Below are 55,249 nucleotides of genomic sequence, written 5' to 3'. Positions count from 1 at the left end.
GCCCGGGCCGCGCGTTCGGTCACCGGCTCGCCGTGGCCGAAGCAGGCCACCTCCGCGTCGAGAGCGGCCAGCCGGTGGCAGGCGGTGAGGACCTGCCGCCGGTCGAGGTTGAACACACCCGGCATCACGGTGCCGTCCACGGGGGAGGCGGCCACCGTGTCACCGGTGAACAGCACGCCGTACCGGGGCAGGTGCAGCGCGACACTGCCGAGCGTGTGTCCCGGCACGTGCACGACGTGCGCCCCGCCGCCCACGTCGAGAACGTCGCCGTCCGACAACTCCACGACCTCGGCCGGGCGTTCGAAGTCTCCCGGAGGGAGGAGCCGCGCCGCCCGCTCGTGCAGGGGCCGCTCCCACTCCTCGAACACCGGGGACGGGCCCGGAACCTCACCGCGTACGTGCGGTGCGTCCAGCCGGTGGGCCAGTACCTCGGCGCCGGTGAGCGCCGCCACCTCGGCCGCCCCGCCGGCGTGGTCCTCGTGGAAGTGGGTGAGCACGACGCGGCGTACGTCCCGCGGGTGCCGGCCGAGCGCGGTCACGGCCTCGGCGATCGCCGCCCCGCAACCCGCCGGCCCCGCGTCGATCAGCGTCAGCCCCTCCTCGCGCCCTTCCCCGCCGTCGCGCCAGAGGTACGCCTGACCGACGGGGAAGCGCAGGAGGTGGAGACGGGGGTGGAGCTCTACGACGTCCATGGGAGGACCGTAGGGGCGGAGTTCCCGCCCGCGGTACGCCGCTCTGCCGTCAGCAGAGCGGCGGACCGCCCCTTCGGCGTCAGTTCGCGCCGGACGCGTAGGTGCGCAGGAACAGCGCCTCCGCGACCGACAGCCGTTCGAGTTCGTCGGGGGACACGCTCTCGTTCACCGCGTGGATCTGCGCCTCCGGCTCGCTCAGGCCGATGAGCAGGATCTCCGCCTTCGGATAGAGGGCGGCGAGGGTGTTGCACAGCGGGATGGAGCCGCCCTGACCCGCGTACTGCATCTCCTGGCCCGGGTACGCCACCGCCATCGCGTCGGCCATGGCCCGGTAGGCCGGACTGGTGGTGTCCGCGCGGAACGCCTGCCCCTGACCGATCTGCTCGGTGCTCACCCGCGCACCCCACGGCGTGTGCGCCTCCAGGTGCGCCCGGAGCAGCCCGGTCGCCTCGGCCGCGTCGACGCCCGGCGGCACCCGCAGGCTGATCAGCGCGCGGGCGCTCGACTGCACCGAAGGCGTGGCGCCGACCACCGGCGGGCAGTCGATGCCGAGCACGGTCACCGCCGGGCGCGCCCAGACGCGGTCGGCGACCGTGCCGGAACCGATCAGCTCCACCCCGTCCAGCACCTTGGCGTCCTCGCGGAACCGCTCGTCGTCGTACTGCAGTCCGTCCCACGCCTGGTCGCCGGCCAGCCCGTCGACGGTCGTGCTGCCGTCCTCGGCGCGCAGCGAGTCCAGCACGCGTACGAGCGCGGCCAGCGCGTCGGGCGCGGCTCCACCGAACTGGCCGGAGTGCAGGTTGCCCTCCAAGGTGTCGATCCGTACCCGGACGAGCGTCATGCCGCGCAGGGTGGAGGTGACCGTCGGCAGACCGGCGCGGAAGTTGCCCGCGTCGCCGATCACGACGGCGTCGGCCGCCAGCAGGCCGGGGTGTTCCTCGGCGTACCGTTCCAGACCGCCGGTGCCCTGCTCCTCCGAGCCCTCGACGATCACCTTGACGTGCACGGGGACGCCGCCGTTCGCCTTCAGCGCCCGCAGCGCCAGCAGGTGCATGATCACGCCGCCCTTGCAGTCGGCGGCCCCGCGCCCGTACCAGCGGCCGTCGCGCTCGGTCAGCTCGAAGGGCGGGGTGGTCCAGCCGGACTCGTCCAGCGGCGGCTGCACGTCGTAGTGCGCGTACAGCAGCACGGTCCTGGCGCCCTCCGGGCCCGGCAGGCAGCCGTACACCGACTGTGTGCCGTCCGGGGTGTCGAGCAGCGCCACGTCCTCGAAACCCTCGGCGGTGAGCGCGTCCGCGATCCAGCGCGCGGCGCCCTCGCTCTCCTCGCGCGGGAACTGGCCGAAGTCCGCCACCGACTTGAAGGCCACCAGTTCGGCGAGCTCCTCCTTCGCCCTGGGCATCAGCGAGGCGACGGTCGCGGCGACCGGATTCGACGACATGGGCACGCTCCTTGTGGGTGCGACGTTGAAGCTTGTGCGAACTTCTTTGTACGAGATGATCGTGCGGTGTGCGTGAGGACCCGTGTACGGGGCACTTACGCCGCCGATCCTCCCACAGTGGCCCGAGGCGAACGCCGCCGTAGGATGCGGGAGGACAGGAGCGGCAGGCGGCTGGATCGGGAGCAGTAGACCATCGTGAGCAGCGAGAACTCTTCGGCGGACGACGTACGGCAGGTGTGGGACGTCGTCGTGGTGGGCGCGGGACCCGCGGGGGCCTCGGCCGCCTACGCGGCGGCGGTCGCGGGGCGGCGCGTGCTGTTGCTGGAGAAGGCGGAGCTGCCGCGCTACAAAACGTGCGGCGGCGGCATCATCGGTCCCTCCCGCGACTCGCTCCCGCCCGGTTTCGAGCTTCCGTTCAAGGACCGGGTGCACGCGGTGACGTTCTCGAACAACGGCCGTTTCAGCCGTACCCGCCGTTCCCGGCAGATGCTGTTCGGGCTGATCAACCGGCCCGAGTTCGACCAGCAGCTGGTGGAGCACGCGCAGAAGGCGGGCGCCGAGCTGCGCACCGGCGTCGCCGTGCAGCGGGTGGAGCAGCACGGTTCGGCCGTACCGGACCGGCGCACGGTCGCCGTCGTCCTGCAGGGCGGCGAGACGGTGCTCGCCCGGGCCGTGGTCGGCGCGGACGGCAGCGCCGGCCGCATAGGGGCCCACGTCGGCGTCAAGCTGGACCAGGTCGACCTGGGCCTGGAGGCGGAGATCCCGGTGCCGCAGACGGTCGCCGAGGACTGGAAGGGGCGGGTGCTCATCGACTGGGGCCCGATGCCCGGCAGTTACGGCTGGGTCTTCCCCAAGGGCGACACGCTCACCGTCGGTGTGATCTCACGGCGTGGTGAAGGCGCCGCGACCAAGCGCTACTTGGAGGACTTCATCGGGCGGCTCGGCCTCGCCGGCTTCGAACCGAGCATCTCCTCCGGTCACTTGACGCGTTGCCGCGCCGACGACTCGCCGCTGTCGCGCGGGCGCGTGCTGGTGTGCGGGGACGCGGCCGGGCTGCTGGAGCCGTGGACCCGCGAGGGCATCTCCTTCGCGCTGCGCTCGGGCCGGCTGGCGGGGGAGTGGGCGGTGCGGATCGCCGAGGCGCACGACGCCGTGGACACGCGCCGGCAGGCGCTGAACTACGCCTTCGCCGTGAAGGCGGGACTCGGCGTGGAGATGAGCGTCGGCAAGCGGATGCTGGCCGCCTTCGAACGGCGCCCGGGGGTGTTCCACGCGGTCCTCACCGGCTTCCGCCCGGCCTGGAAGGCGTTCAAGGACATCACGCAGGGCTCGACGACGCTCGGCGAACTGGTCCGTACCCACCCCTTGGCGCACCGCGCGCTGGTGGCGCTGGACCGGCGTCCCTCGGGCGACGGGGTCAGCTCCTGACGGTGATCCGGAAGACCGGGTGGTCGGGGGCGGCCGCGGCGATCTCCGCGTCGGAGGACCGGGCGGTGACCCCCTGGAAGTACTGGTTCACCTCCCAGCCCCACTTCTCCAGGTAGGTCCGCAGGATCGGGAGCTTCTCCTCGTCGGGAAGCTCCACCGCGGTGAAGCTGCGGACCTTGCGGCCCACCCGCAGTTCCCCGCCGCCGGCGGCGCGCATGTTGCGCACCCACTGGGAGTGACCGCGTGCCGAGACCAGGTACTGCCCGCCCTCGTGGGTGTGCGGGTTGACCGGGATGCGCTGCATCCGTCCGCTCCTGCGGCCGCGGACGGACATCTCCGCGGTTCCGGCGAGGCTGAGGCCGTGCCGGGCCAGCCGGCCGACGACGCTGTTGAGCCGGACGGCCATGGGGCTGCCCTTGAGGTAGTACGGCGTTGACGACGACATCGGTGACCCCCGGGTCGGAGTAATGGCGAGAGCGCTGCTCTCTTTCGTGAGCACTGCTCTCGCGGTGTGCCTTCAGTCTGCGGGATGCCGGACGGTAAGGCAAGAGCACTGCTCTCGTTTATGTGCACCGTTCTTGTTTGTGTGCACTGCTCCGGTTTCATGGAACACTGGACGGCATGACCAGCTCCGCACACGGCGTCCGCGCCCGGGCCAGGATCGAAGTCACCGCGGCCATCAAGGAGGAGGCCCGCAGACAGCTCGCTCAGGAGGGTGCCGTCAAGCTCTCGCTGCGGGCCGTCGCACGCGAGCTCGGCATGGCCTCCTCCGCGCTCTACCGCTACTTCCCCAGCCGTGACGACCTGCTGACCGCGCTCATCATCGACGCCTACGACTCCCTCGGCGCGGCGGCCGAAGCGGCCCGGGACGCGGCCGCCGACATCGGACCGGTGGGGCGCTGGACCGCCGTGTGCGAGAGCGTGCGCGACTGGGCGCTCGGGCACCCGCACGAGTACGCGCTGATCCACGGCACGCCGGTGCCCGGCTACACCGCGCCCGACACGACCGTTCCGGCCGCCGCCCGCTCCGCACTCGTCGTCATCGGCATCCTCCGCGACGCGCACCGGGGCCTCGGACTCGCCCAGCCCTCACTGCCGGCCGAGTTGAGGCCCGAGGCCGTGCGCATGGCCGCCGACCTCGCGCCCGACCTGCCGCCCGAGGTGGTGGCGACGATGGTGGCCGCCTGGGCCCAGCTGTTCGGGCTGATCGGGTTCGAGGTGTTCGGCCAGTTCAACCGGCTGGTGGAGGACCGCGACACGTTCTTCCGCCACGCGGTGGGGCAGCTCGCGCACACCATGGGCCTGGTGTACCCGCAGCAGGGTCCCGCGGACGGACCGGGCGGGCGGACCGCCGAGCCCTCGTAGGAGGCGGGGCCGGGCGGACGTACTGCGCCGGGAGTACGCGCGGTCACCACGCCGGGCCGACGTCGCACCGGTCGCCCCGCGCCCCGGCGGCGGGTGCTCGCCGTACTGTTGTCCGAGGCCGAGGATGGCCCTGGTCGGCATCGGCCCGTCCGACGAGGAGATCGCCCGCCGCCCGGTCGTCAGCCCGCTCACCGCCAGGACCCGTGTCAGCCGCGCCATGGTGAAACTGGACGCTCGTGACCGGGCCCGACTGGTGGTGCCGGCCTATGGGCCGGGTTCGGTACGGTCCGGCTGGCTGGGCTGATCCGCTCGCTGGAACCGGACCAGCACGGACACCGTGCGGACGGCGAACAGGACCGTCGCGAGCAGTGGTCCGGTGCGGCGCAGCACCGCCTCGAAGGTGCCCGGCAGTTCGAAGAGCAGCGCCGGCCCCGTCACGGCCCCGAGGACGACCGCCGCCGCGAACGCCGCGCTGCACAGCGCGTACCCGGTCTCGACGGTGACGGCGTCCCGCTCGGCCTGGCTCCGCCGTCCTCCGTGACCCGTCATCCGAAGAGTGAAACAGGTGTGTGCCCCGGCGGGCAAGGAATCCGGCGGAGCCGGCGTCCGCCGGGGAGACGGGGAAGGCCGGGGAGACTCGCACGCGCATGCCTGCTACGGTGCGCCCATGGCGGCGAAGCAGGCCGAACAGGCGCTCGTGGAACGGTGGCGGGGTGTGCTCGCGCTGCATGCGCGCACCCAGTGCGAGATCGACCGTGCCCTGCACGGACACGGCTTGTGCGCCAGCGACTTCGAGGTCCTCGACATCCTCGCGCAGGGTGCCGGACCGGGCGGCTGCTCCTACCGCGTCCAGGAGATCTCCGAGCACGTCCATCTGAGCCAGAGCGCGTTGTCCCGGCTGGTCGCCCGGCTGGAGAAGGAGGGCCTCGCCGAGCGCGGGACGTGCCCGGAGGACCGGCGGGGTGTGCGGGTGTCGCTCACGCCGAAGGGCCGCGCGCTGCACGGCGAGGTACTGCCCGTACAGCGTGCGGTGCTGGCCCGGATGCTCTCGGACGCCGGCTGACCGGGCCGGCGAGGACCTCCCGGACCACGGCGGACGCCTCTCGCCACAGCGCGACGGGCCCCGGATCACCCGGCACCGCCGGCAACGGCGCCCGGTTCCGCAGCGCGAGACACGACTGCTCGGCGGGTCCGGCGAGTTCGCACTCCGCGTTCCCGGACGTGTCGCGGGCGGTCACCGGCGGCTCCCGGGACAGCCGTACGCTCCCCACCGCGTCCGCGCCGGCCCGTTCCGCGATGTCGGCCGGCAACCGGCCCTCTTCCTCCAGCACTTCAGGAACCGGGCGGCGTCCATGGGCGGGAGTCCGCCGTACGGACGCCCCCCGGGGTCCTACGGAAGCGGGGTCCCGCCCGTCGCGTTGACGATCTCCGCGGTGATGTACGACGCCTCCTGCGAGGCGAGGAAGACGTACGCGGGGGCCATCTCGGCCGGCTGGGCCGGACGTCCGATGGGCGCCTGCTTGCCGAACTCCGCGGTGTCCGGCAGGGTCGCCGGGATCAACGGCGTCCACACCGGTCCCGGCGCCACGGCGTTGACCCGGATGCCCCGCTCGATCAGCATCTGCGCCAGACCCTGGGTGAACGTGACGATGGCGCCCTTCGTGGTCGCGTAGTCCAGCAGGTGCGGGCTGGGCTTGTAGGCCTGCACGGAGGCCGAGTTGATGATGCTCCCGCCCTTCCGCATGTGCGGCACGGCCAGCTTGCACAGCCAGAACATGCCGTACAGGTTGGTCCGCAGCACGCGGTCGAACTGCTCGGTGGAGATCGCCTCGATGCCGTCGGGCTGCGACATCTGGTACGCCGCGTTGTTCACCAGGATGTCGATCCGGCCGAACTCCGACACCGCGCGGTCGATCAGCGCCCGGCAGTTCTCCTCCTCCCGCACGTCGCAGGCGACGGGCACGGCCCGCCGGCCGGCCTCCTCCACCCACCGCACGGTCTCGGCGGCGTCGTCCTTCTCGCTGTCCAGGTACGTGAAGACCACGTCGGCGCCCTCGCGGGCGAACGCCAGTGCGACCGCCCGGCCGATCCCGGAGTCCCCGCCCGTGATCACGGCCACGCGGTCCGTCAGCCGGCCGCTGCCCCGGTAGGAGTCCTCACCGTGGTCCGGCGGCGGGTCCATGGGGCCGGTCCAGCCGGGGTGCGGCTGGTCCTGGGAGGGGAAGTCGGGGGTCGGGTGCTGCTCGACGGGATTCTGCTGCTCGGTCACGGTCTCTCCCATGTCCGTGGAAGGGCGGTCGGATGATCGGCGCCGACGGAAGACCGGCGGCGCCGATCACCCGGGTACCCCGGCACCGCGCACCTGATCCGGCCCGTCCCACCGCCCCCCCCCGGACGGCCGGTGAGCGTCAGGGTGATCACGGCCCCGGAGGAGGCACCGAGCAGGGCCGGGCCGAGGGCGCTCGCGGAGGCGCCGGTCCGTTCCTCGGCGGCGGGGATGCGCACCACCCGGCCGGCGAGGACGAGGCGGTCGAGGGCGAAGAAGGCGGTCAGGGCGGGACGGAACCGGACGAGGCCGGTGCCCGGCCCGGCACCACACTGCGCGAACGGGTTTTGTTCATTGGCGGCATGAAATCGGGCCGGGCGGCCGTGCGGACCGGGGCGGGAGAAGCCGGACAGGGGCGGACGCGGCCGGTGTGCCGCCGGAGGGGTGGAGGCGTTAACCCGTGTGAACGTCCTGGATGGTGGGACCGGGCGCCATGGCCCAGCGTGGATCACGTCGGAGCCCGGGACACCTGTGCTGACGAGGAGTCAGCCGCCCGGTCTTCCGTGGAAGGACTCTCAGATGCGTTCTGCCCGCATGGTGCTCGCCACCGCGACGGCCACGGCGGCCCTCGCCATCGCCGCGCCCGCAGCCTACGCCGACCACTCGGGCGAAGAGGGGCACGACAAGTCCTCCTACAGCAAGGAGCACGAGGAGGAGAGCAAGGAGCAGGGCAAGGAGGCCGAGGAGTACGACAAGGAGGCCAAGGAGCAGGACAAGGAGGCCGAGGAGTACGACAAGGAGAGCAAGGAGCAGGACAAGGAGGCCGAGGAGTACGACAAGGAAGGCAAGGAGGCCGAGGAGTACGACAAGGAGGCCAAGGAGGCCGAGGAGTACGAGAAGGACGGCAAGGAGTACGAGAAGGACGGCAAGGAGTACGAGAAGCCGCGCGGCGGCATGAACACGGGCGGTGGGGCCCTGAGCGCCGTGGGCGAGGAGGACTGGGGCGCCGCCAAGGACTCGAAGTACGACTCCGGGACGTACAAGGAGAAGGACGACTCGCACGACGAGGAGTCCCACGGCGGCAAGCAGGACAAGGAGTGGAACAAGGAGAAGCCGCGCGGCGGGATGCACACCGGCGGCGGTGGGCTCGCCGAGCCGGGTGTCACCACGGGCGGCCTGGCCGCACTGGCGGTCCTCGGCGCCGGCGCCTACGCGCTGCGCCGCAAGAAGGCCGCCGGGAGCGTGGCCTGAGCCATGCCCGGCGCCATAACGGGGCCGTCGTGCGCGCCTCGCGCGTCATGACGGCCCCGCTCAGTCGTCCGTGTGCCGTGTCCGAATGAGGTGGTCCTCCCCATGCCGGCCAGTTCCCCTTCCCCCCTCGAAACCGATCAGGCGTCACCGACGCGGCGAAGGCTGCGCGCCGTCATGACGGCGGTCTTCTGGAGTGGAGCCGGCCTGCTGCTGGCCATGACGCTGTTCAGCGGCGGGGAGGACCCTCCCGACGACGCCCACGGGCCGCGCGCGGCCTCCGCCGTGCCGTCCACGAGCGCCTCGGCCGCCGGCGCGTCCGCCACCCGCGAACCGGCGGCCGGGCATCTGCCGCGGTCCGAGCCGACCCGGCTGCTCATCCCCGCCATCGACGTCGACGCCCCCTTCACCGACCTCGCCATCGGCAGCAAGGGGCGGCTGGAGGCACCCCCGCCCCACGACACCAACCTGGTCGGCTGGTACGCCGAGGGAGTCTCCCCGGGCGAACGCGGTACGGCGATCATCGCCGGGCACGTGGACACGACGACGTCCCCGGCCGTGTTCGCGCGGTTGAGCGAACTGGAGAAGGGCGACCGTTTCCGGGTGCTGCGCGCCGACGGCAGCAAGGCGACGTTCGTGGTGGACGAGACGGAGTCCTTCGAGAAGGACGACTTCCCCGACGAGCGCGTGTACGCCGACACCCCCGACGCCCAGGTGCGGCTCATCACCTGCGCCGGGGACTACGACCACGCCGCCAAGGACTACACCGAGAACCTGGTGGTCTTCGCCCGTCTCGTCTGAACCGGTTCCGGCCCGGCCGGTCCGGCGGACTGCCCGGAAGGGGGGAGGGCGCCTTCCGGGCAGCGGTCCGTCAGGCCACGGAGCAGTTCGCGCCGTTGAGGCTGAAGGCCGTGGGGCTGGGGTTCGCGCCGGTCCGCGAGGCCGTGAAGCCGAGGCTGACCGAGCCCGAGGCGGGGATCGACGCGGTGTACGAGGCGGAGGCGACGCTGACCTCGGAACCGCTCTGCGTCGGCGTACCGCCCCACATGTGGGTGATGCGCTGACCGGCGGGGAAGGTCCAGCGCAGCGTCCAGCCGTTCACCGCGGAGCCGCCCGTGTTGCGGACGGTGACCTCGCCCTGGAACCCGCCGGGCCACTCGCCCGTCACCCGGTAGCCGATCGCGCAGGCGCCCGTCGTGCCGCCGGAGGAGGTGGTGACGGTCACCGTCGCGGAGCGCTGCGACCGGTTGCCGGCGGCGTCCCGGGCGTAGACGGCGAAGGTGTAGGACGTGGCCGGGGTGAGTCCGGTGACGGTGGCGGAGGTGCCGGCCGTCGTGGTGACGGTGCTCTCCGTACCGCCGGCGATCCGCACGACGTCGTAGCCGGTGACCCCGTTCGCGTCGGTGGCGGCGCCCCAGGTGAGGGTCGCGGACGAGGAGGTCACGGCCGAGGCGCTCGGAGTGCCGGGAGCGGTCGGGGCCGTGGTGTCGTCGCCGGAACCGGACCCGTAGACCGCGGCCTCCTCGGCGGTGGCGGCGATCCCGTCGGCGCCGTCGAAGAGGCGCTCACCCCAGCTGGTCAGCTGGTCCGGGTCGAAGTTCGCGACCATGTCGAGGTACTCGACGCCGCCGCCGTTGCCGCTCCAGGACCAGCCGAGGTAGCCGAGACCGAGCTGCCGGGTGACGGCCAGGATGGTGTCCTCGTCGGGGTCGCCGTCGGAGTGGTTGTGCCCGAACTCGCCCACCACGATGGGGAGTTTCGCCGAGACGAAGCGGCCCAGGTAGTCGCTGATCTCGGCGGCGGTGTCGAAGACGCCGTACATGTGGATGGAGAACACGGTGTTGGCGTCCGGGTCGGCGGCGAAGACCGAGGCGGCGTTGTCACGCATGGTGAACGCCCAGTCCTGGCCCCAGTTGGGGGCGTCGACCATGATCGTGTGGTCGAATCCGGCGTTGCGCAGCTTCTGGATCGCGGCCTTGGTGTCGGCCGTCCAGGCCGTGTAACCGGCGTTGCCGTACGGCTCGTTGCCGATGTTGACGATGACGTAGTCCTCCTGGCCGGCCAAGGCGCTCTGGACGCTGATCCAGTAGTCGGCGGCACGGGAGAGGGTGATCGCTCCGCTCTGCTCGCCGTAGCCGGTGGTGTCGTGCACCTCCAGGACGCAGATCAGCCGGTTCTGCTTGCACTGCGCGACGACGTTCGCCACGTCGGCGGCGTCGTTGCGGGTCCAGCGGTCGCCGCTGGAGAGGACGACGCGCACGGTGTTGGCGCCCTTGGCCTTGATGTGCGCCAGCGAGCCGAGCCGGTCGGCGTACCAGGTGTGCGCGTGGTTGACGCCACGCATCACGAAGTCGTTCCCGGACGCCTCGAGGAGCCGGCCGTTCTCCACCCGGAACCCGGTGGGCGCCGCGTGTGCCGCAGTGGTGAGGACGAGGAACGGGAGGAGGAGTCCCAGGAGGGCGGCGAGCAGGCCGGCGGCTCGTGGGGAGGCGGGCGTACGGGGTCTCATGGCGGCTCCAGTGGGAGTGCGGTCGGCTGTCCGTACCGTGCGGTTGCTCTGTGCGCCGTGCGGTGGTCCGTGCCGTGTGTCAGGAGGCGGCCGTGCAGCTGACGGTCGCCGCCGGGGCGGTGGAGGTCGCCGGGGCGGTGGCGATGAGGCCGAAGGCGGCACTGGCTCCGGGGGCCAGGGTCCCGTTCCACTGCGCGTTGGTGACGGTGGCCGTGCCGTCGGCGGACGTGCCGAGGGTGCCGTTCCAGACCTGGCTCACCCGGGCGCCGTCGGCCGGTACGACCGTCACCGTCCAGCCCGTGACGGGGGCGGCGGAGGTGTTGCGCACCGTCACCTCGGCCTGGTAGCCGCCCTGCCAGCCGGAGATCGTCCGGAAGGACGCGGCGCAGTCGGCGTCGCCGGGCTCCTGCGGACCGTCGGGGTCGTCCGGGTCGCCGGGGACGCCCGCCTCCAGGAGTGCGGCCAGGGCCGGGAACCAACGCGCGGCGATCTTCTCGTTGCCGGCGGCGTTCGGGTGGACGCCGTCGTAGGTGTCGGTGGCCGTGTCGAACCCCGTCCACTGGTCGACCACGGTCACCGGGGAGCGGTCGGTGCTCGTCGCCGCGGCCCACGCGGGGATCCGGGCGTTGAAGTCGGCCACGCGCTGGGCGCAGGCGGCGCAGGTGCCGGGGGTCATCGGAATGATCTGGGCGACGAGGACCCGCATGTCCGGATTGGACTCCCGCATCTGCCCCACGAGCCTGGTGTAGGCGGCGAGGATGCGGTCGGGGGAGACGTTGCTCCAGACGTCGTTCGTGCCGAAGTGCATGACAACGATGTCCGGCAGCGTTGCCGCCAGTCGCGCGGGAAGCAGGTTCCGGTCCGCCACGTTGGTGACCAGCTCACCGCCGTGCCCTTCGTTGTCCCCGTCGTGCGTCACGCCGCAGCCCTGTGCGGGCAGGGTGCCGACGAAGTCGACGTCCGCGTGTCCGGCGTCCAGCAGCCGGTTCCACAGCAGGGCCCGCCAGCAGCCCGGCGACCCGGTGATGGAGTCGCCCAGCGGCATGACGCGCACCGGGTCGGCCGCCGCCGACGAGGCCGCGGCGGTCGGTGCGAGGGGGAGGAGCAGGGCGGCCAGCAGGCCGAGGAGCGAAACCGTGCGTAAGCGCAGGGGGTGGATGCCGTGCATGGTCGGTCCCCTTCCGTGGAGGATGTGGGAGCGCTCCCATGTGGAACATCAAGCCATTATTGTCATTGACGCGTCAAGAGGTGGGGGCGAGGTCGGCGCCCGTGGAGGACCGGACCCCGCGCCCGGCCCGCCCGCTCGCCGTGGCGGACGGGCGGGCCGGAGCGCACCGGCCCGCGTGATCCGCGCCCGCCCGTCGGGGCACGCGCGCCCCGACGGGCGGAACCCGTGAGCGGTCAGCTGCCGGCGCCCTTCCGGGGCAGCGCCTTGCGCACCAGCGGCCAGGCCAGCAGCAGCACGACGACCGCGTAGACGATCACCGAGAACGGCGTGTCGACCAGACCCGTGACACTGCCGTCGCTGATCTGCAGGGCGCGGCGCAGCTGCTGTTCGGCGGCCGGGCCGAGGATGACGCCGATGACGGCGGGCAGCACCGGCAGTCCGTACCGCCGCATTCCGAAGCCGATCAGACCGATGACCAGCAGGATCACCAGGTCGATCACCTCGCCGCCGACCGCGTACGCGCCCACCGCCGCGAAGAACATGATCCCGGCGTAGAGGTACGGCCGCGGGATGCGCAGCAGCTTCGCCCACACCGGGGCCAGCGGCAGGTTGAGGGCGAGCAGCAGCACCATGCCGACGAACAGCGAGGCGATCAGCCCCCACACCAGGTCCGGCTCGCGCTCGAAGAGCAGCGGGCCGGGCTGGATGCCGTACTGCTGGAACGCGGCCAGCATCACCGCCGCGACCGCCGTGGTCGGCAGGCCCAGGGTCAGCATCGACACCAGCGTGCCCGCCGCCGAGGCCGACGCCGCCGACTCCGGGCCCGCGACGCCCTCGATGGCGCCCTTGCCCCACTCGTCCTTGTGCTTCGACAGCCGCTTCTCCGTGACGTACGACAGGAAGGTCGGGATCTCCGCGCCGCCCGCCGGGATCGCGCCGAACGGGAAGCCGATGAACGGACCGCGCGCCCAGGACTTCCAGGTGCGCCGCACATCGGCGCGGCCCAGCCACGGCCGGCCCACCGGGATCGGGTCCGGCGGCCGGCGCCGCAGATGCGCGGCGACCCAGAGCGCCTCACCGATGGCGAACAGGCCCACCGCGACGATCACCACGTCGACACCGTCGGCGAGTTGCAGCGAGCCGAACGTCAGCCGCTGCTGGCCGGTCATCTGGTCCAGCCCCACCAGGCCGATCGTCAGACCGATCAGCAGCGAGGCCATGCCCCGGATCCGGGACGAACCCAGCACCGACGTCACGGCGATGAACGCCAGCACCATGATGGCGAAGTAGTCCGGGGCGCCGATGTCCACCGCCAGGTCGGCGACCGTCGGGGCCAGCGCGACCAGCAGGACCGTGCCGACCATGCCGCCCGCGAAGTGCCCGATGGCGGCGGCCGCGAGGGCCTGTGCGCCGCGCCCCGACTTGGCCATGGGGTTGCCCTCCATGGCCGCGACCACCGCCGCGCTCTCCCCGGGCGTGTTCAGCAGGATCGAGGTCGTCGAACCGCCGAACATCGCGCCGTAGTAGATCCCGGCGAACATGATGAACGCGCCGGTCGGATCGAGTCCGTACGTCACCGGCAGCAGCAGCGCCACCGCCATCGCCGGGCCGATGCCGGGCAGCACCCCGATCGCCGTGCCGAGCAGCACGCCCACGGCGGCCCAGAGCAGGTTGAGCGGGGTGAGGGCCGTGCCGAAGCCGTCCATGAGGGAGGTGAGGGCGTTCATGTCACAGCACTCCCATCAGCGGACCGCCGGGCAGCGGCACTCCGAGCAGGTGGTTGAACACGGCGTAGGTGACGAAGGAGAGCACCGCCGCGATCAGCGGATCGCGGTCGGGTCTGCGGCTGCCGAGCGCGAAGGCCGCGCCCCAGAAGAGCAGCGCGCCCGCGACCGGGAAGCCGAGCGGTTCGATGAGGACGGCGGCGCCGAGGAACACCCCCGTCAGCAGCAGCACCGTGCGCCAGTCGGCGGGTTCGGACAGGTCGACGTCCTCGCCGGTCTCCGCCTGGCCCCGGCCGCCGCGCAGGACGTCCACCGCGAGCAGGGCGGCGACGACGAGCAGGCCGACGCCGACCGCGACCGGCACGGTCCTCGGGCCGACGGGCCCGCGCTGGGCGATGTCGACGTCCATGGTGAGGGCGTCGGTCAGGACGAGTACGCCGAGCGCCAGCAGCAGGGCGCAGACGCCGAGTTCGGAGTGGTCGCGGAGCCAGGAGCGCCGTTCGGCGGTGGGCTCCGGGGACGTGCCGGCGGCCGGTGTCGTCACAGTCCGAGCTCCTTCAGCACCGAGACCACGCGCTTGTCCTCCGCGTCCAGGAACGCGCCGAACTCCTCGCCGGTCAGGAAGGCGTCGTCCCAGCCGTTGCGCTTCAACGAATCCCGCCACTCCTTCGAGTCGTGCAGCTCCCGCACCAGGCGCACGAGCTTGTCGCGCTCGGCGTCGGTGAGGCCGGGCGGGGCGACGATGCCGCGCCAGTTGGTGAAGCTCACGTCGTAGCCCGCTTCCCCGAGCGTGGGCGCGTCGAGGCCGGCGACCCGCTCCGGGCCGGTGACCGCGAGCAGGCGCAACTCACCGGACCTGATCTGGTCGAGGTACTCACCGACGCCGGAGACGCCGAAGGCGACCTTGTCGCCGAGGATCGAGGCGAGCAGCTCGCCGCCGCCGTCGAAGGGGATGTAGTTGACCTGCTTCGGGGGGATTCCGGCGGCCCGCGCCATGAGCATCGGCGCGAGGTGGTCGGGCCCGCCGGGGGAGGAGCCGCCGCCCACCGGGAGTTTGCCGGGGTTCTCCTTCCAGGCGCCGATCAGATCGTCGATCGTCTCGTACGGGGAGTCCTTCCCGACCACGACGACGTCCTGCTCCTCGGTGAGCCGGGCGATCGGAGTGGTGTCCGCGAGCGTCTTCGGCGCGTCGTTGGAGCGGACGGCGCCGACCACGCCCAGGCCCATCGACATGGCGAGCTTGCCGTTGCCGTGCTCGCTCACCAGCCGGCTCAGGCCCACGGTGCCGCCGGCGCCGGGCAGGTTGAACACCTCGACGCTGTGGGTGAGTCCGGCGTCCTCGGCGTTCTTCGCGGCCGTGCGGGCCGTGATGTCGTAGCCGCCGCCGGGCGAGTTGGGAACCATGAAGCGCAGGCCCGGGATCTGTGTGCCGGTCTCGGTGCCGCCGCCGGTCGTGAGCAGCGGCGGGCCCAGGAGTACGAGCACGGCGGCCCCGAGCAGGGCGAGGGGTGTGCGCAGGCGCACGAGTGCCACCACCTGTCGGTCGGTCGTCTGGGATCACGCCAGGCCCTGTGGGGAAGGGTGACGCGGGCCACATGGTGCCCGCGCGCCGCCGGGCTGTCGTGCTTGCGGAACCAATGGAGGTTGTGGTCATTGCGTCAGCGAGGGTGCGCCAGTGGCGCACGTCTCTTTCCCCGGCCGCAGGTGGGGGCCATGATGGACGGTTCCGGCGCCCGTGCGGCGCTGCGTCGCGACCGCCGGAGGGGACGGCCGCCGCCCGGGCGGTCGCGGTCACCTCACCGGCGCGGTGGCGGAAGGAGCGGAAGCGATGAGCAGCACGCGGGACGGGCGGTCCGCGTCCGCGGCCGTCGACGCGATCGGCGTGCTCGTGGTCGACGACGACTTCCGGGTGGCCCGGGTGCACCGCGCCTACGTCGAACGCCTCGACGTGTTCCGGGTCGTGGGCGTCGCGGGGACCGGTGAGCAGGCGATCGCCCTCGTGGACGAACTCCGTCCCGATCTGGTGCTGCTCGACCTGTACCTGCCCGACCTGTTCGGTCTCGACGTCATCCCCCGGCTGCGGACCGCCGGACACGACTGCGACGTGATGGTCATCAGCGCCGCCCGGGAGGCGGACGCGGTGCGCGGCGCGGTCCGGCACGGGGTCGTCGACTACCTGCTCAAGCCGTTCGACTTCGAGGACCTGCGGGGGCGGCTGGAGCGTTACGCCGGCCGGCGCGGCCGGCTGCTCGACACGGTGGTCCGCGGTCAGGCGGATGTCGACCGGGTGCTGGCCGGGGCGGCGGGGACGGTGCCCCCGGGGCTGCCCAAGGGCATGAGCGCGGAGACCGCCGGGCTGGTCGAGCGCACCCTGCGCGAGACCGACGGCACCCTGTCGGCCACCGAGTGCGCCGCCCTGACCGGGGTCTCGCGGGTCAGCGCCCGCCGGTACCTGGAGTACTTCCACACCGTGGGCGCCGCGGAGGTGTCACTGCGGTACGGGGCGACGGGGCGGCCCGAGCGGCGGTACCGGTTCCTGGGGCGGGGCGGGGGACTGCGGTCGGGAGGCGGAGCGCGGGCGTAGGGGGCGGTCCGGGGCCGGATTCCGGTTCCGGCCGGTCCCGGATGCGGGGCCCGGGGTTGTTCCCGTCGGCGGGCGGGCCTAGGGTCGACGGTGAGGGAAAGCGCTTTCTAGAGCTTTCCGGCCCGCCTTCGCCGTCGTTCCGAGGAGCGCCGCATGTCCTTGCCCCCCGTCCGCCGCCGTGTCGCCGTCGTGGGCGCCGGCGCCATCGTCAGCGGAGGTCACCTGTCCGCGCTGCGCGCCCACGCCGACCGCACCGAACTGGTCGCCGCCGTCGACGTGGACCAGGGCCGGCTCGACGCCTTCCGCGCGTCCGCGGGGGAGCGGGTCGCCGGATTCACCTCGGTGGGCGCGATGCTGGACGCCGTACGGCCGGACCTGGTGCTGATCGGGACCCCGCCGTCGTTCCACCGGGAGCAGACGGTGGCCGCGCTCAAGGCCGGCGCCTGGGTGCTGTGCGAGAAGCCGCTGTGCCTGTCGCTCGCCGAGTACGACGACATCGCGGCCTCCGAGGAGGCCTCGGGGGCGTACGCGTCCGTGGTCTTCCAGCACCGCTACGGTTCCGGTGCCGTCCACGCCCGCGAACTGATCCGCGGCGGTGAGCTGGGCGCCCCGCTGGTCGCGCACTGCCAGACCACCTGGCACCGGGACGCCGCGTACTACTCCGTGCCCTGGCGCGGACGCTGGGCCACCGAGGGCGGCGGGCCGACGATGGGACACGGCATCCACCAGTTCGACCTGCTGCTGCACCTGCTGGGGGAGTGGGAGGAGATACGGGCCATGGCGGCGCGCCTCGTCCACGACACCGAGAGCGAGGACGTCTCCACCGCCCTGGTCCGCTTCCGCGGCGGTGCGCTCGCGACCGTCGTCAACAGCGTGCTCTCGCCGGACGAGGTGAGCCGCATCCGCGTCGACTGCGCGGACGCGACGGTCGAACTCACCCACCTGTACGGGCACGTCAACGACGACTGGAGCTACACCCCGGCCCGGCACGTTCCCGCCGAGCGCGCCGCGGCGTGGCGTACGCCCGCGCAGGACGTGCCCAGTTCGCACACGGCCCAGCTGGGCGCCCTCCTCGACGCCTACGACGCCGGCACACGACCGCCGGGGAGCGGACCGGAGGCGCGGAGCACGCTCGAGTTCGCCGCCGCCCTGTACAAGGCCGCGTTCACCGGGCTGCCGGTGCGGGCCGGGGAGATCGGCCCCGGTGACCCGTTCCACGCGGCCATGCACGGCGGTCACCCCGACTGGGCGCCCGAGGAGCGCTCATGAGCATCCGCGTCACTCATGAGATCGGCGATGCCGTGGTGGTGGCCGCCGGAGGCACGGAGATCCTGCGGTACGTCTACCGGCCCGATCCCGAGGCGTTCGAGTCCCGGAAGCCGTACGCCCATCCGGTGCGGACGCTGGGCGGACGTACGGTCACCGGATACCGGCCGAACGACCACCGCTGGCACAAGGGGCTGCAGATGACGGCCAGCCATCTGTCGGGACAGAACTTCTGGGGCGGCAATTCGTACGTGCACGGGCGGGGTTATCTGCCGCTGCCCGAGCGCATCGGGTCGATGCGGCACGACGGGTTCTCCGCCTTCGAGGCCGGGGGCGACAGGCTGGACTGCACCGAGGACCTGACGTGGGTGGAGAACGGCGGTGCCGAATGGGCCCGTGAGGAGCGCGGACTGAGCGTCCACTCGGTCGACGAGGAGGCCGGGGCCTGGGTGCTGGACTGGTCGATCCGGCTCACGAACCTGCGTGACGTGGCGCTGGAGTTCGGCTCACCCACCACAGCCGGCCGTGAGATGGCCGGCTACACCGGACTGCAGTGGCGCGGGCCGCGCGACTTCACGGGTGGCACGGTCCTCGTGCCGGACGTCGGCGCGGGCGCCGGTGCGGAGGCCGGGAAACTCATGGGCACGCAGGCGCCGTGGCTCTCGTTCAGCGCCGAACACGACGGGTACGACGGTCACTCCACGCTCGTCTTCGCACACGCGCCCGAGAACCTCGACGGGAGCGCCGTCCACCCCTCGCACTGGTTCGTGCGCTCGCAGCCCGTACCGTCGGTGGCGTTCTCCTGGGCGTTCTTCGAGGAGTTCGCGCTGCCGCCGGGGGAGTCCTTCTCGTACCGCTACCGGATCGTGGTCGCGGACGGGGTGTGGGACCGGGAGCGGGTGGAGGCGCACCTGGGCGGTCTGCCGTGGTGAGCGGGCCCGCTCCGCTTCCCGGCGCGGTCGGCCGCTCGCATCTCGACGCCTACGACTGGGAGGCCGCCGACGGGGTGTGCGGCGGCAGTCCGCATCTGCATCTGTGTGCACGGAGGCGTACGTCGTGACCGGCGGCCGGGGGCCGTGCAGACCCTGAGCCGCGACGGGTACCGGGACGTCCCGCTGCGGCCGGGCACGGTGGCCTGGTTCACGCCGGGGACCGCGCACCGGATGGTGCAGGGCGGGGATCTGCGGGTCACGGTGCTGATGCAGAACAGCGGGCTGCCGGAGGCCGGGGACGCCGTGTTCACCTTCCCGCCGGAGGTGCTGGCCGACCCCGGACGGTACGCGGACGCCGCGACGCTCCCGGCCGGTAGGGGTGCGCGGGTGGAGACTGCGGCACGGCGGCGGCGGGACCTCGCGGTCGAGGGGTGCCTCGTGCTGCGTGAGGCGCTCCCCGCCGGCGACGACGGGCCGTACCGGGAGTTCCTGCGGACGGCCGCGCGGCTGGTGCGGGGACGGGTGCCCAAGGCTGCGTCTCATATGGCCCGCACAGGGTCTTTCATGGGCTGTGGCTGCCGGGCGGACCGATGCGTTCCACGCGGGGCATGAGAACTTCGACGCCCGTTCCGCCCGTTCCGCCCGTTCCGCCCGTCGGTCCGGGCGCCAGGCGGCCCCTTCGGTCGAGGCCGTGCCTGGCGTCGTACGCGGCGTCAACGGCCGGGCGGTTCGGGGTAGCGTCGTCGGCGGTGGTCCGGGTCGTCGACGCCGGTCTCGTACCAGGGATCGCCGCGCTGGAGCGGGGCAGGGTGTTCACTCAGACCGCGACGGCGATGCCCTTCACCTCGTCGGCGAGCGCTTGGAGGCGGTTGCCGAGCAGGTGTTCCTCCTTGCCCGCCAGGACGACGTGCAGGCGCGGGAAGGCCTGGGAGCGGGTGCAGCGGTGGCGCTGCCACGAGGGGAACGTACCGCCGATCGTGCCGCGGGCGCCTTCCCGGACGCGGTGCCCGGCGTAGCGCTCGCAGTCCCGGACCTCACTGCGAGGCGGGCTCAGGACATGGTGCCGTTGTCGATCTCGAAGAGGCGGACCTCGCTGATTCTGATCGGCCGTGCGAGGACAGCGTCGAGGTTGAAGCTGAGGCTGGTCTCCTCGATGGCGTGGGTGACCTCGACCTGCCAGTCGGTGAGGTGCTTGCGGCCTCTGAAGGCGGGATCATGTCCGTCACCGCGACGCCGTGCGGACCGAACCCGTCTTTCACCGCCTTCGCGCCGGTGCCGGCCTCCGGTCGGGGAGGCAGCTCGTTGCCGTCAGCCAGAGCCTTCTGCCCGCCGGGATCAGGTTGCGGATCGGATGCCGTCCGGCCTTGCCGTTCGTCAGTCTCGGATGGACGTAACGGCCGCCGGTCGTGCATGAACTACTGCCTCCGGTCCAGGCTTCCATCACGCTTCACATGTGGCGGGAGTCACAAGGGATGTAAAACCTGCCGACCGTGTGCGACGTCTTGCGGGTGTGAGATCAGCCAGAAAGGCATGGGGCGAGCTGGACGAGGAAGGTCTCGTTCGGCTGGTGGCCAAGGGTGACCGTGCCGCGTTCGAGGAGCTGTACCGGCGTACGTCGCCGTGGTTGGCGGTGCGGCTGCGGCGGCGCTGTGCTGACGAGCAGATCGTCGCCGAGGTGATGCAGGAGACGTATCTGGCGGTGTGGCGCGCGGCGGATGCGTTCGCCGGGGCCGCGGTCGGGGGGACGGCCGTGGGCTGGCTGTGGACGATCGCAGCGCGCAGGCTCGTCGATGCGTTCCGGCGCAGGGCCCACCACGCGGAGCCGCCGCCCGCGGCCGCCTCGCGGCCCCTGGCGCCCGCTGCCGAGGAGGAGGCGCTCGCGGCGAGTGTCGGGGGTGACGTCGGGGACGCGCTGCGGCGCCTCGCGCCGGAGCTCAGACAGGTTCTGCAGGCCATGGTGCTCGACGGGCTGACCGTCCGGGAGACCTCGGTCCTGCTCGGGGTGCCCGAGGGCACGGTCAAGACCCGTGCCCGTCGGGCCCGGATCGCGATGCGGAAGGCGCTGGCATGAGCGTGGAACACGCGTCGATGCGGCTCATCGACGGATACGCGCGCGGCGACATGAACCTCGCCGCCGACGAGGTGTGGGCCCTGGAGGCCCACCTGGAGACGTGCCGGGTGTGCCGGGACCGGCTGTCGGCCGCCGTGGCGACGCGGACACCGGCCGTGGCGACGCTGATCGACAGCGTGTGGTCCGGCCTCGGACCCCAACTGGCCGCCGCGACCACGATGCCGCGCCGGCGGCGCCGGTCGACGCGACTGGCGAGGTGGCTGACGCCCACGATGGTGCCGTGGCTGGCCATGGTCATGAGCGTGACACCGCTCGCGCTCCTGCTCGACCTGACCGGCACCGGCTCCGACGAGGTGTCCCTGGTCCTGCTGCTCGCCCCGGTCCTGCCCGTGCTCGGCGTCGCGGCATCCTGGTCGCGCGGCCTCGACCCGGCGTACGAGCTGACGGCCTCCGTACCGAGGGCGGGGCTGTACTTGGTGCTGCGACGCACCGCGTCCGTGCTCGCCGTGGTCATTCCCGCGTTGCTCGTGGGCGGCTGTGTGGCGGGGGACGCGGGGACGACGGCCGCGCAATGGCTGCTGCCCTGTCTGGCCTTCACCTCGACGGCCCTGGCGCTCGGCGGTGTCATCGGTGTGACCCGCGCTGCCGTCGCGCTGGTCGCTGTGTGGGCCGCCGTCATCGTGGCGCCGACGCTGGCCGCCGGCCGCACGACCTTCGCTCTGCGGACGGGCGGTCTGCCCGTGTGGGCGCTGGTCCTCGTGCTCGGCATCGGTGTCCTGGTCGTCCGCAGGGGTGCGTACTCCGTGCTCGGAGCCCACCGTTGACGGCCGGAAGGCCAGCCGGAAACGACGACCACCAGCCACCGGAAAAGACATCGGAAAGGACGTGCATGATGCCCGCGATGAACGCGGCTGACCTCGTGCCGACGACCTACGCCTGGCAGATTCAGACCACAGGGCTGAAGGTGAGGGCCGGCAGGAAGCGGATGGCCGTCGACGGCCTCGACCTGTCACTGGGCACCGGTGTACACGGCCTGCTCGGCCCCAACGGGGCGGGCAAGACCACCCTCATCCGGGCGCTGGCCACCGTACTGCGCCCCGCCGGGGGCACCCTGGAACTGCTCGGCGAGTCCGTGGGCGGCATGGGTGAGCACCGTGCGCTGCGCCGCCGGATCGGCTACCTGCCGCAGGAGTTCGGTTACTACAAACGGTTCACCGTGCGCGAGTTCGTCGAGTACATGGCGTGGCTGAAGGAAGTACCCAAGGCGGAGATCCCCGCAGCGGTGCAACGCGCCGTGGAGCGGGTGGGTCTGGCGGACCGTGCCGACGAGCGGATGAAGGCCCTGTCGGGCGGCATGGTGCGGCGGGTCGGCATCGCCCAGGCCATCGTCAACGACCCGTCGATCCTGCTGCTGGACGAGCCGACGGTCGGTCTGGACCCGGCGCAGCGGCTGCGTTTCCGCGAGCTGTTGCAGGAGCTGGGCACGGACACCTGTGTGCTCGTCTCCACCCACCTGGTGGAGGACGTGGCCGCCGCTTGCACCGACGTGGTGCTCTTCGCCGAGGGCCGACTGGTCTTCCAGGGCACCCCGGGCGAGCTGGCCGCCGCGGGTGGTCCCGAGCACGTGGGCGACAGCCCGCTGGAGCGCGGCTACTCGGCCCTGCTCCAGGGCCCCGAGCGGGGAAGGGGCGCCTGGTGAACGCACGCGTCCTGCGCACCGAGCTGAAGCGCTCCGTCGCCCTCTGGGCCGGCGCCCTGGTCCTGACGAGCGCGCTGGCGTTCCTGTACCTGGTGGACGGCGCGTGGTGGAGGGGCAGCACGGCGTGGACGGCCCAGTGGACGTCCCTGGCCCTGACCACCCGCGGCCTGCTGTTCTACCTGTGGCCGCTGGCCGTGGGACTCGGCGCGCTGCAGGGTCTGCGCGACCACCGCTCGAAGATGTCCGAGCTGCTGACGAGCACGCCGCGGCCCGCCTGGCACCGGGCAGCCACGATGGCCGGCATGACGGCCGTCGCACTGGCGTCGGCCTTCGCGCTCCTCGTCCTCGTCGGCGCGGTCCAGGTGCTCGCCCATAGCGAGTACACACACCTCGGGTGGCTGCCGATCGCGCTGGTGGGAGCCCTCTCTCTCGCCGCGGGAGCGACGCTGGGCATGGGGGCCGGTCGCGCCCTGCCGTCCGCGCTCACCCCTCCCGCGCTGGCCATGGGCGCCTTCGCGTTCTCGGCTCTGATGCACATGTCGTTGGGCCGGACGCAGACGTACACGGCCTCGGGCGTCCCGGTCACGGAACCCAACCGGGTCTCGCTGCTGTCCCCGGCGGTGCAGGAGGTGCGGGACGTACTGGTCACGCTCTCCGCGTCCGTGCACGTCGGACAGACGATCTGGCTGCTGGGCCTGGCCGCGACCGGCTTCGGACTGCTGGCCGCCACCACCTCGCGCACCCGGCTGATCGCCCTGACGCCACTGTTGGCAGGCGCGGTGATCGCCCTGCTCGTCCTCCCCTCCGACCCGCGCCGGATGTACGTCGTCGACGAGGCCGCCGCGGAGCCGGTGTGCGACGGCCCGGTGTGCGTGACGAAGACGCACCAGGGACGGCTCGCCGGATTGGCGGGGCCCGGCAAGGAGGCGCTGCGCCTGCTGCACGAAGCCCTGGGCGACCATGCACCGGTCTCGATCCGGGAGAACACCGCCGTACTGCCGGACGGCTCCACGCCGCGGTGGTCCCGGAAGAGCGTGCTCTTCGACTTCGACGAGGACATCATCGCCGCCGCGGAGGGCGAGGAGCTGACCTGGGCCCTGATCGCCAAGGGCATGGTGCCGGGGTGTGATCCCGTCGGCTGGAGCGGCTTCGGAGAGGACGAGTTCGCGCGGACCGTCGCGGTGGGCTGGGTCCTCGGGGACCTCAAGTCGCTTCCCGGCGCAGGGTCGGCAAGCCTGCGCCGCGAGGCCGACGCCAAGGCCCGCCCGGTGTGGAGAGAGCTCAAGGCGCTTCCGCTGGACGGGCAGCGCGCGCGGATCAACGCAATGCGCGCCGCCGCGTTCTCCTGCAGGGGGGACGCGTTCGACGCGCTGAAGGGCGGTGCGTCCCGGTGAGGTGGCTGATGCTGTACGCACGCTCCCGGCAGGTGCCCGCGTCGCTCGCCGCAGTGGTGATCAGCGCGGTGACGGTGTGGGCGCTCGCCCGGGACGGCGGCGGAGAGCCGTGGGACCCACGGCCGCCCGTGCTCGTCCTCGCCGCAGCGGCGATGGCGGTCTCGGCCGGGCTCAGCGGGCAGGACCTCGCGCTGGACCGGACGGCCGCGATCCGCTGGGCACCCCGCAGAGCGGCGCACGTACTGCTCAGCAGCGGGATCATCGCCACGGTGCTGCTGGCCGTGCAAGCGGTGGGCGAGGACATGGCCACGACCGCGTTCATCGTCCGGGACAGCGCGGGCCTGATGGGGCTGGCCGCCCTGGGCGCGGCACTCTCGGGCGGGCAGTTCGGGTGGACGCTGCCGTTCGCCTGGCTCGCTTTCTCGTTCTTCGCCCCGCCCGCCACCAGTATGCCGATGCAGGTGGCGACCTGGATGCTGCTACCGCCCGGCACGGCGGCGGGCACCTGGACGGCCCTCGTCCTCACGGTCGCCGGCACCACGGCCTACGCCCTGGCGGGGCCGAGACGGTAGCCGGACCGGACGGTCGAAGACGGAGCGCCGTTCGCACAAAATCGGCGACAGTCCGTGAGCGACTGTGCGCATGCCGGACGATGACGGTGGTCACCTGCGGTCCACGGCTGGCATGGCGACCACGTCGTCACGAAGTCGGGAGCGGCAGGAGCAGGGCGCCACCATCAAGGTCCGGCCGAGCCGGACGCGCCGCAGAAGCCGCGTGCAGCTCCGCACCTCGGGTCCGGACCCGGCGGAGCAGGCGCCGTCGGGCCCGGGCCGTCAGGGTCCAGGAACGACCTCCGCACCAGTCGGGCCCTTCGGTCAGGTCCACCCGCGCAGTCTGTCGGAGCCGTCTCGCACAGCATGCTGGTTCTGCGAGGGGTTCTGCGCACGGCGACCTGCGGATTCGTGAGCGGCTCCGGGCTGTTCGCAGAACTCTCGCAACTGGTCGTCTGTGAGAATCACGCAGCACCCGGCCGTAGCCGCCGCGCTTGGGCACGCGGGCCGAACCCCTCCGTGCACCCGAGCCCCGGCCGCGCCTGGCGGTTCAGCCCGTGAGGGTGTTGAGCCAGCCGGTCAGCAGACGGTTGATCTCCTCGGGGCGTTCCTGCTGGATCCAGTGGCCGCAGCCCTCTACGAGGTGGGCGGCGGTCAGGCCGGGGAGGGTGGTGGGGAAGGCGTCGATGGCGTCGGACATCCAGGTGGTGGAGGCGTCCAGGGCGCCGCCGATGAACAGGGACGGCTGCTTGATCGGGGCGCCGCGGTGGGGGGCGAGATCTTCCCAGTCTCGGTCCATGTTGCGGTAGCGGTTGAGGGCGCCGGTCAGGCCGGTGCGCTCGAACTCTCCGGCGTAGACGTCGAGTTCCTCCTCGGTCAGCCAGGCCGGGAGGAGGCCGGCGGGGAAACGGTCACGCAGCCGGCCGCCGTGGGCGACGAAGTGCGGGTCGGGCTCGCCCTGGGCGGGCATGGTGTCGGCGGACAGCGCGGCGTAGAAGCCCGCGAGCCAGCCCCGCACGTCAGGCTCGATCTCCGTCTCCGCGCGGCCGGGCTTCTGGAAGTAGGAGACGTAGAACTCCTGCTCGGGGCCGCCGATCTGGCCGAAGGCGTCGGTGGGGCGGGGGCCGCCGGGTGGCGCGTACGGGACGCTCAGCAGGGCGACGGCCCGGAAGACCTCGGGGTGGAGCAGGGCGGAGGTGGCGGCGATGTTGGAGCCCCAGTCGTGGCCGACGACCACCGCGTTCTCCTCGCCGAGGGCGTGCACGAGGGCGACGTTGTCCTCCACCAGGTCCAGCATCCGGTAGGCGTCGGTCTCCGCAGGCTTGGAGGAGCGGCCATAGCCGCGCACGTCGATCGCCACCGCCCGGTACCCGGCCGCGGCGAGGGCCGGGAGCTGGCGGCGCCAGGAGTACCAGGACTCGGGGAAGCCGTGCACGAGCAGGACCAGCGGGCCGGTGCCCTGCTCGACCAGGTGAAGGCGTCCGGCCGGGGCCTCGACGGTGCGGTGGCGGAGTGCGGCGGACGACTCGGGCTGCATGGTGGCTTCTCCTCGGTTCGCGGGTGAAGGCAGGTACGCATCGATCATGCGGCGCAGCTACCGTCCACCGCGATTATCCTTGCCGCTCTGGCAAACTTGCAGGACAGGGTGGTGGAGCGGCACGTCCGGAAGGGGGCAGAGCGGGTGACAGGCGACGACGTGGCCGACATGCTGGCGGCCATGGGCCCCCGGCTGCGGGCCGCGCGTGAACACCGCGGCTCCACGCTCACCGGCGTCAGCCGCGCGACCGGCATCTCCCCGAGCACGCTGTCCCGGATCGAGACCGGCCGGCGCAAGCCCACTCTGGAAGTGGTGCTGCAGTTGGCGAAGGAGTACGGCGCCTCCCTGGACGAGCTGGCCGGCATCGCCCCCGCCGCCGAGCCCCGCACCTCCGCGCTCCAGCGTTTCGGCGACGACAAGACGGTGCTGCCGCTGACCCGGTACGTCGGGGGCCTGCACGCCCACAAACACGTCCTACCCACCGTCCAGGAGCCGCCCGCGCGGCCCCGGCAAGTCTCCCACGACGGCTGGGAATGGCTGTGCGTCCTGTACGGGCGGCTATGGCTCGCGCTCGGCGACCAGGACCTCGTCCTGAGCGCCGGGGACGTCGTCGAGTTCAACACCCGCAATCCCCACGGGATCGCGAACGCCGGCCCCGGCGGCCCGGTCGAATACCTGATCATGTTCGGACCGCAGGGAGAGCGCCTGCGACCGCGCACCCCGCCCGCCCCCGGCCCCAGGGCCCGGTAGCAAGCAGCGAACGAACGGCCTGACGCCCCGGATACGCCCAGGACGCCAGGCCTCTTCCTCGTCGTCCTCAGCAGCGTCGGGGGCGCGGAAGGGGCGCAGGCCCTGGCCGGGGCCACCGGCGGTGATGCTGAACGGTTATACGTTGTCTCATTTGGCGAGTCTGCGGTGGCAGATGAGGGTGCGGGCGATGGCGGTGAAGGCGAGGAAGTGTCCGGCCTTGCGTTCGTGGCGGCGGTGCGGGCGGCGGCAGCCGGCCAGTCAGGACACGGTGCGTTCGATGGTCCAGCGGTGTCGGCCGAGCCGGGTGGAGGACTCGACGCCCCTGCGGGCGATGCGGTGCCGGATGCCCCGCTTGCGGAGCCACCGACACAGGTCGTCGTAGTCGTAGCCCTTGTCGCCGTGGAGTTTGGCGGGCCGTCGCCTCCACGGGCCGGCCCCGGCGGACGGCCGCGAGGACGTGGTGCGTGCCCCGCCCCGTGCCTTCGGCGAGGCGACCCGTCCTCGGCGCGGGAGGCGTTGCCCCGCCGTCGGACAGGTCATCGCTCGTTCGGGCCGAGCCCGCGGACGCCGGTGACGAAGGACGGCGCACCGCCCCCGTCACCGGAGTCCGCGGGTCACGGCCGGCGCAGGGCCCGCATCCGGCGCGGGGCGTACGACGCCGGAAGACGGGCCGCCCCCACGGCCAGCGCGGTGGCGGCACTGGCGATGCCCAGGATCGCCCCGGCGGCCACATCGCCCGGATAGTGCACACCCGTGTGCACCCGCGAGTACCCCACCGCACACGCGAGAGCCCCCAGCGGCACGGACGCCGCGGGCAGCACCGTTCCGACCGCCGTGGCGAACGCGACCGCGGACGCGGTGTGCCCCGAAGGGAACGACGCCGACGTCGGCATGGGCACGTGCCGGTCCACGGTCACCCGCGCGGCCTCCCGGTCCGGCCGCGCCCTGCGCACCAGCCGCTTTCCCAGCAGGTTCGCCGACGCCGACGCCACGGCGACCGCCCCCACCCCCGCCAGCGCCGCCCGCCGCGGCCGTGCCCCGCTCAGCGCGAGGACCCCGGCGATGGCGAACGAGATCTTGGAGTGGTCGGCCGTGTGGGACAGCCTGCGCAGCGCCCGGTCGAGCGTCGGCGTCGGCGTGGCGGCGACCGCCGCGTACAGGGCGCCGTCCACCGCCCTGAGGTCGCCGAGGACCGCGGCGGCGACCCTGCGCAGTCCGTCGGCGGGTGGTACGGGCTTGGTGAGCGGACGGGTGACGTCCTGGTCGGTGGTGGGCGGCTCGCTCATCTGTCTCTCCCGCGGTGTCATCGTGGGCGAATCACCAGGTGCCCACGGTACGCATGATCCATCCGCACGGACTCGCCCACCCCGGTCAGCCGGCCCGGAAAGCGCGCAGGCGCAGCGAGTTGCCGACCCCGAGGACCGAGGAGGAGGCCATGGCCGCTCCGGCGGCATCGGGTTGAGCAGTCCGGCCGCGGCGAGCGGCAGGGCGACGTCGCGGGCGAAGGCCCGGGACGGGCTGGACCGGACGGCGTCCGCCGCGGCACGCAGGTCCCCGCGGGCGAGGGCGAGCCGCCGGCCTCGATCGCGGCGTCCGCGGCGGTGCCCGTGACCGGGCCCGGACCGGTCCGGGCGAGCGCCGCCGCGTCGTCGGCCCGTCGCCGATCACGGCGACCGAGCGGCCCCCGCCCGGAGCCGCTCGACGACGTCCGCCCTGTCCCGCGGCAGCGCCCCGGCGGTGCCCCCCGTCCGGTTGAGCTTCTTCCCGATCCGCGCGGCGCACGAGGCGCAGATCGTTCCGCCGATGGCGAGTTCCGCCCCGGCGGCATCGGCGCCCGCTGTACGGACGGTCGTGGGTGCTCCTGGAACAGAGGGGTGAGGGATACGGGGGGTATCCGGGCAAGCGGTCCGCACGTACCCCCGGCGGGTATGCCTCGCGAGGGCTCCATGAATTGACTTCATACCCCATAGGGGTATCGTGAGCTGTATCGAGCGGCTCGTGGCGAGCCGTCGGTCCCCTTTCCGAGGAGAGACGGTCATGAATACCGGACTGAAGATCACCGCATTCGCCACCGCCCTGGCCGCCACCTTCGGCACGGCCTACGGCGTCGGGGAGAGCCTCGGTCCGGTCGTCGCGGACCGGGCGCCGGCGCACGACGAGCGGCACGCCCCGCCCTCGGCGGAGGCGGACGGCCACGCGGGGCACGACACGCCGCCGGCAGGAGGGCTCCAGATCTCCGAGAGCGGCTACCGGCTCGATCTGCGGACCCCGCGCGTCACCGCCGGGCACCGCACCGAGCTGCGCTTCGCCGTCCGGGACGGCCACGGCCGGGCGGTCACCGAGTACCGCCGCGAACACGACAAGGAGCTCCACCTCATCGTCGCCTCGCGCGACCTGCTCACCTACCGCCACCTGCACCCCACCCGCACCGCCGACGGCACCTGGACCACCCCCGTCGACCTGCCCCGCGCCGGTGGCTACCGGGTCTTCGCCGACTTCACCCCGGCCGCCGAGGGCGCGCGCAACCTCACGCTCGGGGCGGACCTCGCCGCCTCCGGCCCCTACCGGCCGCAGGAACTGCCGCGGGCCGGCGGCACGGCCCGCACCGACGGCTACGAGGTCGAGCTGACCGGGACCCTGCGCCCCGGACGGGCGAGCGAACTGAGCCTCTCGGTCTCGCGCGGGGGAGAGCCGGTCACCGACCTCCAGCCCTACCTCGGCGCCTACGGCCACCTGGTCGCCCTGCGCGCCGGGGACCTCGCCTACCTGCACGTCCACCCGGCCGGCGAACCCGGCGACGGGAGGACCGGGTCCGGCCCGGCGGTCTCCTTCACGGCCACGGCGCCCAGCAGCGGCAGCTACCGGCTGTTCCTGGACTTCAAGCACGACGGCGTCGTCCGTACCGCCGCGTTCACCGTCCACGCCGGGGTGGCGGAGAAGGCGGAACCGCCGGCGCCGGAGCACTCCGGCGGCCACGGGCACTGAGCGCGCTCAGCCCAGGGCGCGATCCAGGTTGAACGCCGCGCTGATCAGGGCGAAGTGGGTGAACGCCTGGGGGAAGTTGCCCTGTTGCTCACCGGTGTGGCCGATCTCCTCGGCGTACAGGCCGAGATGGTTGCCGTAGGTCAGCATCTTCTCGAAGGCGAGGGCCGCCTCGTCGAGCCGCCCGGCGCGGGTCAGCGCCTCGACGTACCAGAACGAGCAGATGGAGAACGTGCCCTCGGCGCCGTGCAGTCCGTCGGGGCTCACCAGCGGGTCGTAGCGGTAGACCAGCGAGTCGGACACCAGGTCCTCGGTGAGGGAGTCGAGCGTCGACAGCCACTTCGGGTCGGTCGGCGCGATGAACTTCGACAGCGGCATCATCAGGACCGCCGCGTCCAGCACCTCCCCGTCCTCGTGCTGCACGAAGGCCCGGCGCGACGCGCACCAGCCGCGGTCCATGATCCGCCGGTAGATGGTGTCGCGGCTCGACCGCCAGTGGGGGAGATCGGCGGGCAGGCCGCGCCGGTTGGCCATCCGGATGGCCCGCTCGATCGCCACCCAGCACATCAGGCGCGAGTACAGGAAGTTCTTCCGCCCCCCGCGGGTCTCCCAGACCCCCTCGTCGGGCTGGTCCCAGTGCGCGCACACCCAGTCCACCAGCGCCGTCACATGGTCCCACTGCTCGCTGGAGACGGGTTCGGCCCACTTGTCGTAGAGGTAGATGGAGTCGATCAGCGCCCCGTAGACGTCCAGTTGCAGCTGGTCGGCCGCCGCGTTGCCGACGCGGACCGGCGCCGAGCCGCAGTGGCCCTCCAGATGGGCGAGTTCTCGCTCGGGGAGGTCGGTGCGGCCGTCGATGCCGTACATGATCTGCAGTGGGCCGGAGGCCTTGTGGTCGCCCGGACTGATGTGCCGGGAGACGAATCCCATGAACGCCTCGGCCTCCTCGGTGAAGCCCAGCCGCAGCAGCGCGTACACGCAGAACGCCGCGTCGCGCACCCACACGTACCGGTAGTCCCAGTTGCGTTCCCCGCCGGGCTCCTCGGGCAGGCTGGTCGTCGGCGCCGCGACGATCGCCCCGGTCGGCGCGTAGGTGAGCAGCTTCAGGGTGAGGGCGGAGCGGTGCACCATCTCCCGCCAGCGGCCCCGGTACCGCGAGGAGGACAGCCATCGCCTCCAGTACGCCACCGTCGAGCCGAACTGCCGCTCCGCCTCCCCGCACTCGCAGAGACCCGGGGGCGCCTCGGGGCCGACCCGGTCCAGGGCGAACACCGCCGTCTCCCCCTCGGCCAGCTTGAACTCGGCCCGTACGTCGCCCCCTTCGGTCTCCACCGGGACGGTCGCGGTGAGCGCCAGGGACAGTTCCCCCGAGTCGAAGACCGCGATGCCGCCGGTCAGCCGCACGGTGTGCGGCCGGGAGCCGTACCCGAACCGCGGCGCCACCAGCGCCCGGAACGGCACGGAGCCGCGCACGCACAGCACCCGCCGGATCAGCCGGTGCCGGGCCTCCTCGGCCGGCGTGCCGCCGACCGGCATGAAGTCCTGCACCTCGCCGACCCCGTCCTCGGTGAAGAACCGGGTGATCAGAACGTTGGTGTCGGGGAAGTAGAACTGCTTGGTGCGGGCCGGCGCGGCCGCCGCCAGCTCGAAGCAGCCGCCCCGCTCGGCGTCCAGGATCGCGCCGAACACGCTCGGTGAGTCGAAGGACGGGCAGCAGTACCAGTCGATGGTGCCCCCGGTCCCCACCAGCGCCACGCTGCGCAGATCGCCGACCAGCCCGTGGTCGGCGATCGGCACGTACCGGCGCGCGCGGGAACCGTCCCGTCCCTTGGTCGTCCCGTCCATCGCAGCCTCCCTGGGCCGGCACGCCGTGCTCACCCGCCAGCTTAGGCAGCTTCGGCCCGACCGGCTCAGGCCACCACGACCCGCAGTCCCGCCTCCTCGAGGCGGCGCACCGTCTCCGGGTCCGCGCCCGTGTCCGTGACCAGGGTGTCCACCTGCTCGGCCGCGCAGATCCGGGCGAACGCCCGCCGGCCCAGTTTGCTGGAGTCGGCGGCCACGATCACCCGCTCGGCCCGCTCGCACAGCAGCCGGTTGACCGCCGCCTCCGCCTCGTCATGGGCCGCCGCCCCGTGCACGGCGTCGAAGGCGACGACACCGAGCACCGCCACATCGAGGGTGATCTGCCCCAGCACCCCGCCCGCGAGCGGCCCGACCAGCTCGTACGACTGGGCCCGCGCCACCCCGCCGGTCAGCACGATCTTGAACTGGGGCCGTACGGCCAGCTCGTTGGCGATGTTCAGCGCGTTCGTCACCACGGTCAGCGCGGGTGCCCCCGAGGCGAGGTCCCCGCGTACGGCCAGCGCCCGCGCCACCTCCGTGGTGGTCGTGCCACCGGTCAGCCCGACCGCCTCGCCCGGGGCGACGAGACCCGCCACCGCCTGCGCGACGCGCTGCTTCTCGGAGACGTGCCGTGCGGCCTTGTAGCGCAGCGGCAGCTCGTACGAGACCCCGTGCACCACCGCGCCGCCACGGGTGCGCACCAGCATCTGCTGTTCGGCGAGCCGGTCGAAGTCGCGCCGGATCGTCGCGGCCGACACCGCCAGCTCTCCGGCCGCCTCCTCGACGTCCAGCCGGCCGCGCTCGACGAGCAGCTCCAGCAGCGCCTTCCAGCGGGCGTCCCGCGACATCCGCCCTCCCGTCTCCGTGGTCCCCGGTGACCCTAACGCACCTGATCTCCGTCCGAATGCTTGATTCTGCTCGAAACCTCGCCCAATCTTGCAGGAACAATCACCGAGCCTCCGGGGGTGCGACATGACCCATGTCGAGGACGAACTGGGCAGCCAGCCCGAGTGCTGGAGCCGCGCCGCCGCGCAGGCCCCGTCCCGGACCCCGGTCCTCCCGGCACCGGGGGAGCGGGTCGCGGTGGTCGGCTGCGGGACGTCGTACTTCATGGCGCGGGCGGTCGCGGCCCTGCGCGAGGACGCGGGCCGGGGCGAGACCGACGCCTTCGCCGCCTCCGAGTTCCCGCGGCACCGGGGCTACGACCACGTCGTCGCCCTCACCCGCTCCGGCACCACCACCGAGGTCCTCGACCTGCTGGGCCGACTGAGGGGCGGCACGCGCACCACCGCGGTCACCGCCGACCCGGCCGCCCCCGTGATGTCGCTCGCCGACGAGACGGTCGTCCTCGACTACGCGGACGAACGCTCCGTCGTCCAGACCCGGTTCGCCACCACGGCCCTCACCCTGCTCCGTGCCCACCTGGGCCTGCACACCGAAGCGGTCGTCGAGGACGGGCGCACGGCCCTGCGCGATCCACTGCCCGAAGGGCTGGTGGACAGCGCCCAGTTCACCTTCCTCGGCCGCGGCTGGACCGTCGGCCTGGCCGACGAGGCCGCACTGAAGATGCGCGAGGCGGCCCTCGCCTGGACGGAGTCCTACCCCGCGATGGAGTACCGGCACGGCCCCATCAGCGTCACCACCTCCGGCACCGCCACCTGGATGCTCGGCGACGCCCCGGAAGGGCTGGCCCGGCAGGTGCGGGACACCGGCGGACTGTGGATCGAGGGCGCCCTCGACCCGCTCGCCGAACTCGTCCGCGTCCAGCGGCTCGCGGTCGCCGTCGCCGCGGTCCGCGGCCTGGACCCCGACCGGCCCCGCCACCTCACCCGCTCGGTCGTCCTCGCGCCCTGACCCGTCGGAAAGGACGGACCGTGCCCCTCACCACCACCGGCGAGCTCGTCACCCGCGCCGCCGCCCGCCGCTCGGCGGTCGCCTCGTTCAACATCATCACCCTCGAGCACGTCGAGGCAGTCATCGCCGGCGCCGAGACGGCGAACGCCCCCGTCGTCCTCCAGGTCAGCGAGAACGCCGTCAGGTTCCGCCGCGGCCGGCTGCTTCCGCTCGCCCGCGCCGCCGCGGCCGCCGCCGAACGCGCCGCCGTCCCCGTCGCCCTGCACCTCGACCACGTCCGGAGCGACGCCCTGCTGCGCCAGGCCCCGGACGCCGGATTCGGCTCCGTGATGTACGACGCGGCCCGGCTGCCCTATGCCGACAACCTCGCCGCGACCCGGGCCGCCGTCGACTGGGCGCACGCCCAAGGGCTCTGGATCGAGGCGGAGCTGGGTGAGATCGGCGGCAAGGACGGGCAGGGCGCGCTGGACGCCCACGCCCCCGGCGCCCGTACCGACCCCGACCGGGTCCGCGCCTTCGTCGCGGACTCCGGCGTGGACGCGCTGGCCGTCGCCATCGGCACCACCCACGCCATGACCACCCGCACCGCCACCCTCGACCACGCCCTCCTCCGACGGCTGGCCGCCGCCCTGGACGTCCCCCTCGTCCTGCACGGCTGCTCCGGCCTCCCCGACCGAGAACTCGCCGCGGCGGTCACGGGCGGCATCGCCAAGGTCAACGTGGGAACCGCCCTGAACATCGCCATGACCGGAGCGATCAGGGAATTCCTCACCGTCCACCCCGAGGCGGTCGACTCCCGCGGCTACCTCACGGCGGGCCGGGAGGCGATGGCACGGGCGGTGACGGGGATCATCGAGGCGCTGGGCACGGCCTCGGCGCCGTCCTGAGTCAGCGCTTCACGGCCCTCAGGACCACGAACTTCGGGTCCGACGCCACCACTTCGCCGTTGCCGAACAGCCGTCGCAGCTTCACGTGGTACCCCAGGTGGCGGTTGCCGATCACCCACAGCTCACCGCCCCGGCGCAGGGTGCGCCGGGCGCCGGTGAACATGCGCCAGGCCGTGGCGTCGGTGGTCGCCTGGTGGGAATGGAAGGGCGGGTTGTTCAGCACGAGGTCGACACTGCCGGCCGGCACGCCCGACAGGCCGTCGCCGACCCGGAACTCGGCCTGTCCGCAGACGTCGTTCTCCCGGTACGTGGCCTGCGCGGACGCCACCGCCTGGAACGACTCGTCCACGAACAGCACCTCGGCGCGCGGATCCGCCAGCGCCATCGCCGTACCGACCACACCGTTGCCGCAGCCCAGGTCCACCACCCGTCCGCCGTCCTTGCCGGCGGGCAGGTGCTTCAGGAAGAACCGGGTGCCGATGTCGAGGCGGTCGGCGCAGAAGACGCCGGCGTGGTTGACGACCGTCGCGCCCGACACCGGGCCGATGCCGTCGGGCAGCGTGTAGCGGTACGGCCAGGGGTTCGCGGGGCGCTCCCGCGCGGGGTCGGGCGTGCAGAAGACCAGCCGCGCCTTCCTCTCGGCGAGCGAGGTCCTGGTCGGGCCGAGGATCCGCTCGAAGAGGTCCAGCGTCGAGGTGTGGATCTCCTTCACCATGCCGGCGCCGACGACGACCGTGTCCTCGTGCACCGCCGGCGCCAGCCGCAGCAGCTGGTCCTCCAGCAGCGCCAGGCTCTTCGGCACGCGGACGAGCAGGACGTCGATCCGGCCCGGCGGGGGGTCCTGCGTGGTGAGCAGCCGGACCGTGCCCGGCTCGACGCCGTTGCGCGCCAGGTTCGCGCGGGTCGCCTCCTGCCCGAGCCAGGAGTCGGTGATCTGCGTCGGCCGGTACGCGGCGAGCGCCGTGACCAGCGCGCCCCAGCGGTCGCCGACGACCACGACCGTGCCGGACGGCGGGACCCGCCGTCCGGCGAGATGCCTGAGGAGATACTCGTCGGACGCGTCCCAGGCACGCAGCCTGTCCCGCGGATCCTCGGGGAACCGGGCCAGCACCGGCTCGCCCCACGCAGTCGTCATACGGTCGCTCATCGTCCGACCAGGCTAGCCCAGCCGCAGCTCAGGGCGCGTCCGGCAGGATGGGGAGCATGGACACCGAGCTGTTCCCCAGGACACGCGGCGAGATCGCTCCCGGCGCGGTGCACGTGCCGGACTGGCTGGACGCGCGGGAGCAGCGGGATCTGCTGGACGCCTGCCGGGACTGGGCGAGGCCGCCCGCCGGACTCCGTACGGTCCGCACACCCGGCGGCGGCGCCATGACCGCCCGGCAGGTGTGCCTCGGGTGGCACTGGTATCCGTACGCCTACGCCCGCACCGTGGTCGACGGCGACGGCGCGCCGGTGAAACCGTTCCCCGCGTGGCTCGGCGAGCTGGGCCGTCGTGCGGTGACCGAGGCGCTGGGCGCGGACGCCGCGCGCGGTGCCGCGTACGACATCGCGCTCGTCAACTTCTACGGCGGCGACGCCCGCATGGGCATGCACCGCGACGGCGACGAGAAGGCGGACGCGCCCGTGGTGTCGCTGAGCCTCGGCGACACCTGCGTCTTCCGCTTCGGCAACACCACGGCCCGGACCCGCCCCTGGACGGACGTGCAGCTGCGCAGCGGCGACCTGTTCGTCTTCGGCGGACCCTCCCGGCTCGCGTACCACGGCGTTCCCCGGGTGCACGCGGGCACGGCGCCGCCCGAGTTGGGGCTGGCCGGCCGGCTGAACATCACGCTGCGGGTCAGTGGTCTGCGGTCCGCCTCCGAGTGCGGATCATGACAGACTCGCGTGCATGAGCGGGAAGGCGGACCCCCGGCCGGCGGGGGAAGGAACCACCTCGAGGACGCGGCTGGACCGGGGGCGCGGCGCGCTCGGACCCGCGCTGGAGCTCGTGCACACCGGACGCGCGCCGACCCGCGCGGTGCTCACCGCGGAACTGGGCGTGACCCGCGCGACGGCCGGTGCGGTCGCCGCCGAACTGGAGGCCCTCGGGCTGATCCGGGTGGACGCCCGGCCCGGCGCGGCGGCCGGTTCGCAGGGACGCCCCTCGCACCGGCTCTCGGTCGCCGAGGACGGGCCCGTGGCGCTCGCCGCGCAGGTGCACTCCGACGGTTTCCGGGCGGCCCTGGTCGGGCTCGGCGGCCGCATCGTCGCCACGGCGCCCGGCTGCGAGGTCGTCGACGCCGACCCGGCGAAGGTGCTCGGCTCCGTCGTCGCGGCCGGCGCCGAACTGCTGGAGGAGACCGGACGGCGGTGCGTGGGCGCCGGGCTCGCCGTGCCGTCGGCGGTGGCCGAACCGGAAGGGCTCGCCCTGAACCCCCTGCACCTGGCCTGGCCCGCGGGCGCCCCGGTGCGGGAGATCTTCGCCGAGCAGGTGCGCGCGGCGGGTCTGGACGGACCCGCCTTCGCGGCCAACGACGTCAACCTCGCCGCCCTCGCCGAACACCGGCACGGCGCCGGACGCGGTTCCCGGGACCTGCTGTGCGTGGCCACCGGCCACCGCGGTGTGGGCGGGGCGCTGGTCCTCGACGGCCGTCTGCACTCGGGCAGTTCGGGTCTCGCGCTGGAGGTCGGCCATCTCGCCGTCAACCCCGAGGGACGCCCCTGCCACTGCGGCAGCCGCGGCTGTCTCGACGTCGAGGCGGACCCGCTGGCGCTCCTGACCGCGGCGGGCCGGGCGCCGGGCCCCGAGATGTCCCTGCTGAAGCAGGCCGACGACCTGATCCACGGCCAGTACGACGACCCGGACGTGCGCACCGCCACCGAGTCCCTCATCGACCGCCTCGGACTCGGCCTGGCCGGACTGGTGAACATCCTCAACCCGGACCGGATCATCCTCGGCGGACTGCACCGCACCCTGCTGGAGGCCGATCCGGAGCGGCTCCGCGCCGTCGTCGCCGACCGCAGTCTGTGGGGCCGCAGTGGCGGCGTCCCCATCCTCCCCTGCACCCTGGACCACAACAGCCTGGTCGGCGCGGCGGAACTGGCGTGGCAGCCGGTACTGGACGATCCGCTCGGGGCACTGGTGTGAAGCACGGGGACATTCCGACCGGCAGACGGACAGAAAGCCGACTTCATGACCGACAAGCTCACCGTCAGCGTCCTGGGCACCGGCATCATGGGCGCGGCGATGGCCCGCAACCTCCTGCGCGCGGGTCACACCGTACGGGCCTGGAACCGCACCCGCGCCAAGGCCGAACCGCTCGCCGCCGACGGCGCGCACATCGCCGGCACCCCCGCCGAGGCGGTCGAGTCCGCCGACACCGTGCTGACCATGCTGTACGACGGCCCGGCCACCCTGGAGACGATGCGCCGGGCCGCCCCCGCCCTGCGCGGCGGGACCGTCTGGGCGCAGTCCACCACCGCGGGCATCGAGGGCGTCGCCGAACTGGCCGGCTTCGCCCGCGAGCACGGCCTGCTCTTCTACGACGCCCCGGTCCTGGGCACCCGTCAGCCCGCCGAGGCCGGACAGCTGACCGTGCTCGCGGCCGGCCCCGCCGAGGGCCGGGACAGGGTGACCCCGGTGTTCGACGCCGTGGGCGCCCGCACCGTGTGGGCGGGGGAGGACGGTGCCACGGCCGGTGCGACCCGCCTGAAACTGGTCGCCAACAGCTGGGTGCTCGCCGCGACCGCCGCCGCCGGTGAGGCCCTGGCCCTGGCCAGGGCACTCGACGTCGCACCGGACGGCTTCCTCGACCTCATCGCCGGGGGGCCGCTCGACATGGGCTACCTGCGCGCCAAGGCCGGGATGATCCTCGACGGGCGGCTGTCCCCGGCCCAGTTCGCCGTGACGACCGCGGCGAAGGACGCCAGACTGATCGTGCGGGCCGGCGAGCAGCACGGGGTCCGCCTGGACGTGGCCGCCGCGAGCGCCGAACGGTTCGAGCGGGCCGACGCCCGGGGCCATGGCGACGAGGACATGGCCGCTGCCTACTACGCCAGTTTCGACGACGACCCCATCACCTGACCGGCCGAGCGCCGGCACGAAGGAGCCCCTGGTGTCCAAGCCCCCGCTTCCCCCCGAGGCGCAGGAACTGCTGCGCAAGCCCAACCCGTGCGTCATGGCCACGCTGCGCTCCGACGGCACGCCCGTGTCCACCCCCACCTGGTACCTGTGGGAGGACGGCCGCGCGCTGATCAACTTCGACGAGGGCCGGGTGCGTCTGAAGCACGTCCGCCGCGACCCCCGCGTCAGCCTCACGGTGCTGGCCGGCGACGACTGGTACACCCACGTCACCCTGCTCGGCCGGGTGACCGAGATCTACGACGACGCGGACCTGGCCGACATCGACCGCCTCTCCCGGCACTACACCGGCGGTCCATACCCCGACCGGGAGCGGGCGAGGGTCAGCGGCCGGCTCGAGGTCGAGCGCTGGCACGGCTGGGGAGCGATGAAGGACAGCGACCAGTCCGGCTGACCACCGGCGCCCGGCCGGGATTCCCCGTGAGGGCGCGTCCCCCTCCCCTGCCGGGCGGAACGCCCGTTCCCGCGGAGCGGGGCAGAGGGGGCCGCACCCGGCCGGGAGGGAGGGAAGCAGCCGCCCCGCCTCCGCGTGCTCTCCGCGGGGTAGGCACGGTGCCGCCGGCCGTACGACGCCCAGGCTCCCCTCGGGGGACGACTCCCGGAGACGTCGCACAAGGAGCGACGAGACGGCGCATCCGAGGAGTCGAACGATCATGCGGACCCCGGCGGACTTCGGTGACGGCGGGCCCGGTCCGTGGATCCTGCTGCTCCCTCTGGTCCGGGCCCTGGTCGTCGGGGCGGCATCGTCCTGCTGCGCCGCACGGTGTGGCGCGGACGCCGTGGACCCGGCCCCGGACGGACCACGGCGGAGGACACCTCGCCCATCGCGGTGCTCGGCCACCGCTTCGCCTCCGGCGAGGCCGACGAGGACGAGTACTGGCGGCGGTTGTCCGTCCTGGACGAGCGGTTCGGCCGGCGTGGTGAGGACGGTGCGCGATGACGGACTGAGGCGCTCACTCCGCCCCGCCCCGTCCCGGGCGACGGAGCGTCACGTCCCCTCGGGAACGAGCCGCCGGGATACGGCCGTTGGAACTGCCGAGGTGCTCGGCCGACAGCGGTGCGCCCGCTGCCGGGGACCCGCAGGCCGGGAGGGGGCCGGGGGTTTCGCCACCGGCTCCCGCCGGCCGCCCGTGTCAGCCGGGGACGGTGGAGCGGGCCGGGGCCCGTTCGCGGTGGTGGTCCCCGGTGGTGCGTTCCACGAGGGCGACCTCCGCGAAGCGGTGGTCGGCGGGCTCGCCGGCCGTGATCCGCGGCTGCCGGTCCCAGGCGGGCGCGGCGGGCGCGGTCGGTGTCGGCAGGGTGAACCACACGATCTTGCCGGACTCGCCGTCCGGCACCGCGCCCCAGCTCTCGCTCATCGCGGCGACCATCGCCAGCCCGCGCCCGCACGTGGCGAGCGGGCCGGCGTCCGCCATGACCGGCAGGCGCGGATCGTGGTCGCGCACCGACACCTTGAGCCGGTCGAGCAGCAGCTCGATCTCGACGGTGCACGTCTTGTCGGGCAGGGCGTGCCGGTGGACGTTGGACAACAACTCCGTGACGCCGAGCGAGGCCCGGTCTATCAATGAGTCCATATGCCAGTAGCGCAACTGCGCAGATACGATTCTGCGGACCTGGCCGATCCGCGACGGCAGGGCTTGGAGCTCCACCGCGCAGTGCCTGCTTGGGTGAGTGATCACGGCTGCGACTCCCCGACGTGAGGTCCGGAAGAACACGGAAGACGGATCCAGCAGGGCGTCTGCCTGACGCTGCCGCCTGCTGTCGTGGCCGGCGGGCTGGTTCGCAGCGTTATCGCCGGTAAACCCAGAGTGACGTGAGACCAGCGTGGCGTACGAGGTGAAGTGACGCAAGTCACGGACATCTCAGGCGCCGCGCCCCGCCGCCCGGCGTACGGCCTCGATGAAGCGGCGGGCGGCCGGCGGGCCGGGTTCGCCCGGCGCGGGGTCGTGGTCGCCCAGGGTCAGCGAGTACCGCTTGCCGTTGAGGTCCGCGAGCGCCCGGTCCTCGGGTGCGAACCAGGGCCTGGACGCCCGTACCGCCTGCACCGGCGCGCTGTCGATCTCGCTGCCGTAGCTGGTGAGCAACTCCAGCCGGCCCTCGCTGATCCGGACCTGGCCGGCCCGGGTGAGCGAACGCAGCCGCTTGCCGATCCGCACGCCCGTGGCCGTGAACTCCGGCTCCGCCATGCCGCCCGCCCCCTTGTGCGCGTCGGTGTGCCGGACCGTGCTCCACGGGCCGGCTCCTGCCCAGCTCCAGTGTGCCCCCGTGCGGGGGCCTGCTCACGCCGGTGCAGTCTGCCCGCACCCGCCGCCGAGCACCAGTGCGCGCACCTCCGTTCCCTGGACTCGGGGTGCACTCGCGCCAATGCGCCCCCCTGTCGCATCCTGCGCTCCCCAGGGGTGCCTTTGAGTGGCTCAAAGGAGTGTTTATGCAGGTGGGAGGCGGTGCGGAGGATGCCTATGATCGGGGTGCCGGCCGCGCGGGACGTCGTCGGCGCTCAGCGTAAGGAGCCCCGCCGTGAGCACTCCCCGACAGACCCCGACCGGCGCCACCCTGGACGTCGACCACAGCGACGCCTCCTACCGGTCCTGGCTGAAAGAGGCCGTGCGCAGGGTGCAGGCCGACGCCAACCGCTCGGCCGACACCCACCTGCTGCGCTTTCCGCTGCCCGAGCGCTGGGGCGTCGACCTCTACCTGAAGGACGAGTCGACCCACCCGACCGGCAGCCTCAAGCACCGGCTGGCCCGTTCGCTCTTCCTCTACGGGCTCTGCAATGGCTGGATCCGTCCGGGCCGCCCGGTGATCGAGGCGTCCAGCGGTTCCACGGCCGTGTCGGAGGCGTACTTCGCGAAGCTGATCGGCGTGCCCTTCATCGCCGTCATGCCGCGCACGACGAGCGCCGAGAAGTGCCGCCTGATCGAGTTCCACGGCGGCCGGTGCCACTTCGTGGACGACCCCCGCACGATGTACGAGGAGTCCGCCGCCCTCGCGGCGGAGACCGGCGGCCACTACATGGACCAGTTCACCTACGCGGAGCGGGCCACGGACTGGCGGGGCAACAACAACATCGCCGAATCGATCTTCCGCCAGCTGGAGCTGGAGCGTTTCCCCGAGCCCGCGTGGATCGTCGCCACGGCCGGCACCGGCGGCACCTCGGCGACCCTCGCGCGCTACGTCCACTACATGCAGTACGACACCCGCATCTGTGTCGCCGACCCGGAGAACTCGTGCTTCTTCCAGGGCTGGACCACCGGCGATCCGGACGCCGCCTGCGACCGCGGCTCCCGCATCGAGGGCATCGGCCGGCCCCGCATGGAGCCGAGCTTCGTGCCCGGCGCGATCGACCGGATGATGAAGGTGCCCGACGCGGCCAGTGTCGCCGCGGTGCGGGTCCTGGAGCGGGTCATCGGACGCAAGGCGGGCGGTTCCACCGGCACCGGGCTGTGGAGCGCGCTGAAACTCGCCGCGGAGATGGTCGCGGAGGGCAGGCGGGGGAGCCTGGTGACGCTGCTGTGCGACTCCGGGGACCGGTACCTGGACAAGTACTACTCGGACGCCTGGCTGGCCGGACAGGGCCTGGACGTCGCGCCCTACACGGCGGCGGTCGAGTCCCTGCTGCGGACCGGCGTCTGGCCCGACTGAGGGCTACCCCGCGAGCCGGCGGTCCAGCGAGGTCACCGCGGAGCGGAACGTCCGCCCCAGTCCCGGCCGGGCGGCCTTCAGCAGGAGGCGGAAGGGCGGTGTTCCGTCGGCCGCGAACGTCCACCGCACCCGCGTGCCCGTCCCGGCCGGGGCGAGCCGCCACTCCTCGGCCAGGGCGCGGGCGCCCGGCGTGTTCGTCACGTCGACGCGGTAGGCGTACACCTCGGGCTCCTCGCTCACGAGGATCGTCTCGCGGAAGCGGGCGCCGCCCCGGAGCCGGATCGCGCGCCCCGCGCCGTCGTCGAGCGGGCGGGCCGGCGTGACCGGCCCGAACCACTCCGTCCAGCCGGTCACGTCCTTCGCGAGCGCGCGGTGCACGCGCTCCGGCACGGCGGCGATCTCCTGCTCGAAGACCAGGCGTACGGGCGCGGCCCGGACGAACTCGTGCCCCACGGGGCGCAGACGGCGAGCCATGGACGTGACCTCCTCGACGGAGAACGGACTCGACGGTGAACGAGCCGGGGCCCGTCAGCCGTCCGTGGTCTGGGGGGACGCCTCGGGCTCCCCCGCCACCACCAGCCGCCGCAGATGCTCGGACACCTTCGCGCGTGCTCCCTCGGGCAGTCCGGAGTCCGTCACCAGGGTGTCGACCTGCTCCAGCGAAGCGAACGAACTCAGCCCCACCGTGCCCCACTTGGTGTGGTCGGCGACCACGACCACCCGCCGGGCCGACTGCACCAGGCGCCGGTTGGTCTCCGCCTCCGCGAGGTTCGGCGTCGACAGCCCCGCCTCCACCGATATGCCGTGCACCCCGAGGAACAGCAGGTCGAAGTGGAGCGCCGCGATCGCCTGGTCGGCCACCGGCCCCACCAGCGAGTCGGACGGCGTGCGCACCCCGCCGGTCAGGACGACCGTGGCCGCGCCCTGCCGGGTCCCCGACGTGCGCTGCGCCGCGTGGAACACATCGGCCACCCGCACCGAGTTGGTGACCACCGTGAGGTCGGGAACGTCGGTCAACCGGTGCGCCAGCGCGAACGTCGTCGTACCGCCCGAGAGCGCGATCGCCGCGCCGGGGGAGACCAGCTCGGCCGCCGCCCGCGCGATGTCCTCCTTGGCGGTCGGCTCCAGGCCGGACTTGGCTTCGAACCCGGGCTCGTGCGTACTCGCCTCCACCACCGGGACCGCTCCGCCGTGCACCTTCTCCAGCACGCCCTGCCGGGCCAGCGCGTCGAGGTCACGGCGGACCGTCATGTCCGACACGCCGAGCTTGCGGGTCAGCTCGTTGACCCGGACCCCGCCCCGGCGCCGGACCTCGTCGAGGATCAGGGCGCGCCGCTGCTCCGCGAGCAGGTTCTGATTCTCGCTCACGTACGCTCCGGTCCTTTCGCCGCCAACCGCCCGACATGCCCCGCACCCTCTGCGACGAACGGGTTCCCGCCCGTCATCGGTGCGCGGATGTCCCATCCTCGCACGCCGTGCCCCGGCCGGTGCCACCAGTATCTCGTCGCGCACATGTCATTGACTTCCCGTATGCCGCTTGCCCGTCGCACGGATCGGGGAGATTACGTGACGAGAGGTGTGAGCCGTTTAGCCACGGGCGATCCCGTGCCCGCGCGGACGGGGCCGACGGGGCGTCAGTCACGGGGGAGATGCGAATCGTGGAGAACACGCAGCCACACGGACCGGCCGAGGGGGCCGGGGGTCCCGCGGCGCGGTCCGGGGAGCCCGGGGCCTCCTTGGAGCTCCTGGTCCACGGGGTGGGCGGCACCACCCCGGAGGAGATGCTCGACGACCCGCGCACGGTCCGGATCACCGGTGACGACACCGCCGCCGTGTTCCGCCGTGCCGACGACGTCGACGCGGAGCGGCGACCCGCCGAACGACGCGAGGGGCCCGTCCCCGAGGCCTACGTCTGGTGCAACCTCACCTCCGGGAACGGCACCCGCGCCCTGTGGCTGCTGCTGCTCCCCTTCATGGTGGTCAACCTCGCCCACTGGATGCGTCCCCCCGCCCACGGCCGCCGGCGCACGGTCCGGCTCTACGGGCTGCTGGTGCGGCTGGCCGGACTGAGCCTGACGGTGCTGCTCGTCGCGGCCGCCTGCGAGGTCGCCCTCGACCTGACCGCCTGGCAGTGCGCGGGCACGCGCGCGTGCGCCGGACGGCATTCCTGGCTCGGCTTCCTCTCGCCCGGGACGCCCGACGGCGGCTGGTGGAGCGCGCCGGGCCGCAGGCTGGCGCTCGCCGCCCTGGTGCCGGCCGCACTCACCGGCCTGCTGTGGTTCCTGTCCCTGCGCACCTGGAGCGCGTACGAGTCCCAGCAGCCGATGACCCACGATCCCGAGTCCGAGGAGGACGGCGGGCGCACCGCACTGGGCCGGCCCGGCTTCTGGTACGGCCGGCGCCTGGTCGCCCGGCTGCGCGCCGCGCACACCGCCGCCGGACTGCTGACGATCGCCGCCGCGGTCGGCTCCGCCGCCGCCCGCCACGACCGCGAGCCGGGCGGCCCGGCCGTCCTGGGCGTCCTCGGTGTGCTCCTGGGGGCGGTGCTGGCTGTCGGGGCGGGCGTCGTGGTGTGGGTGGTGTGCCGCCGGGGCCGCACCGAACGCCGGCTGGACGACGGACTCGACCGGCACCTGGTGCGGTGCCTGCCGCTTGCCGCGCTCGCCCTGCTCGCCCTCACCGTGGTGTACGCCGGGTGGGAGCGCCCCGGGTGGGAGTCGGCGGGCCGGCTGCCGGGCGACGCCGCCTTCGGCGCCCTCGCCCTCGCCCAGGGCCTGCTGGTGATCGTGCTCGCCGGGGCCGCCCACGGCCTGCACCGCACCGACCCCGACCGGCGCGCCGCGATGCGGGGCCTGGCCGGACCGGCGGTCGCCATGCTCGCCTGCGCGCTGGGCGGCGTCATGTCCGGCGGCGTCTCCCAGCGGGTCTCCGACTGGCTGGACGGTACCGGCACCTCGATCCCCGGCCCGCCGGTGCTGCTCACCTGGCAGGCGTCCGTGATCCCGCCGCTGCTCCTGCTGCTCCTGGTGCTGTGCGGCTGGCTCGCCCGGCGTGCCTGGCACATCGCCCGAGGGGAACGCGTCGCCGTGGAACGCGAGTACCCCGGCGAGACGGGCGACCCCGGTCGCACCCGCCGCATCGCCTCCGCGCGCGCCTTGGCCGCGCTCACCGACCGCGGACCGCGCGTCCTCGCCGTCACCTCCGCCGCGACCCTGCTGCTGGGCGCCGGCGCCCTCGCCGGCGCCCTGACCACCGACAGGACACCCGGCGAGGCGGCCCGCGGCTCGTACGCCGTCGTCCACGGCGCCGCCGAGACCGCGCAGGCGCTGGGCTCCTGGCTGATCGGTCTCGGCTTCATCCTCTTCGTCACCTGGGGCCGGCGCGCCTACAAGGACGCCTCCGCGCGGCGCACCATCGGCATCCTGTGGGACGTCGGCACCTTCTGGCCGCGCGCCGCGCATCCCTTCGCGCCGCCCTGCTACGCCGAGCGCGCGGTGCCCGACCTGACCTGGCGCATCGCCGCCTGGACCCGGGCCACCGGCGGCCGGCTGGTGATCTCCGGTCACTCCCAGGGCAGCGTCCTCGCCGCCGCGGCGGCCTGGCAGCTGGCGCCGTCCACCCGCAGACGCGTCGCGCTGCTGACCTACGGCTCCCCGCTGGAGCGGCTCTACGGCCGCTGGTTCCCGGCCCACTTCGGTCCGGACGCGCTCAGCTCCCTGCACCGGGAGGTCGACTGCTGGCGCAACCTCCACCGGCGCACCGACCCCATCGGCGGCCCGATGAGGCTGCCCGGCGACCGCGGCCCCGCAGTGGACCGCCCCGCGCTCCAGGACCCCCTCGCCTACGGCCGCACCGAGACCCACCCCCTGCCCGCGCCGATCCTCGGCCACTCCGACTACCAGGCCGACCCGGCGTTCGCCGAGGAACGCCGGCGCCTGCTCGCCCGCCTGCGGCCCGGGGTGCCGGCGCCCCGGCCCACGGGGGAACCCGACGGCGCTCAGGGCAGCGCCGGCAGGTCCTCGGGGTAGAGGAGGGTCAGGTCGTCGGTGGTCGGCTCGTCGAGCTGGGCCACCCGGCTCGCGTGCCGCTCCACCATCGCCTCGAAGGTCTGCCGCGCGGTGCGCCCGTTGCCGAACGCGGGCCCTTTGGGAATGTCGGTGAAGTACGCCAGCACCGCCTCGTCGGCGCCCGGCGCCAGCCGGTACTCGTGCTCCTCGGCCTGCTGCCGCACGATCCGCAGCAGCTCCTCGGGGCCGTAGTCGCCGAAGGTGATCGTCCGCGAGAAACGGGACGCCACACCCGGGTTGACCGACAGGAACCGCTCCATCTCGGCCGTGTAGCCGGCCACGATCACCACCACCGCGTCCCGCTGGTCCTCCATCAGCTTCACCAGCGTGTCGATGGCCTCCTTGCCGAAGTCGCGCCCGGCGTCCTCCGGGGAGAGCGCGTACGCCTCGTCGATGAACAGCACACCGCCGCGCGCCTTCTCGAACGCCTCCTGGGTGCGGATCGCCGTGGAACCGATGTGCTCGCCGACCAGGTCCACCCGGGACACCTCGACCAGGTGCCCCTGCTCCAGCACCCCGAGCGAGGCGAGGATCTCGCCGTACAGGCGGGCGACGGTGGTCTTGCCCGTGCCGGGGGAGCCCGTGAACACCAGGTGCCGCTTGACCGACGCCGCCTTCAGGCCCGCCCGCTGCCGGCGCCGGCCCACCTCGATCATGTCGGTGAGGGCGCGCACCTCGCGCTTGACGCTCTCCAGGCCCACCAGCGCGTCGAGTTCCCCGAGCACGGCCTTGGACGTACGGGTCTCCCGCTCCGGCTCGGGGGCGGGCGAGGGCGGTGCCGGATCGGCCGTCCGGGCGGCGGGTACCGTGCTCAGCAGACCGGTGGTGCGGTCCACCGGCTGCACGGCCGGCTCCGGCGACGCCTGCGGCCTCGGACTCCCGCTCTGGTCACTGGTGCAGTCCTCCACGACGGGACCGCCCGAGCCGGACGCCGCGTCGCCCTCGGCGAACTCGTACCCACCCCGCGCGCAGCGCTCCGTGCGGCACTTCCGCAGCGTCGTACGGCTGCCGTCGATCACGTGGAAGCCGTAGCCGCCGCTGTCCGTGACCCGGCAGTCCACGAAGGTGCCGCGGCCGCCGGCGGAGACGTAGACGCCGGCCTCGGCGGGGGAGCCGACGGTGCAGCGCTCGACGGTGGGGTCGGCGCCCTTGGTGACGATCACGCCGGTCTGCACGGCGTCCAGGGAGCAGTTGCCGAGGGTGCCGCCGCTGCCGTGGTCACGGAACCAGGCGCCCGTCGCCGCCTCCCGGATCCGGCAGTCGTCGAGCTGCGCGGTGGCGCCGTCGCTCACCGACACGGCCGTGTTGCGCACCTGCGTCAGATCGCTGTCGACGACGTCCGCGCGGGAGCCGCGGTCGAGCACGAACAGGGCGTCCGGCACGTCGTGCACCCGGCAGGAGTCCAGTACGGCGGTGGCGCCGTCGCTCACCCACACCGCCGGGTAGTCGCCGGTGCTGTCGAAGATCTCGCACTGGTTGGCGTCCACGCGCGTGCCCGGGTCCCACACCGACAGACCGTTGCGGCCGAACCGCCGCACGCTGGTACGGGTCAGGGTGAGCACCGAGCGGGACCGCAGATCGACCGCGTTCTCCGGGACGTCGTGGATGCGGCAGTCGGCCAGCGTCAGCACCGCGTCCGTGTCGAGCGTGACCCCGTCCCCGGTCGTCCGGTGCACCTCGCAGTCGGTGAGGTGCGCGGTGGCGCGGCCGGTGACCTGGACACCGCTGCCCCGCACCTCGTAGACCTCGCAACCCACCGCCTCCAGCGCGGAGTTCTCCCCGGTCGCGGTCAGTCCCGAGCCCGAGGCGTGGTGCACCCGGCAGCGCTCCAGCCGGGGGTGGGCGCCGCCGCGCACCGCGACCCCCGCCTGTCCCGCGGCGACCACCTCGCAATCCTCGAACACCCCGCCCCCGCCGTCGACCACGGCGATGCCGGCGCCCGCGGGATTGTCGACCGTGCAGCGGCGCACCGTGGGCCGGGCGCCGCCGCGCACCTCGATGCCGGCCGCGGACCGGGTGACCACGCGTATGCCGCGCAGCTCCGGAGTGCCCCCCTCGACCAGCACGGCCGGGGCGGTGGCATCCTGCCCCTCCACGTGCAGGTCCTGGACCACCGCCGAGGCGCGCACGGTCAGCGGAACGCCGTCCGGGGGCGCGATGCGCACCGAGCCGGGTGAGCCCTCGGGACCGCGCAGGGTCACCGCCCGCTGCACGACGAGGTTCTCCCGGTAGGTCCCGGGAGCGACGGTGAGCACGTCGCCCTCGGCCGCGGCCTCCAGGGCGGCGGCGAGCGATGCGTACTCACCCGTGCGGCGTCGCCACCTCGATGTGCCGGTGTGCGTCACCTGGACCGTGCCCTGTGCCATGGCGTAGCTGTGCCCCCACCTTGTCGTACGTGGCTCGTTCGCGCGCGTGTCGTCGCCGATCGGTTCGGCCGGACCACCGTAGCGTGCGCGCGGGCGCCGGGTTGACCAGAGCCGTGACGTCGGTCGGCTGCCGGTCCCGGTCCTGCCCCGCCCTGTCCCACGCCTGGTCCCAACGCGCGTGGCGGCGGCGGGCCGTGCGCCGGACGGCCGGCCGTCCGAAGCCCTCGACGAGGGCCGCGGTCACCAGGGCGGCGCCGACGCCGGTGAGCACGGTGTGCGCCGTGGCCGTCGGTCCACGTCCGGAAGCGGTCGCCCGGCCGGGAGGCCTCCAGGCGCGTCGGCACCGGCCCGCTCCGCCCGGTGCCGTCCGGCGCGGTCCGGCGGGCGAGGACGCGGTGGCGCGGCTCACCGCCGACGGGTGTCTTCGGACCGGCGGCCGACGGGGACGGAGCGAGCTCGCGCACCACCGTGGCCGTCACCGGGTGCCGGGACCGGTGCCGTGCGCGGACGGAGCGCTGCAGGGCGTCCTGGGCGGCGCCCCGACGAGGACGCCGGTCACCGGGACGGAGACGAGGAGCAGCGGCAGCGCCGCCCAGGCCCCGGCCAGGTCGGTCCCGCGGCACAGCGGGTCGCGCCGTCGGCGCCGGAGCCCGCTGGATCGTTCGCACGGTCCGGGCCCCCCTTCCCCCCGGCGGGTCCTTTCACGGATCTCTGATGAAAGGCCAACGCGCGAACCAGGGGCCCGGTTCCCGCGCTCCCGGCGGGAACCGCGGCGTGCGGGGACCCCCACGACGGCGCCGGTGCCTCCGTTCCCGGCGCGGACAACCGGAAGCCGCCGGTCGGAGACCCGGCGGCGTCCCGTGCGCAACGTGGTGGTCGGTGCTGTCCGAGGCGCGAACGCATTCCCGCCCCGTGGAGCGGAGGTCCGATCCCCCTCCCCCGGGGGCGGCCGGAAGCGGCCTCGGGGGCCTCCGGCGAATCGGACGCGGACGGGCATGGCCGCGGGGCCGTCGTGCCGTACGGCGCCGACAGCCCCGGGCGGGCTCAGTACCCGCGGTACTGCTGGCTGTTGTACGGGTCCTGGTAAGGAGCGGGACCCGGCCGCGGAGCCGCGGGGCGCATCGCCTCGTAACCGGCGGGCTGAACCGGGCGCGGCGGCTGCTGCTGAGGACCGGGGTAGCCGCGCGGCGCGGTCGCCTGCTGCGGGATGTACGCCGCGGGCGCCTGCTGGAGCGGGGCGGGCTGCGGAGCCTGCGGGTAGCCGTAGGCGGGCTGGGACGGAGCCGCCGGGAGGGCGGGCAACGCCGAGGGGAGGGCGGGCAGATGGCTGGCCGGCGCCTCGTACGCGGCGGGGACCCGGATCGGGGCGATCTGCGGGGTACCCCGCTCGGCCACGAGCGAGTCGTAGATCGGGGTGTCCGGGAAGGCAGCGGAGTAGTAGCCGCCGCCATAAGTGGAGCGGGGGGAGGTCATGGCACATAAGTTAAGCCCACGATGTGCTGGTTGGGGAGACCGATAAGAGGGTTGTTTTCCGTGCCCGCCGTGACCGGGGATCCCCAATGCGAGCGAACTTGTGGAAAAGGGGCACATTGACGGGTGTATTTCGTGTAAAGGCCGAGTTCCGGGCCGGTTACCGGCGGTTGGCCGCCGGTGCCCGCCCCCTTCCCGTGGGAGCCCTCCACGCGGGGGGGAATAAGTTGGGCGGACGAAGACCGACGGACGCCGGGACCTGGCCTGGCGCGGCGACCCGTGATGGGGGCGGACATGTCAATGCCGAAGGGATCGAACACACCGGTGCCCACGACGGCGCTGCGAGTGGACGTGGGCCGGCGTTCCGGCCCCGGCGTACCCGACACGGACGCCTCGGCCCTCCTGCTGGCCGGCGGGAAGGTCCGCTCCGACGACGACTTCGTCTTCTACAACCAGCCCGCCCACTTCTCCGGCGCCGTGCGCCACGAGGGCAAGCGGGAGGCGGGAGGGCGGGTCACCGACACCCTGCTCGTCGACCTCGCACGCGTGGAGCCCGGCATCGAGACGGTGATCCTGGCCGCCTCCTGCGACGGCGGCACGTTCGGACAGGTCCCGGATCTGTACGTCGAGGTCGAGGACGCCGCGAAGGGCACCGTGGCGGCCCGCTTCGACAGCACGGGCGCGACCACCGAGACGGCGTTCGTCCTCGGCGAGTTCTACCGGCGCCAGGGCGCCTGGAAGTTCCGCGCCGTCGGCCAGGGCTACAGCAGCGGACTCGAGGGCCTCGCCACCGACTACGGCATCACGGTGGACGAGCCGCAGCACACTCCCGCCGCCCCGGCGGCCCCCACGGTGCCGGTGCCGCCCGTCGCACCCCCGGCCACCACGCCCCCTCCGGTCGCACCGTCCGTGCCGTCCGCGCCCCCCGCGCCGGTCCGGCTGACGAAGGCGACGCTCACCAAGGCGGCCCCCTCCGTCTCCCTGACCAAGCAGGGCGGCACGTCGGGCACCCTGCACGTGAACCTCAACTGGGAGGTCCGCAAACAGTTCTCGGGCTGGGCCGGCAAACTGGGCCGCCCGGTCGCCACGCACTCCGACCTCGACCTCGACCTGTGCGCCCTGTTCGAACTCACCGACGGACGCAAGGGCGTCGTCCAGGCCCTCGGCAACGCCTTCGGGGCGCTGCACCAGCCGCCCTTCATCCTCCTGGACGGCGACGACCGCACCGGTGCCGTGGCGAGCGGCGAGAACCTCACCGTCAACCTCGACCACAAGCACCTCCTCCGGCGCGTCCTGGTCTTCGTCACCATCTACGAGGGCGCCCGCTCCTTCGCCGACCTGCACGCCACGGTCACCCTCCGGCCGCAGCACGGCGCACCGATCGACTTCTCCCTCGACGAGCGCACCGTCCCCTCGACCGTGTGCGCGCTCGCCCTGATCACCAACACCGGCGGCGGCGAATTCGTCGTCCGGCGCGAGGCCCGTTACCTGGTCCCCGAGCGAGGAGTGAGCCCGCAGCGCACCGTCGACCACGCCTACGGGTGGGGCATGGACTGGACCCCCGGCCGCAAGTGAGGTGAGGCGACGGGCAGTCAGCCCTCGTCGGCCACGGCGGCCGGACGCCCGTAGGTGCGGCCCTTCCAGGCCGCGCCGCGCCCCCGGTGGTGCCGCACCGCCGAGTCCACCGTCATCAGCAGGTACAGGAACGCGGTGAACGGCAGCAGGGGAGCGAGCCACAGCGGCTGCCGGTGGTAGCGGAGCATCGGGGCGTACGTACCCGCCATCACCAGCCAGGCCGCCGCACCCAGGACCGCCGCCGCCCCGCTCCCCCTCACCGCGCCCGCGGCCACCGCGACGGGCGGCACCAGGTACACCAGGGTCAGCCCGGCGACCGTACCGGCCAGCAGCACCGGGCTGTGCCACAGCTGCGCGTACGCGCTCCGCGCCACCATGCGCCACAGATCGCGCAGCCGCGGATACGGACGCACGCTGTCCACCCGGTCCGCGAGCCCCAGCCAGACCCGCCCGCCGCTCCGCTTCACCGCGCGGGCGAGCGCCACGTCGTCGATGACGGCCTGCCGGATCGCGTCCGGGATCCGCGCCCGCCCGGCCGCCTCGGCACGCAGCAGCACACAGCCGCCCGCCGCGGCGGCCGTACGGGTCCCCTCCCGCCCGATCCGGCGGAACGGGTACAGCTGCGCGAAGAAGTAGACGAACGCCGGTACGACCAGGCGTTCCCAGAGGCTCTCCACCCGCAGCCGGGCCATCTGCGACACGACGTCGAACCCTCCGGTACGGGCCGCCGCCACCAGCCGGCGCAGACCGTCCGGGGCGTGCGCGATGTCGGCGTCCGTCAGCAGCAGATACTCGGGGTCACGCGCGCGTGCCAGTCCCATGCCGTGCCGCACCGCCCACAGCTTGCCGGTCCAGCCGGCGGGCGGCTCACCCGGGGAGACCACCGTGAGCGGCAGCCCGCCGTACCGGTCCGCGAGCTCCCGCGCGAGCTCCCCGGTGCCGTCCGTGCTGCCGTCGTCGACGAGGAAGACCTCGGCCCGGCCCGGATAGTCCTGGGCGAGCAGCGAGGGCAGGCTCGCGGGCAGCACCGCCGCCTCGTCGCGCGCGGGGACCACGACGCACACCGACGGCCAGGTCCCCAGGTCGCGGGACGGCGGGAGCCGCACGTCGGTACGCCAGAAGAAGCCCTGGCAGAGCAGCAGCCACCCCCAGGCGGCGAGTGATCCGGCGGCACTCCACACAACGGCGCTCACCTCCCGCAGTCTGCCCCACGGCAGGGGCCCGAAGCGGCTCATCGTCTATCGTGGCCGGGTGAAGATCGCGCTCATGGACTCCGGAATCGGCCTGCTGGCGGCCACCGCCGCGGTGCGGCGCCTGCGCCCCGACGCCGATCTCGTGCTCTCCCTCGACCCCGACGGCATGCCCTGGGGACCCAGGACCCCGGAGGACCTCACCGGGCGCGCCCTCGCCGTCGCCGAGGCGGCGGCCGCGCACCGGCCCGACGCGCTGATCGTCGGCTGCAACACCGCCACGGTGCACGCCCTCACCGCCCTGCGCGCCCGTCTCGAGCCCGGCCTGCCGGTCATCGGCACCGTCCCGGCGATCAAGCCGGCCGCGGCCGGCGGCGGACCGCTGGCGATCTGGGCCACACCGGCCACGACCGGCAGCCCCTACCAGCGGGACCTGATCGAGGACTTCGCCGACGGCGTCGCCGTCACGGAGGTGCCGTGCTGGGGGCTCGCCGAGGCCGTGGAGCGCGCGGACGAGACGGCGATCGACGCCGCCGTCGCCGCCGCCGCCGAGCTGACCCCGGACGAGGTGACGACCGTCGTCCTGGGCTGCACCCATTACGAACTGGTCGCCGAGCGCATCCGGGCCGCCGTGCAGCGCCCCGGCCGGCCACCGCTCGCCCTGCACGGCTCCGCCGGAGCGGTGGCCGCCCAGGCCCTGCGCCGCCTCGGCGAGCAGCCCGCCCCCGGGGCGCCGGCGAGCGGCGCCCTGACGGTGCTGCTGAGCGGACGCGAGGGCGCCCTCCCCGCGGCCGCCCTCACCTACGCGGAGGGCCGGCTGCTGCGGCAGACCGCCGCCACCCGGACGGCGCAGTAACACCGTGCTGCGCGGTATCCGCCGAGCGAATCCTGAGTAACCTCGAATCCATGAGGGACCACCGCCACGGCGAACACGCCCCGTACTCCGGGGTCTGGACCGGCCGTGCGACCAACCGCTTCCAGTGGCTCCTGGCGCTGATCGGCGCCGCCTGCCTGGCCCTCGGCATCACGCTGGCCGTCGACTCCGCGTGGACGACCGGCATCGCACCGCTGGCCATGGCCGTCGTCGGCTGCATCGCCGCCGGGCTGCTGGTCCTGTTCGGCACCCTCGCCTTCGTGCACGTCGCGCTGCGGGTCGACGAGGACCACGTGGAGGTGCGCTGCGGCCACATCGGCGTGCCCCGTCGCCGGATCCCGCTCGCACACGTCGCCGGCGCGGAGTTCACCCCGCACGTCACCCCACGGCACTGGGGCGGCTGGGGGTACCGCTGGCGGCCCGAGAAGGGCACGGCGGTCGTCGTGCGCCGCGGCGAGGGCGTCGTCCTGCGGCTGTGGGACGGCCACACCTTCACGGTGACGGTGGACGACGCGCAGGCGGCGGTGACGGTCATCCGCGACCGCCTCCGCCCCCACAAGCCGGGCGTGACCCACTGACCGCCCTCCACCGTCCCCGCGGGCGGTCGCGCCGCAACCGTCTCCGCGGACAGCCCCTGCCGCACACCCGGGGGAGCGCGGGTCCACCCGGCGTCCTCCGCCCCGCCGACCGTGCTGCCGGCCGCCGGGCCACGCGCCGTAGACTCCCGGAGTGACCGTCACCGCAACCTCCGTCGGCGAGTCGGACCCGATGCCGCCGCAGACCGCGCCCCCGGCGCGGGGCAGGCTGCTCGTGCGCCTCCTCCCGGCCGCCGCAGCCGCGCTCTCGGGCCTGCTCCTCTACGTCAGCTTCCCGCCGCGCACCCTGTGGTGGCTGGCCGTGCCCGCCTTCGCCGTCTTCGGCTGGGTGCTGCGCGGCCGGAGCTGGAAGGCGGCACTCGGCCTCGGCTACCTCTTCGGCCTCGGCTTCCTGCTGCCGCTGCTGGTGTGGACCGGTGTGGAGGTCGGCCCCGGTCCGTGGCTCGCCCTCGTGGTGATCGAGGCGGTCTTCGTCGCGCTGGTCGGCGCGGGCGTCGCCACGGTGTCGAAACTCCCCGGATGGCCGGTGTGGGCGGCGGCGCTGTGGATCGCCGGCGAGGCGGTGCGCGCGCGCGTGCCGTTCAGCGGCTTCCCCTGGGGCAAGGTCGCGTTCGGGCAGGCGGACGGCGTCTTCCTGCCGCTGGCCGCGCTCGGCGGCACTCCGGTGCTGGGCTTCGCCGTCGTGCTGTGCGGCTTCGGGCTCCACGAGAGCGTCCGGGTGGTCCTCCACGCCCGGCGCACCGGAACCCTGCGGCGGGCCGCGGCGGTCGTCGGCGCGCTGAGCGTCGTCGTACCGCTGGTGGCCGCCTTCGCCGCCCGGTCGCTGGTCGGCGACAAGGCCGAGGCCGGCACCGTGACCGTCGCCGTCATCCAGGGCAACGTGCCCCGCCTCGGCCTGGACTTCAACTCCCAGCGGCGCGCGGTCCTCGACCACCACGCGCGGGAGACGGAGCGCCTGGCCGCCGACGTCGCGGCCGGCAAGGCCGAGCAGCCCGACATCGTGCTGTGGCCGGAGAACTCCTCCGACATCGACCCCTTCACCAACGCCGACGCGCGCGCCGTCATCGACAGGGCGGCCAAGGCCATCGACGCACCCGTCTCGGTCGGCGGTGTGGTCGACAGGGACGGCCAACTGCTCAACGAGCAGATCCTCTGG

The 55,249-nt window shown here is 73.6% G+C and carries 49 protein-coding genes and 7 pseudogenes (2 of these 56 only partly in view); 30 read left to right on the top strand and 26 right to left on the bottom strand.

What is annotated here, in order from left to right; genetic code table 11:
* Both ACZ8ZB_RS04475 and ACZ8ZB_RS04470 read right to left on the bottom strand, forming a co-directional pair.
* Positions 1-692, bottom strand: the 5' portion of a protein-coding gene (locus ACZ8ZB_RS04475; RefSeq protein ID WP_470736415.1) for an MBL fold metallo-hydrolase. 43 nt of this gene lie to the left of the window's left edge; only the first 692 of its 735 coding nucleotides appear in the window; the start codon lies at positions 690-692; its stop codon lies off the left edge, out of view.
* Positions 693-771: 79 nt separating this feature from the next.
* Positions 772-2,133, bottom strand: coding sequence for a M20/M25/M40 family metallo-hydrolase (locus ACZ8ZB_RS04470; protein ID WP_470736414.1), 1,362 nt, complete (start codon positions 2,131-2,133; stop codon positions 772-774).
* A 195-nt stretch (positions 2,134-2,328) separates the two neighbouring features.
* On the opposite strand from ACZ8ZB_RS04470, the gene ACZ8ZB_RS04465 reads away from it, so the two are divergent.
* A complete protein-coding gene (locus tag ACZ8ZB_RS04465; protein WP_470736413.1) occupies positions 2,329-3,561 on the top strand; it encodes a geranylgeranyl reductase family protein in 1,233 nt (410 codons plus the stop codon).
* Here ACZ8ZB_RS04465 and ACZ8ZB_RS04460 read toward each other — a convergent pair.
* On the bottom strand, positions 3,551-4,006 hold the full coding sequence (locus ACZ8ZB_RS04460) for a nitroreductase family deazaflavin-dependent oxidoreductase (protein WP_470736412.1): 456 nt from the start codon (positions 4,004-4,006) through the stop codon (positions 3,551-3,553). The two genes, ACZ8ZB_RS04465 and ACZ8ZB_RS04460, sit on opposite strands and share 11 nt — an antisense overlap.
* Before the next feature lie 176 nt (positions 4,007-4,182).
* On the opposite strand from ACZ8ZB_RS04460, the gene ACZ8ZB_RS04455 reads away from it, so the two are divergent.
* Both ACZ8ZB_RS04455 and ACZ8ZB_RS04450 read left to right on the top strand, forming a co-directional pair.
* Entirely contained in the window at positions 4,183-4,926 is a 744-nt protein-coding gene (locus ACZ8ZB_RS04455; RefSeq protein ID WP_470736411.1) for a TetR/AcrR family transcriptional regulator, read from the top strand.
* Between the two features lie 115 nt (positions 4,927-5,041).
* Positions 5,042-5,230, top strand: a pseudogene (locus tag ACZ8ZB_RS04450) (DNA-binding response regulator); the annotation flags it as partial.
* Here ACZ8ZB_RS04450 and ACZ8ZB_RS04445 read toward each other — a convergent pair.
* Positions 5,191-5,475, bottom strand: a complete 285-nt coding sequence (locus tag ACZ8ZB_RS04445; RefSeq protein WP_470736410.1) for a DUF6332 family protein — start codon at positions 5,473-5,475, stop codon at positions 5,191-5,193. The pseudogene ACZ8ZB_RS04450 and the gene ACZ8ZB_RS04445 sit on opposite strands and share 40 nt — an antisense overlap.
* Positions 5,476-5,593: 118 nt before the next feature.
* On the opposite strand from ACZ8ZB_RS04445, the gene ACZ8ZB_RS04440 reads away from it, so the two are divergent.
* Complete coding sequence (locus tag ACZ8ZB_RS04440; RefSeq protein ID WP_470736409.1) at positions 5,594-5,989, top strand: MarR family winged helix-turn-helix transcriptional regulator; 396 nt, start codon at positions 5,594-5,596, stop codon at positions 5,987-5,989.
* Between the two features lie 327 nt (positions 5,990-6,316).
* Here ACZ8ZB_RS04440 and ACZ8ZB_RS04435 read toward each other — a convergent pair whose 3' ends face one another.
* Positions 6,317-7,207, bottom strand: coding sequence for an SDR family oxidoreductase (locus ACZ8ZB_RS04435; RefSeq protein WP_470736408.1), 891 nt, complete (start codon positions 7,205-7,207; stop codon positions 6,317-6,319).
* 113 nt (positions 7,208-7,320) lie between these two features.
* A pseudogene (locus ACZ8ZB_RS04430) lies at positions 7,321-7,479 on the bottom strand (MFS transporter); the annotation flags it as partial.
* 292 nt (positions 7,480-7,771) lie between these two features.
* On the opposite strand from ACZ8ZB_RS04430, the gene ACZ8ZB_RS04425 reads away from it, so the two are divergent.
* Both ACZ8ZB_RS04425 and ACZ8ZB_RS04420 read left to right on the top strand, forming a co-directional pair.
* The gene (locus ACZ8ZB_RS04425; RefSeq protein ID WP_470736407.1) at positions 7,772-8,443 is read left to right on the top strand and encodes a hypothetical protein; all 672 of its coding nucleotides are present in this window, start codon (positions 7,772-7,774) and stop codon (positions 8,441-8,443) included.
* Between the two features lie 174 nt (positions 8,444-8,617).
* On the top strand, positions 8,618-9,241 hold the full coding sequence (locus ACZ8ZB_RS04420) for a class F sortase (RefSeq protein ID WP_470736406.1): 624 nt from the start codon (positions 8,618-8,620) through the stop codon (positions 9,239-9,241).
* Positions 9,242-9,311: 70 nt separating this feature from the next.
* Here ACZ8ZB_RS04420 and ACZ8ZB_RS04415 read toward each other — a convergent pair whose 3' ends face one another.
* From ACZ8ZB_RS04415 to ACZ8ZB_RS04395, 5 genes are all read right to left on the bottom strand, one after another.
* Positions 9,312-10,949 (bottom strand): cellulase family glycosylhydrolase, encoded by a 1,638-nt coding sequence (locus ACZ8ZB_RS04415; RefSeq protein WP_470736405.1) that lies wholly within the window; start codon positions 10,947-10,949, stop codon positions 9,312-9,314.
* A gap of 79 nt (positions 10,950-11,028) precedes the next feature.
* Positions 11,029-12,117 (bottom strand): GDSL-type esterase/lipase family protein, encoded by a 1,089-nt coding sequence (locus ACZ8ZB_RS04410; protein ID WP_470736404.1) that lies wholly within the window; start codon positions 12,115-12,117, stop codon positions 11,029-11,031.
* Between the two features lie 233 nt (positions 12,118-12,350).
* Positions 12,351-13,844: a tripartite tricarboxylate transporter permease gene (locus tag ACZ8ZB_RS04405; protein WP_470736403.1), complete on the bottom strand. Its 1,494-nt coding sequence runs from the start codon at positions 13,842-13,844 to the stop codon at positions 12,351-12,353.
* Position 13,845: 1 nt separating this feature from the next.
* Positions 13,846-14,385, bottom strand: a complete 540-nt coding sequence (locus ACZ8ZB_RS04400) for a tripartite tricarboxylate transporter TctB family protein (protein WP_470736402.1) — start codon at positions 14,383-14,385, stop codon at positions 13,846-13,848.
* The gene (locus tag ACZ8ZB_RS04395; protein WP_470741416.1) at positions 14,382-15,365 is read right to left on the bottom strand and encodes a Bug family tripartite tricarboxylate transporter substrate binding protein; all 984 of its coding nucleotides are present in this window, start codon (positions 15,363-15,365) and stop codon (positions 14,382-14,384) included. Before ACZ8ZB_RS04395 ends, ACZ8ZB_RS04400 begins: the two co-directional genes overlap by 4 nt.
* A 304-nt stretch (positions 15,366-15,669) precedes the next feature.
* On the opposite strand from ACZ8ZB_RS04395, the gene ACZ8ZB_RS04390 reads away from it, so the two are divergent.
* The 9 genes and pseudogenes from ACZ8ZB_RS04390 to ACZ8ZB_RS04350 all read left to right on the top strand — a co-directional run bounded on the left by ACZ8ZB_RS04390 (position 15,670) and on the right by ACZ8ZB_RS04350 (position 24,359).
* Positions 15,670-16,425, top strand: a complete 756-nt coding sequence (locus tag ACZ8ZB_RS04390; RefSeq protein WP_470736401.1) for a response regulator — start codon at positions 15,670-15,672, stop codon at positions 16,423-16,425.
* Positions 16,426-16,578: 153 nt separating this feature from the next.
* Complete coding sequence (locus ACZ8ZB_RS04385) at positions 16,579-17,694, top strand: Gfo/Idh/MocA family protein (protein WP_470736400.1); 1,116 nt, start codon at positions 16,579-16,581, stop codon at positions 17,692-17,694.
* Positions 17,691-18,623 carry a DUF6807 domain-containing protein gene (locus ACZ8ZB_RS04380; RefSeq protein WP_470736399.1) on the top strand — a complete coding sequence of 311 codons (933 nt, stop codon included), beginning with the start codon at positions 17,691-17,693 and terminating at the stop codon, positions 18,621-18,623. Before ACZ8ZB_RS04385 ends, ACZ8ZB_RS04380 begins: the two co-directional genes overlap by 4 nt.
* A pseudogene (locus ACZ8ZB_RS04375) lies at positions 18,617-19,162 on the top strand (cupin domain-containing protein); the annotation flags it as partial. The gene ACZ8ZB_RS04380 and the pseudogene ACZ8ZB_RS04375, both read left to right, overlap by 7 nt.
* Before the next feature lie 971 nt (positions 19,163-20,133).
* Positions 20,134-20,694: an RNA polymerase sigma factor gene (locus tag ACZ8ZB_RS04370; RefSeq protein ID WP_470736398.1), complete on the top strand. Its 561-nt coding sequence runs from the start codon at positions 20,134-20,136 to the stop codon at positions 20,692-20,694.
* Entirely contained in the window at positions 20,691-21,518 is an 828-nt protein-coding gene (locus tag ACZ8ZB_RS04365) for a zf-HC2 domain-containing protein (RefSeq protein ID WP_470736397.1), read from the top strand. Before ACZ8ZB_RS04370 ends, ACZ8ZB_RS04365 begins: the two co-directional genes overlap by 4 nt.
* 65 nt (positions 21,519-21,583) lie before the next feature.
* Positions 21,584-22,393: an ABC transporter ATP-binding protein gene (locus tag ACZ8ZB_RS04360; RefSeq protein ID WP_470736396.1), complete on the top strand. Its 810-nt coding sequence runs from the start codon at positions 21,584-21,586 to the stop codon at positions 22,391-22,393.
* Positions 22,390-23,787 (top strand): hypothetical protein, encoded by a 1,398-nt coding sequence (locus ACZ8ZB_RS04355; RefSeq protein ID WP_470736395.1) that lies wholly within the window; start codon positions 22,390-22,392, stop codon positions 23,785-23,787. The genes ACZ8ZB_RS04360 and ACZ8ZB_RS04355 overlap by 4 nt, the downstream gene beginning before the upstream one ends.
* Positions 23,784-24,359 carry a hypothetical protein gene (locus ACZ8ZB_RS04350; RefSeq protein ID WP_470736394.1) on the top strand — a complete coding sequence of 192 codons (576 nt, stop codon included), beginning with the start codon at positions 23,784-23,786 and terminating at the stop codon, positions 24,357-24,359. Before ACZ8ZB_RS04355 ends, ACZ8ZB_RS04350 begins: the two co-directional genes overlap by 4 nt.
* Before the next feature lie 529 nt (positions 24,360-24,888).
* Here the strand turns inward: ACZ8ZB_RS04350 and ACZ8ZB_RS04345 are convergent.
* Positions 24,889-25,875 carry an alpha/beta fold hydrolase gene (locus ACZ8ZB_RS04345; RefSeq protein ID WP_470736393.1) on the bottom strand — a complete coding sequence of 329 codons (987 nt, stop codon included), beginning with the start codon at positions 25,873-25,875 and terminating at the stop codon, positions 24,889-24,891.
* Between the two features lie 144 nt (positions 25,876-26,019).
* Here ACZ8ZB_RS04345 and ACZ8ZB_RS04340 point away from each other — a divergent pair, with 144 nt between their 5' ends.
* Positions 26,020-26,625 (top strand): helix-turn-helix domain-containing protein, encoded by a 606-nt coding sequence (locus ACZ8ZB_RS04340; protein ID WP_470736392.1) that lies wholly within the window; start codon positions 26,020-26,022, stop codon positions 26,623-26,625.
* A 147-nt stretch (positions 26,626-26,772) separates the two neighbouring features.
* Here the strand turns inward: ACZ8ZB_RS04340 and ACZ8ZB_RS04335 are convergent.
* From ACZ8ZB_RS04335 to ACZ8ZB_RS04325, 3 genes and pseudogenes are all read right to left on the bottom strand, one after another.
* Positions 26,773-27,060, bottom strand: a pseudogene (locus ACZ8ZB_RS04335) (transposase); the annotation flags it as partial.
* A gap of 179 nt (positions 27,061-27,239) precedes the next feature.
* Positions 27,240-27,911, bottom strand: coding sequence for a phosphatase PAP2 family protein (locus ACZ8ZB_RS04330; RefSeq protein WP_470736391.1), 672 nt, complete (start codon positions 27,909-27,911; stop codon positions 27,240-27,242).
* 85 nt (positions 27,912-27,996) lie between these two features.
* Positions 27,997-28,361 (bottom strand): annotated as a pseudogene (locus tag ACZ8ZB_RS04325) (heavy metal translocating P-type ATPase); the annotation flags it as partial.
* Positions 28,362-28,662: 301 nt separating this feature from the next.
* Between ACZ8ZB_RS04325 and ACZ8ZB_RS04320 the strand changes: the two are divergent.
* On the top strand, positions 28,663-29,610 hold the full coding sequence (locus ACZ8ZB_RS04320) for a hypothetical protein (protein ID WP_470736390.1): 948 nt from the start codon (positions 28,663-28,665) through the stop codon (positions 29,608-29,610).
* Positions 29,611-29,616: 6 nt separating this feature from the next.
* Here ACZ8ZB_RS04320 and ACZ8ZB_RS04315 read toward each other — a convergent pair whose 3' ends face one another.
* Both ACZ8ZB_RS04315 and ACZ8ZB_RS04310 read right to left on the bottom strand, forming a co-directional pair.
* Positions 29,617-31,452: a glycoside hydrolase family 15 protein gene (locus ACZ8ZB_RS04315; RefSeq protein WP_470736389.1), complete on the bottom strand. Its 1,836-nt coding sequence runs from the start codon at positions 31,450-31,452 to the stop codon at positions 29,617-29,619.
* Positions 31,453-31,517: 65 nt separating this feature from the next.
* Complete coding sequence (locus tag ACZ8ZB_RS04310) at positions 31,518-32,297, bottom strand: DeoR/GlpR family DNA-binding transcription regulator (RefSeq protein ID WP_470736388.1); 780 nt, start codon at positions 32,295-32,297, stop codon at positions 31,518-31,520.
* Between the two features lie 124 nt (positions 32,298-32,421).
* On the opposite strand from ACZ8ZB_RS04310, the gene ACZ8ZB_RS04305 reads away from it, so the two are divergent.
* Both ACZ8ZB_RS04305 and ACZ8ZB_RS04300 read left to right on the top strand, forming a co-directional pair.
* Positions 32,422-33,303, top strand: a complete 882-nt coding sequence (locus ACZ8ZB_RS04305) for an SIS domain-containing protein (protein ID WP_470736387.1) — start codon at positions 32,422-32,424, stop codon at positions 33,301-33,303.
* Positions 33,304-33,323: 20 nt separating this feature from the next.
* Positions 33,324-34,190: a class II fructose-bisphosphate aldolase gene (locus ACZ8ZB_RS04300; protein WP_470736386.1), complete on the top strand. Its 867-nt coding sequence runs from the start codon at positions 33,324-33,326 to the stop codon at positions 34,188-34,190.
* Between the two features lies 1 nt (position 34,191).
* Here ACZ8ZB_RS04300 and ACZ8ZB_RS04295 read toward each other — a convergent pair whose 3' ends face one another.
* The gene (locus tag ACZ8ZB_RS04295; protein WP_470736385.1) at positions 34,192-35,325 is read right to left on the bottom strand and encodes a methyltransferase; all 1,134 of its coding nucleotides are present in this window, start codon (positions 35,323-35,325) and stop codon (positions 34,192-34,194) included.
* Positions 35,326-35,393: 68 nt separating this feature from the next.
* Between ACZ8ZB_RS04295 and ACZ8ZB_RS04290 the strand changes: the two genes are divergently transcribed.
* From ACZ8ZB_RS04290 to ACZ8ZB_RS04270, 5 genes and pseudogenes are all read left to right on the top strand, one after another.
* Positions 35,394-36,068 carry an alpha-ketoglutarate-dependent dioxygenase AlkB family protein gene (locus ACZ8ZB_RS04290; RefSeq protein WP_470736384.1) on the top strand — a complete coding sequence of 225 codons (675 nt, stop codon included), beginning with the start codon at positions 35,394-35,396 and terminating at the stop codon, positions 36,066-36,068.
* 13 nt (positions 36,069-36,081) lie between these two features.
* Positions 36,082-37,320 carry an ROK family protein gene (locus tag ACZ8ZB_RS04285; protein ID WP_470736383.1) on the top strand — a complete coding sequence of 413 codons (1,239 nt, stop codon included), beginning with the start codon at positions 36,082-36,084 and terminating at the stop codon, positions 37,318-37,320.
* 45 nt (positions 37,321-37,365) lie between these two features.
* Positions 37,366-38,256, top strand: coding sequence for an NAD(P)-dependent oxidoreductase (locus ACZ8ZB_RS04280; RefSeq protein ID WP_470736382.1), 891 nt, complete (start codon positions 37,366-37,368; stop codon positions 38,254-38,256).
* A 31-nt stretch (positions 38,257-38,287) separates the two neighbouring features.
* Positions 38,288-38,707: a PPOX class F420-dependent oxidoreductase gene (locus ACZ8ZB_RS04275; protein ID WP_470736381.1), complete on the top strand. Its 420-nt coding sequence runs from the start codon at positions 38,288-38,290 to the stop codon at positions 38,705-38,707.
* A gap of 259 nt (positions 38,708-38,966) precedes the next feature.
* Positions 38,967-39,253: pseudogene (locus tag ACZ8ZB_RS04270) on the top strand (SHOCT domain-containing protein).
* A gap of 193 nt (positions 39,254-39,446) precedes the next feature.
* Here the strand turns inward: ACZ8ZB_RS04270 and ACZ8ZB_RS04265 are convergent.
* The gene (locus tag ACZ8ZB_RS04265) at positions 39,447-39,992 is read right to left on the bottom strand and encodes an ATP-binding protein (protein ID WP_470736380.1); all 546 of its coding nucleotides are present in this window, start codon (positions 39,990-39,992) and stop codon (positions 39,447-39,449) included.
* A gap of 183 nt (positions 39,993-40,175) precedes the next feature.
* Positions 40,176-40,499 (bottom strand): hypothetical protein, encoded by a 324-nt coding sequence (locus ACZ8ZB_RS04260; RefSeq protein ID WP_470736379.1) that lies wholly within the window; start codon positions 40,497-40,499, stop codon positions 40,176-40,178.
* 331 nt (positions 40,500-40,830) lie between these two features.
* Between ACZ8ZB_RS04260 and cds1 the strand changes: the two genes are divergently transcribed.
* Entirely contained in the window at positions 40,831-41,955 is a 1,125-nt protein-coding gene (gene cds1 / locus ACZ8ZB_RS04255) for an L-cysteine desulfhydrase Cds1 (RefSeq protein ID WP_470736378.1), read from the top strand.
* Between the two features lie 3 nt (positions 41,956-41,958).
* Here cds1 and ACZ8ZB_RS04250 read toward each other — a convergent pair whose 3' ends face one another.
* Both ACZ8ZB_RS04250 and ACZ8ZB_RS04245 read right to left on the bottom strand, forming a co-directional pair.
* Complete coding sequence (locus ACZ8ZB_RS04250; protein ID WP_470736377.1) at positions 41,959-42,429, bottom strand: SRPBCC family protein; 471 nt, start codon at positions 42,427-42,429, stop codon at positions 41,959-41,961.
* A gap of 54 nt (positions 42,430-42,483) precedes the next feature.
* Positions 42,484-43,323 (bottom strand): DeoR/GlpR family DNA-binding transcription regulator, encoded by an 840-nt coding sequence (locus ACZ8ZB_RS04245; protein ID WP_470736376.1) that lies wholly within the window; start codon positions 43,321-43,323, stop codon positions 42,484-42,486.
* A gap of 281 nt (positions 43,324-43,604) precedes the next feature.
* On the opposite strand from ACZ8ZB_RS04245, the gene ACZ8ZB_RS04240 reads away from it, so the two are divergent.
* The gene (locus tag ACZ8ZB_RS04240; RefSeq protein ID WP_470736375.1) at positions 43,605-45,983 is read left to right on the top strand and encodes a hypothetical protein; all 2,379 of its coding nucleotides are present in this window, start codon (positions 43,605-43,607) and stop codon (positions 45,981-45,983) included.
* On the opposite strand, the gene ACZ8ZB_RS04235 is transcribed toward ACZ8ZB_RS04240, so the two are convergent.
* The 3 genes and pseudogenes from ACZ8ZB_RS04235 to ACZ8ZB_RS04225 form a co-directional block, all read right to left on the bottom strand.
* Positions 45,953-48,388: a right-handed parallel beta-helix repeat-containing protein gene (locus ACZ8ZB_RS04235; RefSeq protein ID WP_470736374.1), complete on the bottom strand. Its 2,436-nt coding sequence runs from the start codon at positions 48,386-48,388 to the stop codon at positions 45,953-45,955. The genes ACZ8ZB_RS04240 and ACZ8ZB_RS04235 overlap by 31 nt on opposite strands.
* 121 nt (positions 48,389-48,509) lie before the next feature.
* Positions 48,510-49,097, bottom strand: a pseudogene (locus ACZ8ZB_RS04230) (Rv1733c family protein); the annotation flags it as partial.
* A gap of 335 nt (positions 49,098-49,432) precedes the next feature.
* Entirely contained in the window at positions 49,433-49,861 is a 429-nt protein-coding gene (locus ACZ8ZB_RS04225) for a DUF6643 family protein (RefSeq protein ID WP_470736373.1), read from the bottom strand.
* A 297-nt stretch (positions 49,862-50,158) separates the two neighbouring features.
* On the opposite strand from ACZ8ZB_RS04225, the gene ACZ8ZB_RS04220 reads away from it, so the two are divergent.
* On the top strand, positions 50,159-51,433 hold the full coding sequence (locus ACZ8ZB_RS04220) for a TerD family protein (RefSeq protein WP_470741415.1): 1,275 nt from the start codon (positions 50,159-50,161) through the stop codon (positions 51,431-51,433).
* A 17-nt stretch (positions 51,434-51,450) separates the two neighbouring features.
* Here the strand turns inward: ACZ8ZB_RS04220 and ACZ8ZB_RS04215 are convergent, their stop codons facing one another.
* A complete protein-coding gene (locus ACZ8ZB_RS04215; protein ID WP_470736372.1) occupies positions 51,451-52,668 on the bottom strand; it encodes a glycosyltransferase in 1,218 nt (405 codons plus the stop codon).
* Between the two features lie 16 nt (positions 52,669-52,684).
* Here ACZ8ZB_RS04215 and ACZ8ZB_RS04210 point away from each other — a divergent pair, with 16 nt between their 5' ends.
* The 3 genes from ACZ8ZB_RS04210 to lnt all read left to right on the top strand — a co-directional run.
* Positions 52,685-53,479, top strand: coding sequence for a glutamate racemase (locus ACZ8ZB_RS04210; protein WP_470736371.1), 795 nt, complete (start codon positions 52,685-52,687; stop codon positions 53,477-53,479).
* A gap of 50 nt (positions 53,480-53,529) precedes the next feature.
* The gene (locus ACZ8ZB_RS04205; RefSeq protein WP_470736370.1) at positions 53,530-54,075 is read left to right on the top strand and encodes a hypothetical protein; all 546 of its coding nucleotides are present in this window, start codon (positions 53,530-53,532) and stop codon (positions 54,073-54,075) included.
* A 151-nt stretch (positions 54,076-54,226) separates the two neighbouring features.
* Positions 54,227-55,249, top strand: partial view of an apolipoprotein N-acyltransferase gene (lnt, locus tag ACZ8ZB_RS04200; protein WP_470736369.1) — the 5' portion only. Its footprint extends 591 nt past the window's final position; 1,023 of the gene's 1,614 nt are visible here — the first part of the coding sequence; it begins with the start codon at positions 54,227-54,229; its stop codon lies off the right edge, out of view.

Source organism: Streptomyces sp. 12E (genome assembly GCF_055633275.1).
This window is presented reverse-complemented; position numbering and strand designations above follow the sequence as displayed.

Coding starts and splice junctions, on each gene's coding strand:
- ACZ8ZB_RS04460 (WP_470736412.1), bottom strand. CDS start 4,006: ATGTCGTCGTCAACGCCGTACTACCTCAAGGGCAGCCCCATGGCCGTC.
- ACZ8ZB_RS04445 (WP_470736410.1), bottom strand. CDS start 5,475: ATGACGGGTCACGGAGGACGGCGGAGCCAGGCCGAGCGGGACGCCGTC.
- ACZ8ZB_RS04365 (WP_470736397.1), top strand. CDS start 20,691: ATGAGCGTGGAACACGCGTCGATGCGGCTCATCGACGGATACGCGCGC.
- ACZ8ZB_RS04280 (WP_470736382.1), top strand. CDS start 37,366: ATGACCGACAAGCTCACCGTCAGCGTCCTGGGCACCGGCATCATGGGC.
- ACZ8ZB_RS04420 (WP_470736406.1), top strand. CDS start 8,618: ATGACGGCGGTCTTCTGGAGTGGAGCCGGCCTGCTGCTGGCCATGACG.
- ACZ8ZB_RS04290 (WP_470736384.1), top strand. CDS start 35,394: ATGGACACCGAGCTGTTCCCCAGGACACGCGGCGAGATCGCTCCCGGC.
- ACZ8ZB_RS04470 (WP_470736414.1), bottom strand. CDS start 2,133: ATGTCGTCGAATCCGGTCGCCGCGACCGTCGCCTCGCTGATGCCCAGG.
- ACZ8ZB_RS04235 (WP_470736374.1), bottom strand. CDS start 48,388: ATGGCACAGGGCACGGTCCAGGTGACGCACACCGGCACATCGAGGTGG.
- ACZ8ZB_RS04385 (WP_470736400.1), top strand. CDS start 16,579: ATGTCCTTGCCCCCCGTCCGCCGCCGTGTCGCCGTCGTGGGCGCCGGC.
- ACZ8ZB_RS04225 (WP_470736373.1), bottom strand. CDS start 49,861: ATGACCTCCCCCCGCTCCACTTATGGCGGCGGCTACTACTCCGCTGCC.
- ACZ8ZB_RS04425 (WP_470736407.1), top strand. CDS start 7,772: ATGCGTTCTGCCCGCATGGTGCTCGCCACCGCGACGGCCACGGCGGCC.
- ACZ8ZB_RS04360 (WP_470736396.1), top strand. CDS start 21,584: ATGATGCCCGCGATGAACGCGGCTGACCTCGTGCCGACGACCTACGCC.
- ACZ8ZB_RS04410 (WP_470736404.1), bottom strand. CDS start 12,117: ATGCACGGCATCCACCCCCTGCGCTTACGCACGGTTTCGCTCCTCGGC.
- ACZ8ZB_RS04215 (WP_470736372.1), bottom strand. CDS start 52,668: ATGAGCCGCTTCGGGCCCCTGCCGTGGGGCAGACTGCGGGAGGTGAGC.
- ACZ8ZB_RS04390 (WP_470736401.1), top strand. CDS start 15,670: ATGAGCAGCACGCGGGACGGGCGGTCCGCGTCCGCGGCCGTCGACGCG.
- ACZ8ZB_RS04305 (WP_470736387.1), top strand. CDS start 32,422: ATGACCCATGTCGAGGACGAACTGGGCAGCCAGCCCGAGTGCTGGAGC.
- ACZ8ZB_RS04435 (WP_470736408.1), bottom strand. CDS start 7,207: ATGGGAGAGACCGTGACCGAGCAGCAGAATCCCGTCGAGCAGCACCCG.
- ACZ8ZB_RS04250 (WP_470736377.1), bottom strand. CDS start 42,429: ATGGCTCGCCGTCTGCGCCCCGTGGGGCACGAGTTCGTCCGGGCCGCG.
- ACZ8ZB_RS04260 (WP_470736379.1), bottom strand. CDS start 40,499: ATGGCGGAGCCGGAGTTCACGGCCACGGGCGTGCGGATCGGCAAGCGG.
- ACZ8ZB_RS04415 (WP_470736405.1), bottom strand. CDS start 10,949: ATGAGACCCCGTACGCCCGCCTCCCCACGAGCCGCCGGCCTGCTCGCC.
- ACZ8ZB_RS04240 (WP_470736375.1), top strand. CDS start 43,605: ATGCGAATCGTGGAGAACACGCAGCCACACGGACCGGCCGAGGGGGCC.
- ACZ8ZB_RS04285 (WP_470736383.1), top strand. CDS start 36,082: ATGAGCGGGAAGGCGGACCCCCGGCCGGCGGGGGAAGGAACCACCTCG.
- ACZ8ZB_RS04220 (WP_470741415.1), top strand. CDS start 50,159: ATGCCGAAGGGATCGAACACACCGGTGCCCACGACGGCGCTGCGAGTG.
- ACZ8ZB_RS04345 (WP_470736393.1), bottom strand. CDS start 25,875: ATGCAGCCCGAGTCGTCCGCCGCACTCCGCCACCGCACCGTCGAGGCC.
- ACZ8ZB_RS04405 (WP_470736403.1), bottom strand. CDS start 13,844: ATGAACGCCCTCACCTCCCTCATGGACGGCTTCGGCACGGCCCTCACC.
- ACZ8ZB_RS04380 (WP_470736399.1), top strand. CDS start 17,691: ATGAGCATCCGCGTCACTCATGAGATCGGCGATGCCGTGGTGGTGGCC.
- ACZ8ZB_RS04310 (WP_470736388.1), bottom strand. CDS start 32,297: ATGTCGCGGGACGCCCGCTGGAAGGCGCTGCTGGAGCTGCTCGTCGAG.
- ACZ8ZB_RS04440 (WP_470736409.1), top strand. CDS start 5,594: ATGGCGGCGAAGCAGGCCGAACAGGCGCTCGTGGAACGGTGGCGGGGT.
- ACZ8ZB_RS04295 (WP_470736385.1), bottom strand. CDS start 35,325: ATGACGACTGCGTGGGGCGAGCCGGTGCTGGCCCGGTTCCCCGAGGAT.
- ACZ8ZB_RS04455 (WP_470736411.1), top strand. CDS start 4,183: ATGACCAGCTCCGCACACGGCGTCCGCGCCCGGGCCAGGATCGAAGTC.
- ACZ8ZB_RS04330 (WP_470736391.1), bottom strand. CDS start 27,911: ATGAGCGAGCCGCCCACCACCGACCAGGACGTCACCCGTCCGCTCACC.
- ACZ8ZB_RS04315 (WP_470736389.1), bottom strand. CDS start 31,452: ATGGACGGGACGACCAAGGGACGGGACGGTTCCCGCGCGCGCCGGTAC.
- ACZ8ZB_RS04205 (WP_470736370.1), top strand. CDS start 53,530: ATGAGGGACCACCGCCACGGCGAACACGCCCCGTACTCCGGGGTCTGG.
- ACZ8ZB_RS04320 (WP_470736390.1), top strand. CDS start 28,663: ATGAATACCGGACTGAAGATCACCGCATTCGCCACCGCCCTGGCCGCC.